The sequence below is a fragment of the Streptomyces sp. NPDC046308 genome (assembly GCF_055588065.1).
Genome location: NZ_JBVJFB010000002.1, coordinates 1032103 through 1089773, shown reverse-complemented (window position 1 = coordinate 1089773; position 57671 = coordinate 1032103). Strand labels below are relative to the sequence as shown.

Here is a 57671-nt window from a genome sequence, read left to right as displayed (position 1 = left end):
AAGCCGAAGCTGGGCAAGGCCGCCCCCGCGGTGGAGCCTGACGAGGCGAAGGCCGCGGCCGAGGCGGCGAAGCCCAAGCTGAGCAAGGCCGCGCCCGTGGCGGAGGCTGACGAGGCGAAGGCCGTCGGCGTGCCTGCGGTGAAGGCCGAGGCCGAGGAGGCGAAGGCGAAGCCGGGCAAGGCCGAGGCTGAGGACGCGAAGCCCAAGCCGGGCAAGGCCGCGCCTGCCAAGGCGGGCGACGGGGTCAACCCCGTGGTCGAGAAGGCGGATGCCATGGCGGCCGCAGTCAAGGCCGCGGCGGCGAAGGCGGCCGCCGACGGGCAGCACGAAGGGCGCCTGCTGGCCGGGCGGTACCGGCTGGGAGCCGTGCTCGGCAAGGGCGGCATGGGTACCGTCTGGCGGGCCCAGGACGAGACCCTGGGCCGCACGGTCGCCGTCAAGGAGCTCCGCTTCAGCACCGGCGTCGACGAGGACGAGAAGCGCCGCCTCATCACCCGTACCCTCCGCGAGGCCAAGGCCATCGCCCGGATCCGCAGCGGCGGCGCCGTCACCGTCTACGACGTCGTCGACGAGGACGGCCGGCCGTGGATCGTCATGGAGCTCATCGAGGGCCCCTCGCTCGCCGAGTTCGTGCGGGAGAACGGTCCCCTGACCCCCCGTCGCGCCGCCGAGGTCGGCCTCGCCGTGCTCGACGTGCTGCGCGCCGCGCACGGCCAGGGCATCCTCCACCGCGACGTCAAGCCCTCCAACGTGCTCATCGCCGGCAACGGCCGTGTCGTCCTCACCGACTTCGGCATCGCGCAGGTGGAAGGCGACCCCTCCGTCACCTCCACCGGCATGCTCGTCGGCGCCCCCTCCTACATCTCCCCCGAGCGCGCCCGCGGCCAGAAGCCCGGCCCGCCCGCCGACATGTGGTCGCTCGGCGGCCTGCTGTACGCCGCGGTCGAGGGAGTGCCCCCGTACGACAAGGGCTCCGCGCTCGCCACCCTCACCGCGGTGATGACCGAGCCCGTGGACCCGCCGAAGAACGCCGGACCGCTGGCCGAGGTCATCTACGGCCTGCTGGTCAAGGACCCCGCGCTGCGGCTCGACGACGCCCGGGCGCGGGCCCTGCTGACCGCCGTGGTCAACGCGCCCGAGCCGGTGCCGGCCCCCGTGGCCGCCCCGGACGCCGCCGAGGAGACCCGGCAGATATCGCTCGCGGACGCCAAGGCGGCCGCGGAGAAGGTCACCGCGGAGAAGGCGGCCGAGAAGGCGGCGAAGAAGGAACGCGAACGCCGCGAGCGCGAGCAGCGCGAACGCGCCCGCGCCGCACTGAAGTCGGCCCGCAAGGCGGCCACCGCCGCGGCGGCCACGACGGCCGTCTCGGCCGCGGAGCCGCCGAAGGCGAAGCCGTCCCCCGTCGCGGCGCCGCTCACCGACGTCATGCCCCGGCGCACCATCGTGCTCGCGATCGCGGCCGTGGTCGTGGTGCTGGCGGTGGTCGGCTCGCTGATCGGCTACGCCATGAGCGGTGACGACAAGGGCGCCAAGGACGAGGGCAAGGGCGGCCAGCCGAGTGCCTCCGCCCCCGACAAGCAGGCCTCCCCGAAGCCCTCGGGGAACACGGGCGATGCGGCAGGCAACGGCAACGGCAGTGCGGGAACCGGTGCCACCGCCGGTGCCGGTACCGGCACCACCACCGGTACGGGCGGCGAGCCCGGCCAGGGCCAGCAGACCCCGGCCGCCGGCGCGGGACAGGGTGCCACCTCCGGGGGAGCCGGCGCCTCCGTCCCGGCCGGATACGCCCTCGTACAGGACTTCGGGTTCCACTTCTCGATGGTGATGCCGGAGGGCTTCAAGCACCTCGAGACGGCGGGCAAGAACTCGGGCGCCATCTACAGCCGGGCCAAGGACTTCCCGAAGATCCAGGTCGACTACAACAAGAGCCCGGGCGACGACGCCCGCACCGCCTGGCTCCAGCTCGCGCCCGCCGTGGGCGGCAGCAGCAGGGCGTACAAGCAGATCCGCATAGACACGGTGGAGTACAAGGGCTACCCGACCGTCGCGGACTGGGAGTTCGAGCGCGAGCAGAACGGCATCACGGTCCGGGTGCTCAACCGCGGGTTCAAGGTCGACGCCACGCACGGCTACGCCATCATGATCAGCTGCGCCGCCGACCAGTGGGACGGCGCCGAGTGCACCCAGATGCGCAACACCGCTTTCGAGACCTTCCAGCCGCTCGGCTGACCCTGGGACGCGGGCGCCCCCGGCGACGTATCGTGTCAGCGGGGCCCTGGGGGCCCGCCGCACTCGGGGGAGGCGATGTGGAGGAGTACGCGGGCCGGATCCTGGCCGGCCGCTACCGTCTGCCGCTGCCGCCGTCCGACGAGTACGAGCTGGTCGAGACCCGGGCCTTCGACACGCGCTCCGGGCAGGAAGTCCTGGTACGGCAGGTGCCGTTGCCGGAGGTCGTGGACGCCGAGCTGCTGGACGGCCCACGGCCCGTCCCGGCGGCGGCGCGCCGCGCTCCCGCCGACCTGCCGGCCGTGCGACGTGCCATCGAGGCGGCGCAGGCGGCGGCCTCGATCCCGGACCATCCCCGGCTGGACCAGGTCTTCGACGTCTTCGCCGAGGGCGAGTCGCTGTGGATAGTGAGCGAACTCGTCCCCGCCAGGCCGCTGGCCGCGCTGATAGCCGATGAACCCCTCAGCCCCTACAGGGCCGCTGAGGTGGCGTCGGACGTCCTGACCGCGCTCCGGGTGCTGCACGCGCACGGCTGGACGCACCGGAACATCACCGTCCGGACGGTGCTGGTGTGCGACGACGGCCGGGTCGTGCTGACGGGCCTGGCGGCCGGTGCGGCGGAGGAGGCCCTGTGCGGCTACGACCCCGTCCCGAGCGCCGCCGACTCCGACGGCGGAGGGGGCTGGGGTGCGGCACCCGCCACGGCCCCTGCCCCGGCCCCAGCTCCGGGGTGGGCTCCCGCGCCCGGACCTGCCCCTGCCTCGACTCCGGCCCCGACGGCCGCCCCCGCTCCGACGCCCGAGCCCGCGCCCGAGCCCGCGCCCGCCCCCGAGGCCTCCGCCGGGTACGCCCCGCTCGTGGCTCCCGGGTACGACACCGGGCCCCGGTACAGCGATCACATCACCCCGGGCCGGCCGCAGGACCGCCCCGACCTCCAGGCCGCCGCGCGGGCCGGGGCCATCGCCGCCTACCGGGCCGGGGCGCGGGCCGCCGCCGCCAAGGTCGGCGAGCAGCACCAGAGCGATCCCGTCGTCGTGCCGGAGCAGCGGCCGCACGGGTCGACCCTCCCGCAGGGGTACTCGTACCCCTACGGCGGCCCGGAGACGGCCTCGGCCGCCCCGTGGCACGGGGCCACTCCCCGCAACCACGCGGCGCTGCCCGCCCCGCAGGAGCCCGACCCGCAGGAGTCGCCGGAGCAGGAGCCGGCCCGGGAGGCCGCGACCCCGCAGGAGCCCCCGGCAGGGCCGCACCCCGGGTCCGCCCCGGAACCGCACCGCCGGGCCGAAGCGCCGGCGCAGCCGCCCGCGCTGCCCGCCCAACTCGCCCTGCCCCAGGGCTACCACCAGGCCGAAGCCCTGCAGCTGCCGTCCCCGTCCCCGTCCCGCGCGCCTGCCCCGGCCCCGTCCCCGGCGCCCGCGCCGGCGCCCGCGGACCCCGATCGTCCGCGGCCGGCCGGTCCCGGGCCCGCCCCCGCCGCGGGCGGTTGGGCCGGACCCCGGACCGGGCTGGACGCCGAGCGGGCGCGCCAGACGCGCATGGCCGTCGTCGGCGCCGTCACCGAGCGCTGGGCTCCCGAACAGGCCGGCCCGGTCCTCGGGCACTGGCAGCTGGCGCCCCCGGTCGGGCCCGCCACCGACCTCTGGGCGCTCGGCGCCCTGCTGTACCGCGCCGTGCAGGGGCACGCCCCGTACCCCGAGGACAGCGTGGCCGAGCTCGTCGACATGGTCTGCGCCGAACCGCCCGCCTTCGCCGAGGAGTGCGGGGCGCTGCGCCCGGTCGTCGAGTCACTGCTGCGTCAGGACCCGACCGAGCGGCCCGACTTCGAGGAGCTCCGCGGCTGGCTGCGCTCGCTCGTACGGTCCGCCCCCGAGCCGGACGCCGGGTTCGGGATGCTCCCGATGCCGGAGCCGGATCCCGCGCGGCTGCCCGTCGTACGCCGTCGCGGCGAGGTCCACGGGAGGCACCGCAATCCCGCGGCCCCCCGCAAGCCGCGCGCACTCGGCCGGACCCTGCTCGTCGGGATCCTGGTCCTGCTGGCCGGGGCCGTGGCGTACGCGATGCTGTTCATGCCCCGCTCCGGTGCCCCGGAGCAGCCGGGCGAGGGCCGGGGGAGCACCGGGCGGCCGTCGGCGAAGCCGAGCCCCTCGCAGGTGCCCACGGGTACGCCCGAGTCCAAGCCCGCGCCGCAGACGACCGCGCCCGCCTCTCCACCGGCGGCCCCCGCTTCCGCCCCGCCCGGCTACACCACGCAGCAGGACCCGGAGCACTTCGAGATCGCCGTCCCCGAGGGCTGGGAGCGGCGCGGGATCAACGAGTCGGGCCAGGTGCGCTACACGAACGGGCCGTTCGTGCTGACGGTGGTCCCCGGCCGGGACAAGGTCCAGGGCAATCCCGACCCGGCGGCGTACCAGAAGGACAAGGAGCCGGAGCTGACCCCGTACCGCACGTCCACCTGGTCGACCGTCGGGGACGTCAAGACCACCAAGGTGGGCCAGCAGCTGCAGGCGACGGGCCGGTACACGTGGATCGACGGGACCGGCCGCAACGTCTTCGCCCGCAACTTCGTCGTCGCGCTCGGCGGCAGCTACCACGTCGTCCTGGTCACGGGCCCCGAGGACGAGCAGTCCAAGGTCACCGAGGTCTTCGAAAAGGCCACGACGAGTTACAAGTCGGGCGGATGAGCGGATACTGACGACGGATCAGTACGGCGATTGCGTCACAGTGCGGCCTTTCGGCGGCCGGGCGGTTCCGGCAGCCCCCGTGGGCTCCGTAATCTGGCCTGAAGTGCAGAGAGCGGCGGGATTTCGTGGAACAGCAGACAGGTGGGGGCGCCGTGCTGGCGGGCCGGTACCGGCTCATCGAGCCGATCGGCCGCGGCGGCATGGGCAAGGTGTGGCGCGCGCATGACGAGCTGCTCCACAGGACCGTCGCGGTCAAGGAACTGACGGCGGGTCTGTACGTCGCCCAAGCGGACCGGGACGTCATGCACGCCCGGACGCAGAAGGAGGCCCGGGCGGCGGCCAGGATCCAGCATCCGGCGGTGGTCGTCGTGCACGACGTGCTGGAGCACGACGACCGGCCGTGGATCGTCATGGAGTACATCGACGGCCCCTCGCTCGCGGAGGCGGCCAAGGCGGCCGGGCGGATCGAGCCCCGCGAGGCGGCCCGGATCGGGCTGCACGTGCTGGGTGCGCTGCGCGCCGCGCACGCGGTCGGCGTACTGCACCGCGACGTGAAGCCGGGCAACGTGCTGCTGGCCAAGGACGGCCGGGTGCTGCTCACGGACTTCGGGATCGCCGCGATCGAGGGCGACTCCTCGATCACGCGGACCGGCGAGATCGTCGGCTCCATCGACTACCTGGCCCCCGAGCGGGTCACCGGCGGGATCCCGGATCCGTCCTCCGACCTGTGGTCGCTGGGCGCCACCCTCTACACGGCGGTGGAGGCCCGCTCGCCGTTCCGCCGTACGTCGCCCATCTCCAGCCTGCAGGCCGTGGTGAACGACGAGCCGCCGGCGCTGCGCCAGGCCGGAGCCCTGGGGCCGGTCATCACGGCCCTGCTGCGCAAGGACCCGGTGGAGCGCCCCTCGGCCGACGAGGCCGAGCGGATGTTGCTGGAGGCGATGGAGGGCCGGGAGCCGAAGGCGGCGCAGGCGTACGTGCCGACGCGCGCGGTGACCCAGGACGAACTGGCCCCGGCGCAGGAGCCGTCCGCCGAGCCGGCCGCGCCGGCGGAGCAGCGCGGGCCGGTGGCCGCGCAGCCGGCCGTGCCGACGACCTCGCAGACGGCGCCGCTGCCGGAACCCGCCGCGACCGCGCCGGTACCCGTGCCCGCGGACCCGGGGAGCGGCTGGCTCAAGCGGGCCGCGGGCATCGCCCTGGTGGCGGCGCTGCTCGGTGGCGGCGGTGTCTTCGGGGTGCTCAAGTACATCGGTGACGCGGGGAGCGGTGCGGACAAGAACGTCAGCGCCCCCGACGGGAAGGACGGCAGCGGCAAGCCGCAGGCGGCGGCTCCGCCGGCCGGCTGGAACAAGGTCACCGACCCGATGGGCGGCTTCACCCTGTTCGTCCCGGAGGGCTGGACGCGCCAGACGAACGGCGACCAGATCGACTACAGCCCCGACAGCGGGAACCACTTGATCCGGATCGCCGTCGACTCCACCCCGGACTACGAGAACCCGTACATGCACCTGCTCGACCTGGAGAAGCAGGTCAAAAAGCGGACGGACTACAAGAAGCAGCTGCTGAACCAGAACACCTTCAGGGACACCGTCCGCGCCGCGCTCTGGGACTTCTCGTGGACCGAGAAGCAGAACCACCCCGGTCCGCGCCGGGCCAGAGAGCAGATGTACATCGCTCCGGACGGCACCGAGTACGCGATCTACATGTCGAGCCCCGTCGGCGACTGGGCAACGACGCAGCAGCAGTTCGACATCGTGCTCAGCGGCTGGGAGCCGCCCCAGAAGCCCTGATTCCGGCATCCTGCCAGCGATCACTGGCGGAAATGGCAAAATCCGGTTACCGGCGGGTACCCAAAGGCTGTCCGGCGCAATACGCTCACCGGCATGACGGACTCGCAGGCCCCGGCCCCCCTCCGCACCGCACCGGAACCCACCAACCCGGTCGCCCCGGCCCCGGCCGGTGCCCGCACCGCCGCCGACGTGGTGACCCCCGACCTGGTCGCCCGGCTGACCCGCGGAGTGCTCGGCTCAGGGCGCACCGCCAACCACACCCCCTTCACCAGGGACCGGCTGGCGGAGCTCCCCGAGGCCACCCCCGAGGACGTGGCCGAGGCCTTCGAACGGGCCCGCGCCGCGCAGCCCGCCTGGGCGGCCGTCCCCGTCGCCAAGCGGGCGGCCGTGCTCCTGCGCTTCCACGACCTGGTCCTGGACCGGCAGGCCGAGGTGCTCGACCTGATCCAGCTGGAGACCGGCAAGGCCCGCCTGCACGCCCACGAGGAGGTCCAGGCAGTCGCCGTCTCGGCCCGCCACTACGGGCGCAAGGCCCCCCGATACCTGCGCCCCAAGGGCCACACGGGCGCCATGCCCACCCTCACCAAGGTCACCGAGCTGCGCCAGCCGCGCGGGGTCGTCGGTCAGATAGCCCCCTGGAACTACCCCCTGGAGCTGTCGGTCGGCGACGCGCTGCCCGCCTTCGTCTCCGGCAACGCCCTCGTCATGAAGCCCGACACCGAGACCGCGCTGACCGCCCTGTGGGCCCGCGACCTGCTCATCGAGGCCGGGCTGCCCGCCGACGTCTTCCAGATCGTCCTCGGCGAGGGCCCGGTCGTCGGCCCCGAGGTGGTCCGGCACGCCGACTACGTCTCCTTCACCGGCTCCACCCGTACCGGCCGCGAGGTCGCCCGCGGCGCGGCCGACCGCCTCGTCGGGGTCTCCCTCGAGCTCGGCGGCAAGAACGCCATGCTCGTCCTGCACGACGCCGACGTGGAGAAGGCCGCCGCGGGCGCCGTCCGGGCCTGCTTCTCCTCCGCCGGCCAGCTGTGCATCTCCATCGAGCGGCTCTACGTCCACGCCTCGATCGCCGACGCGTTCGTCGAGCGGTTCGCCGCCCGCACCAAGGCCATGCGGCTCGGCGGCTCGCTGGCCTACGGCGCCGACATGGGCTCCCTGGTCGGCGAGCGCCAGCTGGAGACCGTACAGCGGCACGTGGACGAGGCCGTCGCCAAGGGCGCCACCCTCGTCGCCGGCGGCACCGCCCGCCCCGACATCGGCCCCCTCTTCTACGAGCCCACCATCCTCGACGGGGTCGAGGCGCCGATGGCGGTGTGCGGCGAGGAGACCTTCGGCCCGGTCGTCTCGATCTACCGCTTCACCGACGAGGACCAGGCCATCGCCGAGGCCAACGCCACCGCCTACGGACTGAACTCCAGCGTCTGGACCAAAGACGCCCGCCGCGGCCACTCCGTCGCCGCCCGGCTGCGCACCGGCACCGTCAACATCAACGAGGGCTACGCCCCCGCCTACGGCAGCGCCCAGGCCCCCATGGGCGGCATGAAGGACTCCGGCCTCGGCCGCCGCCACGGCTCCGAGGGCATCCTCAAGTACACCGAGGCCCAGACCGTCGCCCACCAGCGGCTGCTCCCCATGGCGCCCTCGCTGGGCATGGACGACGAGAAGTACGCGGCGTTCATGACCCGCAGCCTCAAGATCATGAAGGCCCTCCGACTGCGCTAAGGGGTATCCGTGTCGCACGACGACGCATCCGACGCACCCGACTCCGCCGCCGCACCCGACTCCGCCGCCGATGCCGACGCCGCGTACGACTACGACGTCATCGTCATCGGATCGGGCTTCGGCGGCTCGGTCTCGGCCCTGCGCCTGACCGAGAAGGGCTACCGGGTCGGCGTCCTGGAGGCAGGGCGCCGCTTCACCCGCGAAAGCCTGCCGAAGAACAGCTGGGACCTGCGGAACTACCTGTGGGCCCCGGCCCTCGGGCTGTACGGGATCCAGCGGATCCACCTGCTCGGCAACGTCATGGTGCTCGCCGGCGCCGGCGTGGGCGGCGGCTCGCTCAACTACGCCAACACCCTGTACGTGCCGCCCGCCGCCTTCTTCGAGGACCGGCAGTGGGCGTCCATCACCGACTGGCGCGACGAACTGGCCCCGTACTACGACCAGGCCCAGCGGATGCTCGGGGTGCGCCTCAACCCGACCATGACCCCCTCCGACGTCCACCTCAAGGCCGCCGCCGAGCAGATGGGCGTGGCCGACACCTTCCACATGGCCCCGGTCGGCGTCTTCTTCGGAGACGGCAACGACGCCGAGGGGCACGCGAAGGCCCGCCCCGGCCAGGAGGTCCCCGACCCGTACTTCGGCGGCGCCGGCCCCTCCCGCAAGGCCTGCACCGAATGCGGCGAGTGCATGACCGGCTGCCGGCACGGCGCGAAGAACACCCTCAACGAGAACTACCTGCACCTCGCCGAGCGCGCCGGCGCCGTCATCCACCCCATGACGACCGTCACCGCCCTGGCCGACCACCCCGAGGGCGGCTACCGCGTCCGCACGGTCCCCACCGACCAGCGACGCAGGAGCGCCAAGCGCGCCGCCAAGGTGCTGCGCGCCCGGTACGTGGTCGTCGCGGCGGGCACCTACGGCACGCAGACCCTGCTGCACACGATGAAGGACCGCGGCGAGCTCCCGCGCCTGTCCGAGCGGCTCGGGGAGCTGACCCGGACCAACTCCGAGGGTCTGGTCGGCGCGCAGACCGACGACCGCCGCTACCGCAGACGGCACGGCGACGGCCCCGGCAAGGGGCAGCGGGCCGACTTCACCCGGGGCGTGGCGATCACCTCGTCCGTGCACCCCAACGCGGACACCCACATCGAGCCGGTCCGCTACGGCAAGGGCTCCAACGCCATGGGGTTCATGACCATCCTCCAGGTCCCCCACAGCAGGCACCGGGTCCGCGCCTGGCTGGCCAGGACCGCGAAGCACCCCGTGCAGCTGGCCCGTTCGCTGTCCAACCGGCGCTGGTCGGAGCGGACCATCATCGGCCTCGTCATGCAGTCGCTGGACAACTCCCTGACCACCTACCGCAAGCCCGGCGGCATCGGGAAGGGCCTGCTCACCGCCCGCCAGGGCCACGGCGCCCCCAACCCGGTGCAGATCGCGGAGGCCACCCGGGCGGCGACCCTGCTGGCCGAGGAGATCAACGGCTTCCCGGGCAGCAACATCGGCGAGCTGATGGGGACCCCGCTGACGGCGCACTTCCTCGGCGGCTGCCCGATCGGGGCCTCGGCGCAGGAGGGCGTGGTGGACCCGTACCACCGGCTCTACGGGCACCCGGGCATCTCGGTGGTGGACGGCTCGGCCGTCTCCGCGAACCTCGGGGTCAATCCTTCGCTGACGATCACGGCACAAGCGGAACGCGCGATGTCGTACTGGCCGAACAAGGGCGAGCAGGATCCGCGGCCCGAGCAAGGGGCGGCGTACGTCCGGCTGGAGGCGGTGGAGCCGGCCCGTCCGGCGGTCCCGAAAGAGGCCTTCGGCGCGCTGCGCCTGCCGTTCCTGGCGGTTCCCGAGGTCCCGCCGCGCCGGTCGTGACAGCGGCGGGTACCGCGCTCCCCCTCCGAGCGCGGTACCCGCCGCGGTACATAGGTGACAGATGTTCAGCCTTGATGGTTGTACCGGAATCTGTCGGGCCGGTCTGTGGCGTCGATCACACAGGGAAGTGTGCAACTGCGACTGATCTTCGTCAGTCAACGGCTGCATGAGAAAGCGCATCTCCTTGCTGGCTGTCTGCGGCCTCGCGGCCGTGGCGCTGGCCACCACTCCCGCACACGCCGCGGACCCCGAATTCCGGCTGGCCGGCCCGGCCGAGACCGGCCTGCGCCCCCACCCCGGCGCCGGCGGTCAGCCGCAGAAGACCTCGGTCGAGTTCCGGGTCCTCAACGGCACCGACAAGACCTTCGACCGCCAGAGCACCTTCACCATCGACCTGACCCCGCTCAAGGGCGTCGCCGACGTCACGCTCGCCGAGCACCAGAGCTCGGACTGCACGCTCACCGCCACGGCCGTCACCTGCAAGCGCTGGGCGCTGTGGACGGGCGACTCCACCGTCGTGGACCTGAAGCTCAGCGCGGCCAAGGACAGCACGGTCGGCGCGACCGCGGACCTCACGCTGACCGGCAAGGCCGAGGGCGCCACCTTCAAGGCCGCCACCACCAAGGTCCGGGTCGGCGGCCCCGACCTGGTGCTGGAGCCCGCCGCGCTCAAGGCGGAGCAGAAGCCGGGCGACAAGCAGGACCTGCCGATCATCTTCGCCAACAAGGGCACGGAGCCCGTCCGGGGCGTGGTGCTCGAAGTGCGCACCACGCACGGCATCGGCCTGGTCGAGCGGTACGACAACTGCTCCTACTCCGAGGACACGGGCGCGGACCGGCCGTGGAACACGGGCTGGACCACGGCGCAGTGCCTGCTCGAAGGCGAGTACCTGCCGGGCAAGGTCTACGGGGTCGAGGGCGCGCTGACCCTCAAGGCCGCCCCGCACGCCTTCGTCGACGCGGTGACGTACGCGGTGTACGCGAACGGCGACCAGCCGAAGGCCGACAAGCTCCGCAAGCCCGCCGCCGGCAAGCAGCTGACCCTGAAGGAGCGGGCGCCCAAGGCCTCCGCGCAGGTGGTGGACCTCGACCCCTGGAACAACGTCCAGGAGTTCGACTTCGCGACGCGCAACACCGCCGACCTCGTGGCCACGCCCGTGTCCCTCAAGGGCAAGGCCGGCGAGACGGTGCGGGCCGAGTTCGGCTTCCGCAACAACGGCCCGGCGTGGGTGGCGTACCTGCGTTCCGGCGAGGACGTCGCCCGTACGGACATCGTGATCCCGGCGGGCGCGAAGGTCACCAAGGTGCCGGAGCGCTGCCAGGGGGTCAACGCCGACGGGACCCACCGCGAGCAGACCCTGGGCGCGCCGCGCTACTTCTGCTCCACCGGTCACGTCGTGGGGGAGAAGGAGAACGTCGCCTACCCGTTCGAGCTGAAGATCGAGTCGGTCGTCGAGGACGCCAAGGGCTCCGTCTCGGTCGGCCAGTGGACGCCCGGCGGCACCCAGCCGCAGCAGTGGGACCCCCACCACGCCAACAACAAGGCGGCCCTCGTGATCAATGCGAAGGGCGGCGGCACCACGCCCAGCCCGACGCCCACGGCCTCGGCGACCCCGAGCGCCTCGGCCACCCCGACCGCGACAGCGACCGTTTCGGCGACCCCGGGCAGCGGCACCGGCGCCAAGGCGAACGGCAACCTGGCCTCCACCGGCACCTCGGCCGAGACGATCGCCTTCGGCGGCGCCGCGCTGGTGGCCGCGGGCGGCGCACTGGTCCTGGCGTTCCGCCGCAAGGCCGCCGGGCGCGCCTGACCGCGTACGCGCGACGAACGGAACGGCCGGCCCGGGGCGTCCCCAGGGCCGGCCGTCCAAGGGGTGACCGGGCTGCTGTCCCCTGCCGTCCGGTCACGCGAAGGAGCGAGGTCCCACGACGCGCGCTCCACGGGGCGCACGTCTCATCGCTCCCGGCGGAGCCACGCGTGGTGTTGCGGTTCCACGGCTGGCTGCCGCGGTCACCCTCACCAACGAAGGGTCCCGGGGGCGGTCACGGCTCCGGACGGGTGACGACCAGCCGTCACACGCGGCCGCGGCACAGCTCCAGGAGGGTCATGGCGAGGGCCGTGCCGGGCTTTCCGAGGGCGTCGCTCCAATGCGAGAGCACCTCCATCTCGCGGGTCAGGTGGACCCGGCGCCCGCCCGACGCGATCCGGGCGTCCTGGATGACCGTCGAGACGGCCATCCGCTCCTGGATCAGCCCGATGATCCGGTCGTCGATGGCGTCGATGCGCATCCGGGAGTCGGCGATCAGCTGCTCGGGGGTGGTGGTGATCGTGGTCATGGTCTTCTCTCCTGTCGGGTGGGGCCCGCAGGTCCGGAGAACGCCAGAGCGCCCCGGTCCTGTCGGACCGGGGCGCTCTGGGAAGTCGGCGGCTCAGGCGAGCATCACGATGACCCATGGCGACCGGACCGGCCGGTGCCATAGGTAAAGAGGAAGCTCAGCTGCTTGCGCATGAAGGGGATTATTACCCTCCGTCCCGCTCCGGGCCAAGCCGATTCGGATGGTGAGACGAAGAGGGGCTGACGGCCCCCGTTAGAATCGACAAAACAGCCACCTCTTCCGCCGGAAGGCCGCCCCGTGCCAGAAGCACCCTCCGCCGCCCACGACAGCGCCCCGGACACGGTTCTCGTCGTCGACTTCGGCGCCCAGTACGCCCAGCTCATCGCCCGCCGCGTCCGCGAGGCACGGGTCTACAGCGAGATCGTGCCGAGCTCGATGCCCGTCGACGAGATGCTGGCCAAGAACCCCAAGGCGATCATCCTCTCCGGCGGTCCGTCCTCCGTGTACGAGGAGGGCGCCCCGCAGCTCGACCGCGCGATCTTCGAGGCCGGTGTCCCCGTCTTCGGCATGTGCTACGGCTTCCAGCTGATGGCGGTCTCCCTCGGCGGCCAGGTCGACAACACCGGTGCCCGTGAGTACGGCCGCACCCCGCTGGCCGTCTCCAAGGCCGGCTCCACCCTCTTCGAGGGCACCCCCGAGAACCAGTCGGTGTGGATGTCCCACGGCGACGCCTGCTCCGCCGCCCCCGAGGGCTTCACCGTCACCGCGTCGACGAACGTCGTCCCGGTCGCGGCCTTCGAGAACGACGAGAAGAAGCTGTACGGCGTGCAGTACCACCCCGAGGTGATGCACTCCACGCACGGCCAGCAGATCCTGGAGCACTTCCTCTACCGCGGCGCCGGCCTCGCCCCCACCTGGACCACCGGCAACATCGTCGAGGAGCAGGTCGCGGCCATCCGCGAGCAGGTCGGCGACAAGCGCGCCATCTGCGGCCTCTCCGGCGGCGTGGACTCGGCGGTCGCCGCGGCCCTCGTCCAGAAGGCCATCGGCAACCAGCTCACCTGCGTGTACGTCGACCACGGCCTGATGCGCAAGGGCGAGACCGAGCAGGTCGAGAAGGACTTCGTCGCCGCCACCGGTGTGCAGCTGAAGGTCGTCGACGCGCAGGAACGCTTCCTGAACGCGCTCGCCGGCGTCTCCGACCCGGAGACCAAGCGCAAGATCATCGGCCGCGAGTTCATCCGCGTCTTCGAGCAGGCCCAGCTGGAGATCCTCCAGGAGGAGGGCCCCGCGGTCGCCTTCCTCGTCCAGGGCACCCTGTACCCGGACGTCGTCGAGTCCGGCGGCGGCACCGGCACCGCGAACATCAAGTCCCACCACAACGTCGGCGGGCTCCCCGACGACATCGAGTTCGAGCTCGTCGAGCCGCTGCGCCAGCTGTTCAAGGACGAGGTCCGGATGGTCGGCCAGGAGCTCGGCCTGCCGGACGAGATCGTCCACCGCCAGCCCTTCCCGGGCCCCGGCCTCGGCATCCGCATCGTCGGCGAGGTCACCAAGGAGCGCCTGGACCTGCTGCGCGAGGCCGACGCCATCGCCCGCCACGAGCTCACCGCGGCCGGCCTGGACCGCGAGATCTGGCAGTGCCCGGTCGTGCTGCTCGCGGACGTCCGCAGCGTCGGCGTCCAGGGCGACGGCCGCACCTACGGCCACCCGATCGTGCTGCGCCCCGTCTCCTCCGAGGACGCGATGACCGCGGACTGGACGCGCATGCCGTACGAGGTGCTGGCGCGGATCTCCACCCGCATCACCAACGAGGTGCCGGAGGTGAACCGGGTGGTCCTCGACTGCACGAGCAAGCCCCCGGGCACCATCGAGTGGGAGTAGGACCCCAGTCGGTCCCACCACCGCTCGAACCCGTTGCCGCCGCTCCCTCCGGAGCGGCGGCTTCGTCGTGTGTATGGCCACTTCGCGGGGGCGCCGGTACCTTGCGCCGCGACCCGAGGACGACCGTGGGCGAAAGCGACCGTGAGGAGTGCCCCATGCCGGACCGGCCCGTACCCGTGCCCGTGGAGCGGCTCGGTTTCGAGATGCCGCCCGTGCACGACACCGTCGAGGCGGCGCGCGCCCACCGCAAGGAGCGGCTCGCCGGGGCGCTGCGGCTGCTGGGCCGGCTGGGGTACGAGGACGGGGTGGCCGGGCAGGTCACCGCGCGGGACCCGGAGTTCGAGGACTGCTACTGGGTCAACCCCTTCGGGCTGCCCTTCGCCGCGCTCACCGCCCGCGACCTGCTGCTCGTGGACGGGGACGGACGGGTGCTGCGCGGGGAGCGCCGGGTCAACGAGCTCGCCTTCGCCGTGCACGCGGCGGTCCACCGGGAGCGCCCCGAGGTGGTGTCCGTGGTCCGCGCCCAGGCCCCGTACGGCCGGGCCCTGGCGGCGCTGGGCGAGCTGCTGGCCCCGATCACCGAGGAGGCGTGTGCCTTCTACGAGGACCACGCGCTGCTGGACGCGTACGCGGGGGCCGAGTCGGCCGGCCGGATCGCGCTCGCGCTGGGCCCGTACAAGGCGCTGATCCTGCGCAACCGCGGGCTGCTGACGGTCGGGGACTCGGTGGACGCCGCCACGTGGTGGTTCATCGCGGCGGAGCGGGCGGCGCAGGTGCAGCTGATCGCGCGGGCGGCCGGGAAGCCGGTGCTGATCGACCACCGGGCGGCGGTCGCCACCCGTGCGCGGTTCGGGTCGGATCTGGCCGCGTGGGTGAGCTGTCAGCCGCTGCTCCGCGAGGGGGACACGCCGGTGGCGTCAACATCATGAACCGTTAATCACCTGCTCTGACATCGTGCGCAATCCGGAGCACTGCCGCAGTGGTGCACAATTCGCTGGCATTGCACCGTAGTTCAGAGAGGCGGCACGTTCGTGGCTGTCCAAGAGATGTCCAGAGGTACCCATACCACGGCCTGCACCTGCGAGGAGTGCGCACGCGAGGGCCACCGCCGTGCCGTCACCGCCTTCCTGGAGAAGCGCGACGAGTTCGCCTCCGGGCTGGGCGTGCCCGCCGCCGTGGCCCACTCGCTCGGAGCCTCCCGCCAGTGGGTCTCCGACGAGCTGACCCTGTCGGCCCGTACCGTCGCCGACCGGGGCCGGGAGGCAGGGAACTCCTGGCTGTACCTGTTCTCGCGGCGGGCCGTCCTCGCCGTGTGGATCGCCGCCGGGGTGCTGCTGCTGGTCCAGGTCGCCGCCGCGCTCGGCACCGGCTGGTCCACGGCGCGCACCGCCGGGCTGCTGGCGGCCTTGGTGCTGGCCGGGCTGCTCACGGTCGCCGCCCGCGCCCAGTCGGTGCGCGGCGGGCTGCTGGCCCCGCTGGTCGGTGAGGACAACCGGCTCTCCACCTCCAAGGCGGTGCCCGGTGCCTGGGTGGTGCTGACGGCGTTCGCCACGCTGCTGCCCGCGCTGCGGCTGGCCGCCTCGGCGCCCGGGCCCGAGCGGCAGGCGCTGTACGCGGGCCTCGCGCTGGACCGGGCGCTGCCGCTGCTGGCGGTGGTCGCGCTGACCTCGGGGGTGGCGGTGCTCGTACGCCGGGTGGTGTCGGTGCGGATCATGGGGCAGCGGCTGCAGAAGCTGCCGGCGGACCGGCCGCGCGGAGTGGACCTGCTGACGGACGACGCGGGCCGCGGGAGCTTCCCCGACGCGCAGTACGTGCTCGTCTCGACGGTGGTGCTGGTGTACGCGGCGGCCTCGCTGGCCCGCTTCCCGGACCGGCTGCCGCAGCTGCCCTGGGCGCTGGCCCTGCTGGTGGCGCTGTCGGCGGCGGTGTACCTGGCGGCGAAGTACGCGGAGGGCACCCGCCCGCTCGTGCTGTCGGTGGTGCGCAGACGGGAGCCCGGGGATCTGGACGCGGCCGTCCGCCCCGGGGACGACATCGAGATCCGGGGCGTGGGCTTCGTGCCGCCCGGGGCGCAGACGCCGGAGATGCTGGCCCGGCTGGTGGTGCGGATCGGGGCGGTGCACGTGCACGTGCCGCTGGTCCCGGTGCCGGGCGGGTTCACGAACCCCTCCGACACCGTGCTGACGGTGCCGGTCCCGGCGGAAACGGAACCGGGCCGCATCGAGATCCAGGTGGTCACGGCCGCCGGAGTGGAATCCAACCGCTGCACCATCGACGTTGCCGAGTGATCGGGGTACACATGTTCCGTGACCCGAACCGATGTTCTTGAAGCCGAAGCCCCTCGTGACGCGGTGGGCCTGCGCGAGCTGGCGTCCCGGCACGCGCTGCTGCCCCTGCGGATCTTCCTGGGCGTGACCTTCGTATACGCGGGACTGGACAAACTGACCGACTCCGCGTTCCTCTCCGCCAGCGGTGACGGATCCATCGGCGACCTGATGCGTGGCGTCCGCGACACCTCCGCGGTCCCCGCCCTGGTGGACCTGTCGCTGAACTCCCCCGTCGGCTTCGCCGTGGCCCTGGCCATCGGGGAGATCCTGGTGGGCCTCGCCACCCTGGCCGGACTGCTGACCCGGGTCGCGGCCCTCGGCGGAGCGCTGATCGCGCTCAGCCTGTGGCTCACGGTGTCGTGGGCGGTGACCCCGTACTACTACGGCAACGACCTCATCTACCTGATGGCCTGGATCCCGCTGACGCTCGCCGGAGCCCCCTACCTGTCGCTGGACTCCGTGATCCGCTCGCGCCGGTCCCGGCGTACGGCGTAGGTCACCATCCCGACCAGGGCGGCGAACGAGAGACCGCCCAAGGTCATCGGGAGGACCAGGAACCACGGCAGATCGGCCTCGCCGGTCGCGTCGAGCAGGTACAGCACGCCCGCCGCGATGAGGACCAGGCCCGCGAGGAGCCGTCCGGGCTGGAACTCATGACGCCGCACGGGCCACCTCCACCTGTCCCACACCCGTGTTCAGGTGCAGCTCGATCGTTCCGCCGGCCTCGGTGCCGGCCGCCGGTGCCAGCGTCGCCCGCTGGTGTTCGCCGCCGCTGCGGATCCGTACGTCCCGGCTCGTCTCCCCGGGCATGTGGATGTCGCCCAGGCGGACCGAGACGTCGGCCTCGGCCGTCACCTCGCGCGGCAGGACCACCTTGAGCTGACCCGCGTCGAGGGAGGCGCGGACCGGGACCGTCGCGCCCTTCGGCACGTCCAGGCGGCTCAGGTCCAGGACGGCGAGCCCGGTGCCCGCCTCGTACGAGGGCCGTACGTCGGCCACCGCGGCGGGCCGCCATTCGGTCCGCCGCCAGTCGGTGCCGATCTCGCTCGGCAGCGCCGAGGCCACGGCGAGGAGCCCGGCCGTGACGACCGCGAGCAGGACGGTGCCGAAGCCGGTGCGGCCCTTGACCGAGCTGACGGCGAGGCCCAGGCCGAAGACGGCCAGCGCGCCGGCCAGGCCGATCTGCAGGGCGTGGCCGAGGGTGCTGCCCTCCCACACCGAGGCGGTGGAGACGATCCCGGCCAGCAGGGCCAGTACGAACACCCGGCCGCCGATCCCGCCGCGCCCAGGGGGCGCCGCCGCGGCGGTCTTGGGGGCTGCCGCGGCGATCGGGCCCGGGACGCCGGCGACCGCGTCGTCGTCCGGGCCCCACAGGTAGCCGCTCGACCCGACGGGGCCGGTGGTGCCGTCCTTGACGAGCGGGTCCCGCCACCACGACGGTCCGCCGGGCGCCGGCGGGGCCTGGGTCTCGGGGGTCGGCGGGCGGTGGCCCGCCGCGTCCTCCGCCTTCGGCGGGAAGGTGTGCCGGTGGCGCTGCGACCAGTACGCCGCCCCGCCGAGGGCGAGGGCGGCCAGCACCGAGAAGACCGCCAGCCCGCCGTTGTCGAGCATCGACAGGAACAGCGCGCAGCCCACCAGGGCCGCGAACACCGCGGCCAGCGTGGCGCCCTCGACCCGGCCGGTCAGCAGCTTCTTCGCCTCGCTGTCCTCCTCTCCCTCCTGCGGGAGCAGCAGCCACGCGAAGCCGTAGAAGATGAGGCCGAAGCCGCCGGTGACCGCGAGGACACCGAGGACGATGCGGAAGACCACCGGGTCCAGGTCGAAGTACCGGCCCAGGCCGCCGCACACGCCCGCGAGGACCTTGTCGCGCCTGCTGCGGCGCAGGGGCGGCCGGGCGTCGGCTGCCGGGGGACCCCCGGCGTCCGCCGCCGGGGCTTCGTGTACTTCGGTCATGGGTCCATGGTGACGGCCCGCGGTGGCGCGCGGCACCGGGCCCTACCCTGGCGCAACCCTGATATCCCCCGCGGAGAACTGGGGGGATGCCCTGATGCCGGGCCGCGGCCGCGCGTGTGACCCTTGGTGACATGCCCGTAGCCGCCGCTCCCCGTACCCCGCACGCACCGGACGTCGACGAACCACCGCAGCGCAAGCTCTACCGCAGCGCGGACGGCCGGATGCTCGGTGGCGTCGCGCGGGGGCTCGCGGGGCACCTCGGGCTGCCCGTGATCTGGGTCCGGCTCGCGTTCCTCGGCCTGTTCCTGTGGGGCGACGGGCTGGGCGTGCTGCTGTACGCCGCGTTCTGGGTCTTCGTACCGCTCGGCGTCGGCGGCCGCAGCGGGCACCGCTCCTTCTTCGAGACGCTCCCCGACGGCAGCCGCCGGCTGCGCAAGCCCGACCGCGGGCAGATCACCGCGCTGGTCGCCCTGTCCGTCGGCGCGGGCATCTTCATCTCGAAGGTCCAGGTCGGCGGCGCCTCCGGCCGGTACGTGTGGCCGACGCTGCTGGTCGGGGCCGGCGTGGTCCTCGTATGGCGGCAGGCCGACAACGCCCGCCGCGCCCACTGGACCACGGCCGCCGGGCGGCACGGGCGCCTGTTCCAGGTGGCCCGCGCCCTCGCCGGAGTCGCCCTCGTCGGTGTCGGGCTGACCGTCTTCATCGTCGTACGGGGCTCCGCCGCGCAGCTCGGCAACGTCCTCACCGCCACCCTCGCCGTCCTCGTCGGCGTCGCCCTGCTCGCCGGACCCTGGCTGATCCGGATGACCCAGGACCTCTCCGAGGAACGCCTGATGCGCATCCGCGCCCAGGAACGCGCCGAGGTCGCCGCGCACGTGCACGACTCGGTGCTGCACACCCTCACCCTGATCCAGCGCAACGCGGAGGACGCCGGGGAGGTGCGCCGGCTCGCGCGGGCGCAGGAACGGGAGCTGCGGAACTGGCTGTACAAGCCCGAGGGCACCGGCAAGGAGGAGGCGGAGGAGCCCGCCACCCTGGCGGACGCCGTGAAGAAGACCGCCGCCGAGGTGGAGGACCACCACGGCGTCCCCATCGAGGTCGTCGTCGTCGGCGACTGCCCGCTCGACGAGAGGCTGGCGGCACAGGTCCAGGCCGCGCGCGAGGCGATGGTCAACGCCGCCAAGTACGGTGGCGAGGGCGGGCCCGTGCAGGTCTACGCGGAGGTGGAGGGGCGGACCGTCTTCGTGTCCGTACGGGACCGGGGACCGGGCTTCGACATCGACGCGGTACCGGACGACCGCATGGGCGTACGAGAATCGATCATCGGCCGGATGCAGCGCAACGGGGGGACCGCACGGCTGCGGTCCGCGCCCGACGGCGGCACGGAAGTCGAGCTGGAGATGGAGAGGGCGGCGAACGCAGGATGACCGAGGACAGCGCTGTGACGGAGACCAGGAGGGTCCGGGTGGTCCTCGTCGACGACCACCGGATGTTCCGCACCGGAGTGCAGGCCGAGATCGGCGAGACCGCGCGGACCGGGGTCGAGGTCGTGGGCGAGGCCGCCGACGTCGACCAGGCCGTCACCGTCATCACCGCCACCCGGCCCGAGGTGGTCCTGCTCGACGTGCACCTGCCCGGCGGCGGCGGGGTCGAGGTGCTGCGGCGCTGCGCCCCCCTGATGGCGGCGGCCGACCACCCGGTGCGGTTCCTCGCGCTGTCGGTGTCCGACGCGGCCGAGGACGTCATCGGGGTGATCCGGGGCGGCGCGCGCGGCTACGTCACCAAGACCATCACCGGCACCGACCTGGTGGACTCGATCTTCCGCGTGCAGGACGGCGACGCGGTGTTCTCGCCGCGGCTGGCGGGCTTCGTGCTCGACGCGTTCGCGTCGACGGACGCGCCGCCGGTGGACGAGGACCTGGACCGGCTCACCCAGCGCGAGCGCGAGGTGCTGCGGCTGATCGCGCGCGGGTACGCGTACAAGGAGATCGCCAAGCAGCTCTTCATCTCGGTGAAGACGGTGGAGTCGCACGTCTCGGCCGTGCTCCGCAAGCTCCAGCTGTCCAACCGACACGAGCTGACCCGCTGGGCGACGGCCCGCCGGCTGGTGTGACGTACGACCCGCCTGACCTGCGGGTGTGACCCACACCGCAGGTCGGACGGGCAACCGGGGCAGGTCGCGCCGCCCTCTACGGGGGCGTGATGAGCCTGACGGGGACCCCCTTCTTCGTGACCGCGATCGCGCTGACCGCGATCGCCGTCGTCCTGCCGCTTGCCGTGTGGAGCAAGGTGCGCGGGCCCGCCGTCGTGCGCACCGCCGTACGCGCGCTGATGGTGGTCTTCGCGCAGGTCACCGCCGTCGCGGTGGTGTTCGTCGCGGTCAACAGGGCCGAGCACTTCTACGCGTCCTGGAGCGACCTCTTCGGCACCGGGAAGTACGTCACCGCCGCCCCCGACCTCGGCCCGGACGGGCTCGGCGGGAAGAAGGTCGAAGAGGCCCCGAAGGTCAAGCAGCAGTTCCAGCCCGTCGAGGGCCTCGGCGGCCGGGTCCAGAAGACCGAGCTCGACGGCAGGATCTCCGGGGTCAGGGGCGACGTCATGGTGTGGCTGCCGCCGCAGTACGACGACCCGGCCTACAAGGACAAGAAGTTCCCGGTGGTCGAGCTGATCCCGGGCATACCGGGGACGGGCAAGTCCTGGTTCCAGGGGCTCAAGGCGCACGAGGTGCTGGAGCCGCTGATGAAGAGCGGCAAGGTGCAGCCGTTCATCCTGGTCTCGCCGCGCGCCATGCTCGTCGGCAACGGCGACACCGGCTGCGCGAACATCCCCGGCAAGGTCAACGCGGACAGCTGGTTCAGCGTCGACGTCCGCAAGATGGTCGTCGACAACTTCCGGGCCTCGGAGGAGGCCCGCACCTGGGGCGTGGCCGGGTACTCGGCCGGTGCCTACTGCGCCGCCAAGCTGGCGATCCTGCACCCCGACCGCTACAGCGCGGCCGTCTCCCTGTCCGGCTACAACGACCCCGGCCAGGAACCCTCCTCGCTGGTCGCCCAGGACCCGCAGCTGCGCACCACGCACAACCTGAAGAACCTGCTCAAGGCCGCGCCCGCGCCGCCGGCGGTCTCGCTGTGGATGTCGGGGGCCGAGCAGGACGGCTACCTCTCCGGGATGGACCTGAAGGGCCTCGCGCAGAAGCCGACCGCGGTGCACGCGGAGAAGGTGGTCGGCGGCCACAACCTCGAATCGTGGTCCAAGCAGTTGCCGCAGACCTTCGGCTGGCTGAGCGGCATCGTCAAGGCGCCGTAGACCGCGCCGGGCCCCCTGCGCTCACGCCGGGCGGGAGGCGCCGGCCCAGGGCATCGAGTCGACCGGTGCCAGGCGGACCGTCGACCCGGGGCGCGGGGCGTGGATCATCTGGCCGTTGCCGACGTAGAGGCCGACGTGGGTCACCCCGGAGTAGAAGAACACCAGGTCGCCGGGGGCCAGCTGGTCGCGGGACACGCGCCGGCCGGAGTTGATCTGGGTGTAGGTGGTGCGGGGCAGGGAGACCCCGGCCGAGCGCCAGGCCGCCTGGGTCAGGCCCGAGCAGTCGAAGGACCCCGGGCCCGTCGCGCCCCAGACGTACGGCTTCCCGATCGCCCCGTACGCGAAGGCCACGGCGCGGGCCGCGCGGGAACCGTCGGAGGCAGGTGGCGGGGTGCTGCTCTGCGGGGCGGCGGGCGCGGCGGCGGGCGCGGCGGCGGGCGTCTGGGCCTCGTAGGCGGCGCGCTCCTCGGCGGTGAGCTTGGCCAGCAGGCGCTTGGCGGCGCTGAGCTTGTCCTCGATCACGGCCTTGTGCGCGGAGAGTTCGTCCTGCTTGGCGCGGAGGTCGGCGAGCTGTCCCGCGGCCTGCTCCCGGAGCTTCCCGACCTCGTCGAGGCGGCGGCGCACGGTGCTGATCCCGGCGGCGTTGCGGTCCCCGGCGCGGGTGATGAAGGAGGCCTGGGAGAGGTATTCCTGAGGGTCGGCCGCCAGCGCGAGCTGTACGGCGGTGCCCAGGGTCCCGCTGCGGTACTGGGAGGCCGCGAGCGTACCGAGCGCGCTGCGGGCGCTGTTGAGCTGGTCGGTCTTGCGGGCGGTCTCCTCGCGCAGGCCGGTCAGCGCGCGCTCGGCCTCGTCGGCCTTCTCCTTCGCCCCGTTGTACTGCTCGGTCGCCGCCTCGGCCTCCTCGTAGAGCCGGTCCACCTCCGCCTTGACCTGGGAGGGGGTGGGCCGGGGATCGGCCTGCGAGGTGCCTTCGAAGGCGGTGGCGGTGGCAGCGCCCGCGAGGGCGAGGGTGGCGGCGGTGGTCCGTGCCGTACCGCCGGAGAGCGGGCGCTGCCTGGGCTTTCGATGACTGGCCACGGGGGCCTCACGTCCTTCCCCTGTCGCTGACGCTGGGTCTTGGGGGAGGACGCTAAACCTGAAAGTAACGGGCCGATGTCGAGATGATCCGAACTGATCGGATGTGGCGGATCGCTATCCGTCAGTGCCAGAGGACGGCGATAAAGATATTGATCACGGTCAGTCCGCCGACCGCGCCGAACATCGCCTTCTCGACCTTCTCCTCGTCGCGCTTGACGTAGACGAGGGCGAGGATCACGAAGAGGATCGCGAGCTTCACGCCGACCTTGACGTTGTTGACCGGCGTGCCGTCCATCTCGTTGAAGCCGACCAGCAGTACGCCCGTCACGAGCATGGTGAGCGCGCCGTGCAGCATGGCCGGGGTGAAGCGGGCGGTGCCCGCGCTCATCGCCTTCATCTGGGTCAGGAAACCGCCGAGCAGCGAGGCGATCCCGATGATGTGGAGGCCGACGAAGACATTGATGAGTACGTCCATGCGGACGAGCGTACGGGGCGGTCCGATCAGCCCGGGAAGCGGTCCTTGGGGCGGGAGACCGGATGACCGTACGGAGATCCCGTACGGTCATTGGAGACTGTACGAGATCTGCGAACGGTCCGTCCATGTCCGTACGAGATCTGCGTACAGTGGGGGCATGGCTGCCGCTGCTGACCTGACCCACCCCGCCGCCGACCGCATCGACCTGGTCGAGGTGCTGGCCGCGCTCGGGCATCCCGTGCGCCTGGAGATCGTCCGCAAGCTGGCCTCCGGCGAGGAGGCGTTCTGCGGCGAGGTCGTGCCCGACCTGCCCAGATCGAGCGTCACGCACCACCTCAAGACGCTGCGCGAGAGCGGAGTGATCTGCCAGCGGCCCCGGGGCCGCAAGCTCTACCTCGCGCTGCGCCGCGACGATCTGGACGAGTGCTTCCCCGGTCTGCTGGAACTCGTCCTGGCCTGTCGGTCCCGCCCCCTAGACTCGGAATGCGATGAGCAGCCTCTTTGACCACAGTTTCCTGGCGGACCTCACCCCCTCCGACGAGGTCCCGCCGCCGCCCGAGGACCACAGCGCCCCGGAACCGGGCGCGGACGATCTCTTCGGCGGGCGGTTCGACGTGCCCATGAGCGGGGACGCGTACTACCGGGACGGCGCCCCCAAGCCCGTCATCGACCCGGCGACGCTCCTGCACGGGCTGAACGAGCAGCAGGCCGCGGCCGTGGTGCACGCGGGCTCCCCGCTGCTCATCGTGGCCGGCGCGGGCTCCGGCAAGACCCGGGTGCTGACCCACCGCATCGGACACCTGCTGTCCGCGCGGAACGTCCACCCCGGCCAGATCCTGGCGATCACCTTCACCAACAAGGCCGCCGGCGAGATGAAGGAGCGCGTCGAGAGCCTGGTCGGCCCGCGTGCCAACGCCATGTGGGTCTCCACCTTCCACAGCGCGTGCGTCCGCATCCTGCGCCGCGAGTCCAAGCGGCTCGGCTTCACCTCCTCGTTCTCCATCTACGACGCGGCGGACTCGAAGCGCCTGATGGCGCTCGTCTGCCGCGACCTGGACCTGGACCCGAAGAAGTTCCCGCCGAAGTCCTTCAACGCCAAGATCTCCAACCTGAAGAACGAGCTGATCGACGAGGAGGCCTTCGCCGACCAGGCCGTCGACGGGTTCGAGAAGACCCTCGCCCAGGCGTACGCGATGTACCAGGGGCGGCTGCGCGAGGCGAACGCGCTCGACTTCGACGACATCATCATGACCACGGTGCACCTGCTCCAGGCGTTCCCCGACGTCGCCGAGCACTACCGGCGCCGCTTCCGGCACGTCCTGGTCGATGAGTACCAGGACACCAACCACGCCCAGTACACGCTCGTGCGCGAGCTGGTCGGCACCGGCTACCCGGACCTGCCGCCGGCCGAACTGTGCGTCGTCGGTGACGCCGACCAGTCGATCTACGCCTTCCGTGGCGCCACCATCCGCAACATCCTCCAGTTCGAAGAGGACTACAAGGACGCGACGACGATCCTGCTGGAGCAGAACTACCGCTCCACGCAGACGATCCTCTCCGCCGCCAACGCGGTCATCGAGCGCAACGAGAACCGCCGCGCCAAGAACCTGTGGACCGAGGCCGGCAGCGGCGCCGTGATCACCGGCTATGTCGCGGACACCGAGCACGACGAGGCGCAGTTCGTCGCCGACGAGATCGACCGGCTGACGGACGCGGGCGACGCCAAGGCGGGCGACGTCGCGATCTTCTACCGGACCAACGCGCAGTCCCGCGTGTTCGAGGAGATCTTCATCCGGGTCGGACTGCCCTACAAGGTCGTCGGCGGCGTCCGCTTCTACGAGCGCAAGGAGGTCCGCGACGTCCTCGCGTACCTGCGCGTCCTCGCCAACCCCGAGGACAACGTCCCGCTCCGCCGGATCCTGAACACGCCCAAGCGCGGCATCGGCGAGCGCGCCGAGGCGATGATCGACGCCCTCGCCCTGCGCGAGAAGATCACCTTCCCGCAGGCGCTGCGGCGCGTGGACGAGGCCTTCGGCATGGCCGCCCGCTCGACGAACGCGGTGAAGCGGTTCAACGTGCTGATGGAGGAGCTGCGCACGATCGTCGACTCGGGCGCGGGCCCGGCGGTGGTCCTGGAGGCGGTCCTGGAGCGGACCGGCTACCTCGCGGAACTGCAGGCGTCGACCGACCCGCAGGACGAGACGCGGATCGAGAACCTCCAGGAGCTGGCGGCGGTGGCGCTGGAGTTCGAGCAGGCGCGGGAGGCCGCGGCGGCCGAGGCGGCCGAGAGCGGAGCCCCGGCCCCCGGACCCGGCACCCTGGCCGAGTTCCTGGAGCAGGTCGCGCTCGTCGCCGACTCCGACCAGATCCCCGACGAGGACACCGAGGGCACGGGCGTCATCACGCTGATGACCCTGCACACCGCCAAGGGCCTGGAGTTCCCGGTGGTCTTCCTGACCGGCATGGAGGACGGGGTCTTCCCGCACATGCGCGCGCTGGGCCAGACCAAGGAGCTGGAGGAGGAGCGCCGCCTCGCCTACGTCGGCATCACGCGCGCCCGCGAGCGGCTGTACCTCACGCGCTCCAGCATGCGCAGCGCCTGGGGCACGCCCTCGTACAACCCGCCGTCGCGGTTCCTCGAGGAGATCCCGCCCGAGTACCTCCAGTGGAAGCGGACGGGCGCCACGCAGAAGCCGGCGGGACCGATGCGGAGCTCCGGCTACGGGTCTTCCGCTTCGGGGCGGGCGACCTTCGGCACCTCGCCCGAGGCGTTCCTGTCCTCGTCGCGTACGAAGTCGGGCCCGTCCGGGTTCGCGACGCGGCGGGCCGCGGACAAGCCGGTCATCGCCCTGGTGGTCGGGGACCGGGTCACGCACGACCAGTTCGGGCTCGGCACCGTCATGGAGGTCAAGGGAGCGGGCGCGGACGCGCAGGCCACCATCGACTTCGGGGACGACAAGCCCAAGCGGCTGCTGCTGCGTTACGCGCCGGTGCAGAAGCTCTAGCGGCGCGGGCCGGGCCCGGGGAGGATGCCGGGCTCGGCGAGGAGGTGGGGCCCGGCCGTCATCAGGCCAGGCCTTGCCGGCTGGTCACCGTCGGGCTCTGACGGCTGGTTACGTCGGGTCCAGGCCGTGCGAGCGGAGCCACGCCAGCGGGTCGATCGCGGAGCCGCCGCCGGGACGGACCTCGAAGTGGAGGTGCGGGCCCGTGGAGTTGCCCGAGTTGCCGGAGTAGGCGATGACGTCGCCCGCCTTGACCTTGCCGCCACGGATCTTGGTGGAGCTGAGGTGGCAGTACCAGGTCTCGGTGCCGTCGGGCGCGGTCACTATGGCCATGTTCCCGTAGGCGCTGTTGTACTGGGTGCGCACGGTGCCGTCGGTGGCGGCCATGACCGGCGTTCCGTAGGAGACCGGGAAGTCGATGCCGGTGTGCACGGACATCCACATGCCGCCGGCCTGGCCGAAGTTGGCGCTCAGGCCCTGCTGCGTGACGGGGATGGCGAACTTGGGGCGGGCGGCCTCCTTGGCCGCGGCCTCCTCCGCCTTCTTCTTCTTTTCCTCTTCCTGGCGTTCGCGCAGGTCGATGCGTTCCTGCGTGCGGCTCGCGCGGTCCGCGAAATCGCCCGCGTCGGCGCTGAGCGCGACCAGTTGGGTGTCGAGCTTGGTGTTCGCCGCGACGGGCTTCACCGAGGCCGGGTCGGGCGCGGCCATCGTGGTGGTGTCCTGCGCGGGCTTGTCCGTGTCGGTGAGCCCGCCGACGGACGCGGCCGCCACGCCCGCGACGCCCATCACGCACGCGGAGGGCACGGCCACGGTCAGCAGGGCGGAACGCTTCGCCGGGGTGCGGCGACGGCTGTTGCCGGCGGCCTTGGCGTTGCCCTTGGCGGCGGTCCGGCGTGCGGCGCGCGGAGCGGCGGTCACGGGCATGGCCTGCGTGGGGAGGTCGTGGACCTCGTGCGCGGAGTGGAGTTCGTGGACCTCGGGCAGCTCGTGGACCTCGGACGCCAGGGACGCCTCGGGTGCCTCGGTGCTCGCGTCGGAGAGCACATCGAAGACCGCGGTCTGGCTGTAGCCGTCGGCGTACGCGTCGGTTCCGGCCTGGGTCCCGGCGTCGTAGCCGAAGGAGGCCGTCCCGTACGCGTACTCCTGTGCCTGCGGCTGCTGCTGCTGCGCGGGCTGGTACTCGTACTCGTACGGGTACGCCGCCTCGGGCTGGGGCTGGGGCTGGGCCGGGGTCTCCGTGGCGGTGTTCCAGGCGGTGGCGTCGTAGGCGCCGGTCTCGGTGCCGGTGGTGCCGTAGCCCGGCATCGCCCAGTGCCCGGTCTGCTCGCCGGAGGCGTCGTGGCCGAAGGAGGCCGGCTGGTACGCGGTGTAGCCGGAGTAGTCAGCCCCCTGCGTGTTCCAGGCGCTCGCGTCCCAGGTCCCGGTGGTGTCCTCGGGTGCGGCCTGGGACGGGATCGTGGACAGGTAAGGGTCCTGCGAGGTCCACGCGGTGGTGTCGTACGCGCCGGTCTCATAGGAGCCGTAGGCGGCGTAGTTGACCCCCTGGCCCTGCGTTTCATAGGAAACGTAGGTCGAGTCACCAGCGAAAGTGGTGGTGGTAAGGCCGTCATACCCGGCATCCGGGTACTGGCCCGACGAGGGGCGGTCGTTCACCAACTTCTCTTTCGCCTCGGCAGTGGGGCCTGGGTGGCCGGGAACGCGTGGTTCACCGGAGGAGAGCAGTGGCGTGACTGTACCCGTCGGTTACTCGCAACGACAATCTTCGCCGGGTCTCGAGATTGCCGGAACCGGGCATTCGGCCGCCTTTCGGTCGCCGAAAGACGCACCCTTGGCCTTGAGTTCGAAATTCGTTCGACTGGAGGCCGCCTGGCGGCTAGGCGACGGAAGCGGCCTCCGAGCCCGCGACGGCGGCCGGACCGGGCCCGTCGAGGACGCGCCGGACCGCCGCGATGACGGCGGGGTGCGCGGGCAGCGCGAGGTGCCCGATCCCGGTGACCTGCACGTTCTCCACGAGCAGATCCGGATGCTCGATCCGCGCGGTTCCAACGGGAGACATCAACGCGTCGAACTCGCTCCAGAACGCCACGCACCGCGTGGCGCATCCGGGCGCGGGCGCGGCCAGTTCGGCCAGCACCTCGGAGTCCGGGCGCATCTGCCGCACCAGTGGGTGCGCGTCCATGAAGGGTGCGACCCGCGTGCCGGAGTGCGGGGTGCCGAGGGTGACGAGGGTCCGTACCCGGGCGTCGCCGCCGAGGCGCTGCACGTAGTACCGGCCGACCAGCCCGCCGAGGCTGTGCCCGACCAGGTCCACCCTTTCCTGCCCGGTGCGCTCGCACAGTTCCTCGACACGCCGGGCGAGATGGCGGGCGGTGACGCGCAGGTCGAGGGTGAAAAGGGAGTAGTTGTACGCCTCCACGTGCCGCAGTCCGCCCGCCCCGAGGGCGCGGCGCAGGAGCACGAAGACGGACCGGTTGTCGGTGAAGCCGTGGAGGAGGAGGACGGGCGGGCGTGTCGCGGGCGCGGCGGCGGTCACCTTTTCCTGGCGCACTCCGGTCGGATACAGGAGGAGGTGCCCGCCGAGCACCACCACCTCCAGCGCGCCGGCCCGCAGGGCAGCACCGGACAAGGCCATGGACACGGGCATGGACGCGGGCATGGACACGGGTATGTACAGCCCCATCGACGGCCTCCCCTGAGCCTCTTGGGACCCGGGGCTCTTGCGCCACCGTGCCGTGCGGCTGTCGGCGCGGTGGCGCAATGCCGTCCCACGTGTGATTTCCCCCTCGTGATTGACCGCGAAACGGTGGCGTGCGCGATGCTGTACTTAACGTTCGTTCACTCGGGAGGCAGTGCGATGGGTGTGACCGGTCCGATCCGTGTGGTGGTGGCCAAGCCGGGTCTCGACGGCCACGACCGCGGGGCCAAGGTGATCGCGCGGGCGCTGCGGGACGCGGGCATGGAGGTCATCTACACCGGCCTCCACCAGACCCCCGAGCAGATCGTGGACACCGCCATTCAGGAGGACGCCGACGCGATCGGCCTCTCGATCCTCTCCGGCGCCCACAACACGCTGTTCGCGCGCGTGCTGGAACTCCTCAAGGAGCGCGACGCGGAGGACATCCAGGTCTTCGGCGGCGGCATCATCCCGGAGGACGACATCGCCCCCCTCAAGGAGAAGGGCGTGGCCGAGATCTTCACCCCGGGCGCGACGACGACGTCCATCGTGGACTGGGTCCGGGCGAACGTCCGGCAGTAGTCGCCGGGCTGTGCCCGGACCCGCCGCACCCCTCCGGCCCCCGCCGGCGTTCGAGGCGTGGGAATCCCCCCGGACGGAGTCAGGGGGAGGGTCCGGGGCGCAGCCCAGATCGTCGAGCCGCGCCGGACCGCCCAGCCCCCCCCCGGGAGGGATCAGGCGGCCGGTGCCAGCTCGGAAAGCATGGCGGCGCGCAGCCGAAGCGTGGCCACCAGCCGCTGAAAGGCCTCGGCCCAGTACGCCGCCGCGCCGGGAGACGCGTCCGGCGGCTCCTCCGTGGCCGCGGTCAGGGCCTCCAGCCGGCCGGCCTCCGCAGGATCGAGGCAGCGTTCGGCCAGGCCCATCACCCCGCTGAAGCTCCAGGGATAGCTGCCGGCCTCGCGGGCCATGTCCAGCGCGTCCACCACCGCCCGGCCCAGCGCCCCCGCCCACGGCACGACGCACACCCCGAGCAGCTGGAACGCCTCCGACAGCCCGTGGGCCCGTATGAACCCGGCGACCCACTCCGCCCGCTCGGCGTCCGGCAGGGTCTCCAGCAGCTTGGCCCGCTCCGCGAGCGAAGCCGTGCCCGGACCCGCCGCGGGCGATGCGGACGGCGGGCCGAGCAGGGCCCGCGACCACGCCGCGTCGCGCTGACGCACCGCCGCCCGGCACCACGCCGCGTGCAGTTCCTCCGTCCATCCCTCGCCCTCGGCGGCCGGCAGCGCCACGATCTCCGCCGGGCCGAGCCCCCCGAACCGCTCCCGCCAGCACGACAGCGGCGCCGCCTCCACGATCTGGCCGAGCCACCAGGCCCGCTCCCCGCGTCCTGCGGGCGGCCGCTTGACCACCCCGTCGCGGAGCATGCCCGCATCGCACTCGGCCGGCGGGGTCACCCCCTCCGGGCCCACGCAGGCCAGGGCGCGCTGCGCCATCCGGCCGGCCAGGGCCGATCGCGGCAGAGCCGACAGCAGTTCGGCGGCCGTCACGCGGACGTTGCGGCTGCGGTCGCCCAGTGCCGCCTCCAGGAAAGGCTCGTCCTCCTCCGACAGCCCCACCCGAAGCGAATCGAGGAACATCAGCCGGTCCTCGGCCCGCTCGGTGGCCCAGGTCGTCGCGAGCAGCCGCGTCGCGGCCGCCGCCTCCTGGGCCCGTACGGCGCCGAGCAGCGCCACCCGCTCGGCGAACAGCCCCTCCTGCCAGAGCCGTTCGACCCCGGCCTGGTCGGTCGCCGCGGGCAGGTCCCCCGCGCCGCCCGCCCCGCCGCGCAGGGCGAACCGCCAGTCGGGATTCAGCCGGGCCAGCCACAGCCCGCGCGGGCCGGCCAGGGCCAGTGCCTGCGGACGCAGGTCCGTCCGGGCCCGGGCCGCGTCCAGCAGCGCCGGGACCAGGGCGGCCGGCGCACGGTAGCCGTACCGGCCGGCCGCGGCCAGCCACTGGGGCAGCAGCTCCGTCAGGTCCGGGGCGGCCCCGCGCCGACCGCCGCCGCTGCCCGCGGCCGTCCGGTCGGCGAGCAGCTGGGCGAGCCGGCGGCCGGCCGCCTCCGGTGGAGCCGGGCGCGGATCGCGGGGCGCGGGCCGCGGACGCGGGCCCGCCGCGGCCGGCCGCAGCCCGGCTCTGCGCCGTACGGCGTGCACGGCCGCCGCGTCCAGCAGCGTCTCCGGCGAGCCGGCCGGGCCTGCGGCCCGGCGCCGGTCGGTGCCCAGCAGTGCGGCGCCGACCAGCTCCTCCCACTCCCCGTATCCCTCGTCACCCTTGCTCATCGGGCCCCTCCCTCGCCGCTCGTCCTTCTTCGCGTCCTGCGCCCCGGTCCCGCCCCCTCCGCGGGACCGGGGCTGTCATGCCTTCGTGTACTGCGCTCAACTGGCGTGGTTGTCGTTCATCGCAAGCCCCCCGGCTTCTCGTCGTCACAGCGCCGGCGCCCCCGCGCCGCCACCTCGTCGTGCCGCGTGCGACGGCCCCCGGCGTCGCGCGTTCCCTCCCCGCCGTCCCTGTGTGACGGCATACGTCCCCCCAGGCCCCCTGCTGTGTGTGGTGTTGTCAGCCCGCGCTCAGGACAGGGCGACCGGCTCGGGAGAGTCCGGCTGCCAGGCCGTCAGCGGGGTGAAGCCGCGGTGGCCGCACTCACCGAAGACCGTCACCGGGCCCCCGCCCGACAACGCGGCCAGCTGCCACAGGCCCGAGCGGGAACGGCTGCCGGCCCCGGTGAGGGGCACCGGCAGGGCACTGGTGCCCTCCGCGTCCGCCAGTTGCCAGCCGAGCTCGCCCGGTATCGGGACCACCGGGCCGAGCACCACCGGCCAGGACTCCAACCACGGGTCCTCCCGCAGCGCCGTCCCGTATGCCTCCAGTGCCGCCCCCGTGCTCACCCCGGCCGGAACCCCGGCGCACGGAACGGCCGCCGAAAATCTCTCCCCGAGGTCCGCCCGCAGCCCCGCCGATCCGGGCCGGAAGCGGACCTCCGCCTCCAGCACCAGCCCGACCGGCAGCGACAGACCCGGCGGCCGCCCGGGCGGCCCGAAGTCCAGTACCAGGGCGGGCCGTCCGCCCTGCAGTCCGCGCAGCCATGTCCGGCGGGTGGTGAGCCGGCCGTCCGGTGACACCGAGTCGTACTGGGCCAGCACCAGCCAGCGGTCCCGTACGGCCTCCCCCTCCCCGGAGGCCGGCAGTCCCACCCGGCTGCGCACCGTCGCCGCCAGCTGTTCCGGCAGCCCGGCCACCCCCAGCCAGGCCCGGTCCAGCAGGTGCAGCAGCGCCGCCTCCTCCAGCATCCGGGCGGGCCAGCCCGGGCCGCAACTGGGTATCGTCCCCAACTCGCGGACCCGCGCGGCCAGTCCGGGTGCCTGCGCGTCGACCATCCGGGCCGCGGTCTCCTCCCATCCCGCGTAACCGGTCTGTTCCTGGCCCGCGAGACCGCCGCGCACCAGATCGGCCAGCCGCTGTTCCAGCTCGGTGACGCCCCCGCCGACGCGGGCCGCCCGCCGCTCGGCCCGCTTGCGCGCCCCCTCCTCGTCCACCGGGCCGCCCGCCCCCGTGGCGGGGCGCGCGGCCTTGGCCGCCCGGTCCGCCAGCCACTGCGCGGCCCAGTCCGGCGCCTCTCCCGGCTCGCCGACCCCCTCGGCGGACCAGAGCAGCAGCAGTCCCAGCGCGTGCTTGCACGGGAACTTCCGGCTGGGGCAGGAGCACTTGTAGGCCGGTCCGGCCAGGTCCACGACCGTCCGGTACGGCTTGCTGCCGCTGCCCTTGCACAACCCCCACACAGAACCGGAAGCGGAACCTCCGATCTGCGACCACGGACCCGCCCCGCCGAGTCTGCTCCCCGCTGTGCGTGAGGCACCGTCAGGAGCCAGAGCCAGTACCTGTTCCGCTGTCCAGCGGACCCCCTGCTCAGTCATGTGTTCCACCGTAGAGACCCCCACTGACAATCGTCCTGACCTGCAACGACGCGGTGAGCAAGGCCCGTTGTCAGTGGCGTGGTGCACCGTGGATGCAGCAGTCGGAAGCGGCTGCCGAGCCTTGGAGGGGGACCATGACCACGCCCGAGAACGAACGCCCGGCCGAAGTGCTGCGACCGCACGCCGAAGACGCCTTCGGACACGAACTGAAAGCCCTCGCGGCCGCCGACGACCGGCCCCGTCCGGCCCGCTGGAAGCTCTCCCCGTGGGCCGTCGCCACGTACCTGCAGGGCGGCACGCTCGACGACGGCACGGTCATCACACCCAAGTACGTGGGCCCGCGCCGCATCGTCGAGGTCGCCGTCACCACCCTGGCCACCGACCGCGCGCTGCTCCTGCTCGGCGTCCCCGGCACCGCCAAGACCTGGGTGTCCGAACACCTCGCCGCCGCCGTCAGCGGGGACTCCACCCTCCTCGTCCAGGGCACCGCCGGCACCCCGGAGGAGGCCATCCGGTACGGCTGGAACTACGCCCGCCTCCTCGCCCACGGCCCCAGCCGCGAGGCCCTCGTCCCCAGCCCCGTCATGCGGGCCATGGCCGAGGGCATGACCGCCCGCGTCGAGGAGCTCACCCGCATCCCCGCCGACGTCCAGGACACCCTCATCACCGTCCTGTCCGAGAAGACGCTGCCGATACCGGAGCTCGGCGAAGAGGTGCAGGCCGTGCGCGGCTTCAACCTCATCGCCACCGCCAACGACCGCGACCGCGGGGTCAACGAGCTCTCCAGCGCGCTGCGCCGCCGCTTCAACACGGTGGTGCTGCCGCTGCCCGCCACCGCCGACGCGGAGGTCGACATCGTGGCCCGCCGCGTCGACCAGATGGGCCGCGCCCTCGACCTGCCGGCCGCCCCCGAGGGCCTGGAGGAGATCCGCCGGGTCGTCACCGTCTTCCGCGAGCTGCGCGACGGAGTCACCGGCGACGGCCGTACGAAGGTGAAGTCGCCCAGCGGCACCCTGTCCACCGCCGAGGCCATCTCCGTCGTCACCGGCGGCCTGGCCCTGGCCGCCCACTTCGGGGACGGCGTGCTGCGCCCCTCCGACGTGGCCGCCGGCATCCTCGGCGCCGTGGTCCGCGACCCGGCCGCCGACAAGGTGGTCTGGCAGGAGTACCTGGAGGCCGTGGTCCGCGAGCGCGACGGCTGGAAGGACTTCTACCGGGCCTGCCGGGAGGTGACGGTATGAGCCGGAGCCCACGGGGCCCGCTGCTGCTGGGCGTACGGCACCACGGGCCCGGCTCGGCCCGCGCGGTGCGGGCGGCGCTCGACGCGGCCCGCCCGGCGGCCGTGCTCGTCGAGGGTCCGCCGGAGGGGGACGCGCTGCTCGCGCTGGCCGCCGACCCCGGGATGCGGCCGCCCGTGGCGCTGCTCGCGCACGCCGCGGACGACCCCGGCCGGGCCGCGTTCTGGCCGCTCGCCGACTTCTCCCCGGAATGGGTGGCGATCCGCTGGGCGCAACAGGCCGGCGTACCGGTGCGGTTCATGGACCTGCCGGCCGCGCACTCGCTGGCGGCGGCGGAGCCCGGCGCGGACCGGGCCGAGCCCGAGGCGGTCCGGGTGGACCCCCTCGCGGTGCTGGCCGAGACCGCCGGGTACGACGATCCCGAACGCTGGTGGGAGGACGTGGTGGAACACCGGGGCGCCGGCGGCACCGGGGGCGCGGGGGAGGAGGTGCTCGGCGCGTTCGAGGCGCTCGGGGAGGCCATGGGAGCCCTGCGCGAGGCGTACGGCGACGGCGGCCACCACCGCGACCTGGTGCGCGAGGCGTACATGCGGCAGCGGATGCGGGCCGCCCGCCGGGAGTTCGGCGACGCGTACGCCGTCGTCTGCGGGGCCTGGCACGTCCCCGCGCTGCGGGCGAAGACCACCGTGGCCGCCGACAAGGCACTGCTCGGCGGCCTGCCGAAGGTCAAGGTGGAGACCACCTGGGTGCCGTGGACCCACCGGCGGCTCGCCCGGGCCGGCGGGTACGGCGCCGGGATCACCTCGCCCGGCTGGTACGCCCACCTCTTCGAGGCCCGGGACCGGCCCGTCGAGCGGTGGCTGACCAAGGTCGCCGGCCTGCTGCGCGCGGAGGACCGTCAGGTCTCCTCGGCGCACGTCATCGAGGCGGTCCGGCTGGCCGAGACCCTCGCCGTGATGCGGGGACGGCCCCTGCCCGGCCTGACGGAGACCCTCGAAGCGGTCCGGGCGGTGATGTGCGACGGCTCCGACATACCGCTCGCGCTGATCGAGGACCGCTTGGTGGTCGGCGACGTACTCGGCGCGGTCCCGGACGCCGCGCCCGTCGTACCGCTCCAGCGGGACCTCACACGGCAGCAGCGCTCGCTGCGGCTCAAGGCCGAGGCGCAGGACCGAGAACTGGAACTGGACCTGCGCAAGGACACCGACACGGCGAAGTCCCTGCTGCTCCACCGGCTGCGGCTGCTCGGCATCGGATGGGGCACCCCGACCGCCTCCCGCGGCAGCACCGGGACCTTCCGCGAGACCTGGCGGCTGCGGTGGGAGCCCGAACTGTCGGTGCGGGTCGCCGAGGCCGGGATCTGGGGCACCACCGTCCTCGCGGCGGCCACCGCCAAGGCCGAGGCCGACGCGACCGGAGCCGAGGAGCTGGGCGAGGTGACGGCGCTCGCCGAGCGGTGCCTGCTCGCCGGACTGTCCGAGGCGCTGCCCGCGGTACTGCGGGCCCTCGCGGACCGGGCCGCCCTGGACACCGACGTGGCGCGGCTCGCCAAGGCCCTGCCCGCGCTGGCCCGTTCGCTGCGGTACGGGGACGTGCGCGGCACCGACGCGACGGCGCTGGGCACGGTCGCGGCCGGGCTCGCGGAGCGGATATGCGTGGCGCTGCCGCCCGCCTGCGCGGCCGGCCTGGACGCCGACGCGGCGACGGAGCTGCGGGGCCACGTGGACGGGGTGCACGGGGCGGTGGCGCTGCTGGCCGACACCGACGAGGGGCTGCGGGAGCGCTGGTCCGCGGTGCTGCGGACGCTGGCCGGCCGGGACACCGTGCCGGGCGTCATACGCGGCCGGGCGGCCAGGCTGCTCCTCGACGACGGGCGGCTGCCGGCCGAGGAGACGGCGCGGTTGATGGGGCTCGCGCTGTCCCCCGCCACCCCTCCGGCCGACGCGGCGGGCTGGATCGAGGGCTTCGCGGGCGGGAGCTCGGGCGGGGGCACGCTGCTGGTCCACGACGACCGGCTGCTGGGGCTCATCGACACCTGGCTGGTGGGGGTGCCGGAGCGAGCCTTCACGGACGTACTCCCGCTGCTGCGCAGGACCTTCGGGGCGTACGAGTCGGGGGTGAGGCGGAGCCTGGGCGAGCTGGTGCGGCGCGGGCCGGGCGGCGCCGCCGCCGCGGCCGTGCCGGGCCTGGCGCCCGCCGGTTTCGGTCCCGAGCTGGACCCGGAGCGGGCGGACGCGGTGGTGGGGCTGGTGCGGATGCTGCTCGCCGGGTGAGGTGCGGCGCCGTTGCGGGGGCTCTGCCCCCGGGCCCCCGCGCCTCAAACGCCGGCGGGGCTGAAAGATCGGGGCTCCGCCCCGGACCCCGCGCCTCAAACGCCGGCGGGGCTGGAGGGTGCTGCGGGGCTGGAGGGTGCAGCAGGGCTGGATTGTGTGGATGCGACTAGTGGTGGGGGACAGGCGGATGAGCGGTATGGACAGGGCGCAGGCCACGGCGGACCTCGCCGGAGGCGAGCGGTTGCGGCGGTGGCGGATGGTGCTCGGTGGGGGCGAGGCCGAGGGGACCGGGTGTGCGCTCGCCGGGCGGGACGCGGCGATGGATGCCGCGCTCGGTGCGCTGTACGGGGGCGACGGGGGGTCCCGCAAGGGATCGGGGGCACGGTCGGCGGGGCTCGGCGGGTCCGCGCCGAACGTGGCGCGCTGGCTCGGGGACATCCGCACGTACTTCCCCAGCTCCGTGGTCCAGGTGATGCAGCGCGACGCGATCGAGCGGCTCGGCCTGTCCGCGCTGCTGCTGGAACCGGAGATGCTGGAGGCGGTGGAACCGGACGTGCACCTCGTGGGCACGCTCCTCTCGTTGAACAAGGCGATGCCCGAGACGACCAAGGAGACGGCGCGGGCCGTGGTCCGCACGGTGGTCGAGCAGCTGGAGAAGAAGCTCGCGGCGCGGACCCGGGCGACGCTGACGGGCGCCCTCGACCGCTCCGCGCGGATCAGCCGGCCCCGCCACCACGACATCGACTGGGACCGCACGATCCGGGCCAACCTCAAGAACTACCTGCCCGAGTACCGCACCGTCGTCCCCGAGCGGCTGATCGGGTACGGCCGTGCGGCGCAATCGGTGAAGAAGGAGGTGATCCTCTGCATCGACCAGTCGGGTTCGATGGCGGCCTCCGTCGTCTACGCCTCCGTCTTCGGCGCGGTGCTGGCCTCGATGCGCTCGATCGCGACCCGCCTCGTCGTCTTCGACACCGCCGTCGTGGACCTCACCGACCAGCTCGACGACCCGGTCGACGTCCTCTTCGGCACCCAGCTGGGCGGCGGCACGGACATCAACCGCGCCCTCGCCTACTGCCAGTCGAAGATCACCCGGCCCGCCGACACCGTCGTCGTCCTGATCAGCGACCTCTACGAGGGAGGCATCCGCAACGAGATGCTCAAGCGGGTCGCCGCGATGAAGGGGGCGGGGGTCGAGTTCGTGACCCTGCTCGCCCTGTCCGACGAGGGAGCCCCGGCCTACGACCGCGAGCACGCCGCCGCCCTCGCGGCGCTCGGCGCGCCGGCCTTCGCCTGCACCCCCGACCTGTTCCCGGAGGTGATGGCCGCGGCGCTGGAGAAGAGGCCCCTGCCGACACCCTGAGGGCCCCGTCCCGGTCCCTTGTGTGAATGGGTGAATCGCACGAACTTCCAGTTCAACCGTGAGGCGATCTGTGACAGGTATCACCGCTCAGGTGTGATCTGCGATTTAGGGACCTATGGCCCGCGGGGATAACCTGCGGGACGGACATGCCGCGTCCACGGTCACCGTGTGCGCCTTCCTTGTGACAGCGCCGTCACGTTGCCCTCCGCGGCACGCCCACGCAGATAGCAGACAACCGCGAATCACTGCGAATCTTTAAAAAAGACAAGGGACGGACGCGCGTGGACCTGTTCGAGTACCAGGCGAGGGACCTCTTCGCCAAGCACGGTGTACCGGTGCTGGCCGGTGAAGTCATCGACACGCCTGAGGCGGCTCGCGAGGCCACCGAGCGGCTGGGCGGCAAGTCGGTCGTCAAGGCGCAGGTGAAGGTCGGCGGCCGCGGCAAGGCCGGTGGCGTGAAGCTGGCCGCCACCCCGGACGAGGCCGTCGCCCGTGCGACGGACATCCTGGGCATGGACATCAAGGGCCACACGGTCCACAAGGTGATGATCGCCGAGACGGCTCCCGAGATCCTCGAGGAGTACTACGTCTCGTACCTCCTCGACCGCACCAACCGCACCTTCCTCGCCATGGCGTCGGTCGCGGGCGGCATGGACATCGAGCAGGTCGCCGAGGAGACCCCGGAGAAGCTCGCCAAGGTCCCGGTGAACGCCAACGAGGGCGTGACCATCGAGAAGGCCCGCGAGATCGTCGCGCTGGCGCAGTTCCCGGCCGAGGTCGCCGAGAAGGTCGCCGAGGTCCTCGTGACCCTGTGGGCGACCTTCATCGCCGAGGACGCGCTCCTCGTCGAGGTCAACCCGCTCGCGAAGGTCGCCTCCGGCGACGTCATCGCGCTCGACGGCAAGGTCTCGCTCGACGAGAACGCCGAGTTCCGTCAGCCGGGCCACGAGGAGTTCGTGGACCACGCGGCCGCGAACCCGCTCGAGGCCGCCGCCAAGGCGAAGAACCTCAACTACGTCAAGCTCGACGGTGAGGTCGGCATCATCGGCAACGGCGCGGGTCTCGTCATGAGCACCCTCGACGTCGTCGCCTACGCCGGCGAGAACCACGGTGGCGTCAAGCCCGCCAACTTCCTGGACATCGGCGGTGGCGCCTCCGCCGCCGTCATGGCCAACGGTCTCGAGATCATCCTCGGCGACCCGGACGTCAAGTCCGTCTTCGTCAACGTCTTCGGTGGCATCACCGCCTGCGACGAGGTCGCCAACGGCATCGTCCAGGCGCTGCAGCTGCTGAAGGACAAGGGCGAAGAGGTCACCAAGCCCCTCGTCGTCCGTCTCGACGGCAACAACGCCGAGCTGGGTCGCAAGATCCTCTCGGACGCCAACCACCCGCTGGTCCAGCGCGTGGACACCATGGACGGCGCGGCCGACAAGGCCGCCGAGCTCGCGGCTGCGAAGTAAGGGCAGAGGTCACAGACTCACATGGCTATCTTCCTCAACAAGGACAGCAAGGTCATCGTCCAGGGCATGACCGGTGCCACGGGCATGAAGCACACCAAGCTGATGCTGGCTGACGGCACCAACATCGTCGGCGGCGTGAACCCGCGCAAGGCCGGCACCACCGTCGACTTCGACGGCACCGAGGTCCCGGTCTTCGGCTCCGTCGCCGAGGCGATGGAGAAGACGGGCGCCAACGTCTCCGTCCTCTTCGTCCCGCCGGCCTTCGCCAAGGCCGCCGTGGTCGAGGCGATCGACGCCGAGATCCCGCTGGCCGTCGTCATCACCGAGGGCATCGCGGTGCACGACTCCGCCGCCTTCTGGGCGTACGCGACCGCCAAGGGCAACAAGACCCGGATCATCGGCCCGAACTGCCCGGGTCTGATCACCCCCGGCCAGTCCAACGCCGGCATCATCCCGGGCGACATCACCAAGCCCGGCAAGATCGGTCTCGTGTCCAAGTCGGGCACGCTGACCTACCAGATGATGTACGAGCTGCGTGACATCGGCTTCACCTCCGCCGTCGGCATCGGTGGCGACCCGGTCATCGGCACCACGCACATCGACGCCCTGGAGGCCTTCGAGGCCGACCCGGAGACCGAGCTGATCGTCATGATCGGCGAGATCGGCGGCGACGCCGAGGAGCGTGCGGCGGACTTCATCGCGAAGAACGTCACCAAGCCGGTCGTCGGTTACGTCGCGGGCTTCACCGCCCCCGAGGGCAAGACCATGGGCCACGCCGGCGCCATCGTCTCCGGCTCCTCCGGCACCGCGCAGGCCAAGAAGGAGGCCCTCGAGGCCGCCGGCGTGAAGGTCGGCAAGACGCCGACCGAGACCGCGAAGCTGGCGCGCGAGATCCTGAACGCCGCTCAGTAGGCAGTCCCCGTACGGACGCACGTACGGACGCACGGGCGTGGCCCGCACTCCTCGGGGGGTGCGGGCCACGCCCGTTCTCATTCGACCTTCGGGGCGATCCTGGCCGGCCCGGCCTCCGGATCGGCGCGCAGCTTCTCGTGGAGCTGCCGGCGCTGCTCGGTGAGCTGCTGGGGGCCGCTCAGCGGGGGCACGCCGGAGACGCTCTGGCCGGGTGCCAGCGGAGGCTCGTAGTGGTCGGGCGCGGTCACGGCGGTGTAGCCGGTGGCGGTGGCGATCACCGCGGTCAGCCCGAGGGCCCCGCGGCTCCACAGCCGTACGCGCCGCTCCCCGCCGCCCCGTACGGCCGCCGCCGGGCGGGGATTCAGGGGGGCGGCCGGCCGCAGCGCGGTGAACAGGTCGCGCAGCAGCGCCGACTGTTTCTCGGGCGGTACCTCGGCCAGTTGGGGGATCCGGTCGGCGAGGTCGGCGTGCGCGCGCACGAGGCGGATGCCGGTGGTGGGGGTGCTGGCCTCGGTCTCGGCGGCGGTGTCGGGAAGGTCGAGGCCGACGCCGTCGTAGAGCATGACGGTCCGGCGGTGGCGCGTGGGCAGCGCGAGCACCGCGGCGAGCAGGATGCGGTCCGCGTGGTCGGCGGGGGGCGCGTCGTGCCGGCGGTGGGCTCGCCGGAACCGGTGCCAGGGGGAGAGGGCGTAGTCGTACGCGACCGCGCGCACCCAGCCCACCGGGTCCGGGTCGGTGGCCACCTCGGGCCACCGGGCCCAGGCGCGGGTGAACGCGCGCTCCACGGCCTTCAGGGCGAGGGTGCGGCGGCCGGTGAGCAGGTAGGTCTGCCGGGCGAGGGCCGGGGCGGCGTGGTCGTAGAGGGCGTCGAAGGCCGCGGCCGGGCCCGTCGTCCAACCTCCGGCCGGGTGTGCCGGGTGTGCCGGGTCGGGCGCGGGCGCGGTGGGTTCGGCGGGTGACTCCGCCGATGCGGACTCGGCGGGCTGCGCCGTCCGGGGCGTGTCGGCGCCGACTGCCGTCCCCGCGGGCCCGTCTGATGCGGTGTCGGCCTGCGCGGGGGCGGCCGCCGGGGCCGCCGGGGCAGCCAGGGCGGCCAGGAAGGCCGCGTACGCCTCGCGGTTGCGGCCGCGGGGGTCCGTGCGGCCCGTTTCCCAGGAGCGGACCGTCGCCGCGGTGACGCCCACCGCCGCCGCGACCTGCTCGTGCGTCAGATCCGCCGCTTCACGCAGCCTGCGCCGCTCCTTGCGGGCGGGCAGGCTCAGCTCCGGGGCCGATGAGGAGGTCGTATCGACGCTGCGTGTCATGCCACACTCCCCGCGACCCGACCGCTCTGGGCGAAAAAGTACATAAACGTATATTGAGCGACACCACGGACATTCGCCTGTTACCCGTCCATAGCGCGTGTCGTTGGCACCATGGCGGGGTGACCCAAGTGACCGAACGCGGGACCTCGTTGCCGGCGGCCCCGCCTGCCGGCGCGCGGCGCCGTTCGCCCGCCGCCGCGGCGTGCGTGGCGGGCGGCGCCGTGGCGGCCGGACTCGGGCTCGGCTTCCTCGCCGTGCTCGTCATCGTGCTGTGGATCAGTTCCCCCTACCCCGACAGCGGCCCCGGCGGCGCGCTGCACCTCGCCGCCGGGCTGTGGCTGCTCGCCCACGGGACGGAGCTGGTGCGGTACGAGACCCTGTCCGGCGTGCCCGCGCCCGTCGGCCTGACCCCCCTGCTCCTCGTCGCCCTGCCGGTGCTCCTCATGCGGCGGGCCGCCCGGCTGGGGAGCGCCGAGGAGGAGGACGAGGAGGTGCTGCCCGCCGGCGCCGTGTTCTCGGCCGTGCTCTGCGGGTACCTCGCCGTAGGGGCGCTCGCCACGGTGTACGCGGCCGGCGGCCCCATGCCGGCCGACCCGATCAGCGCGGCCTGGCACGTCCCGCTGGTCGCCGTGCTCGCCGCCCTGGGCGGGGTGTGGGGGGCCAGGGGACGCCCGCTCGGGCCGCTGCCGTCCTGGCTGCCAGCGGGCGTGCGGAGAGCCGTCGTACGCCCCCGGTACGCGCTGGCGCTGCGGGCGGGGGCGGGCGGGGCGCTGGTTCTGCTGGGCGGCGGCGCGCTGCTCGTCGGCGCCTCGCTCGCGTGGCACGGCGCCGAGGTCCAGACCTCGTTCCTGTCGCTGACCGGGGTGTGGTCGGGCCGGTTCGCGGTCCTGCTGCTCGCGCTCGCGCTGCTGCCGAACGCCACCGTCTGGGGTGCGGCCTACGCCCTCGGGCCCGGCTTCGCCCTGGGCGCCGACGCCACCGCCACCCCGCTCGGCTTCGCGGGGCAGCCCGGGCTGCCCCGGTTCCCGCTGCTGGCCGCGCTCCCGGCCGAGGGGCCCGGGACCCCGCTGACCTGGGCGGTCGCCGTGGTGCCGGTGGTCGCCGGACTGGCGGTGGGCTGGTTCGCGGTCCGCCGGGCGCGGGAGGTCTCGTACGGGGAGACCGCGCTCACGGCGGCGTTGGGCGCCGTGGTCTGCGGGCTGGTCATGACCGGGCTCGCGGCGGCCTCGGCGGGGCCGCTGGGCTCACGGCGGCTGTCCCACTTCGGGCCGGTGTGGTGGGCCACCGGGGCGGCGGCCTGCGCGTGGACGCTGCTGCTGGCGGTGCCGGTCGCGGTGGCGGTGCACGCGTGGCGCAACCGGCCGGCCAGGGGGCTGGCCGCGCTCGACGCGCTGTCCGCGCTGGACGTGGACGAGGTGGTGGACGACCGGTGGCACGACAGCGGTGTGCGGGAGGTCCGGTGGGCGGCGATGCGGAGGGCTGCGGGGACGCTGATTCCGGAGATCGGGGCGGAGGGGGTGGCGGTGTCGGTGCCGGTGCCGGGGCCTCCGGCGGTTGCGGCAGCTGTTGCGGCTCCTGTTGCGCGGGCGCCGCGGGCGGTGACCGTGGTGTCGGGGCGGGGGCTGGATCTGACGCCGATCCTGATCGCGGCGAAGCCGGTGGGGTTGCCGGCGGAGCCGGTGCCTCCGGCTGTGGCGTTGGCTCCGCCGTTGGCTCCGCCGGTGGTGGGGGCGCGGGTGCTGGCCCGGCGGAAGCCGCCCGTCTGAGGCCGGGTGCGGCGCCGTTGCCGGGGCGCCGCCCCGGACCCCGCGCCTCAAACGCCGGCGGGGCTGGAAGATCGGGGCTCTGCCCCGGGCCCCGCGCCTCAAGCGCCGGCGAGGCTGGATTTCGCGGCGGGGCCGTGGGTGGGTGCGGCGCCGTTGCGGGGGCGCTGCCCCCGAGCCCCCGCGCCTCAAACGCCGGCGGGGCTGGGAGTGGCCGGCGGGGCTGGAAATGGGCTACTGGCGGACCTTTAGGACGTCGCCCAGGACGTTGTTCGGGAGGAGGGTGTTGCACTGGAGTTCCGCGGACTTCGTGAGGGCGTCGTCGCGGCAGACGTAGAAGTCCTTGTAGGCGAGCTGCAGGCCGTACGAGCTCATCGCCAGCAGGATCGCCAGGGAGGCCGTGACCAGGCCGCTGACCGCCGCCGTGCGCTGGGGGCGGGCCGCCGGGCCCAGGGCGTCCAGGCCCGTCGGGGCGCCCGGCTCGCCGGTTGCCGCCGCGGGCTTGCCGCGCAGGGCGCTGATGCCCCAGTACAGGGCGAGCGCGCCCAGCAGCAGGCCCACCGACGGGATGCCGAAGATCCCGAAGAAGAACCCCCACATGCCGGCCAGCAGCGCGTAGCGCGCACGGCGCTGGATCGGGTCCGTCGGGTCCCAGCGTGCCGGGCCCCGTCGGCCGTCGGAATCCCCCGGGTCCTCCCCGTTCCCGCCGCCACCGCCGTTGCGCGGCTGCCACGGCTGGTCGGGCCGGCCTTCCGGCGGGGCCGCGAAGGGGTTGTCGTCGGTGGGGGAGTCGGGCTGACGGCGGTCCGGCATCGGGTGTGTTTCTTCCCCTGTGTCATGGACGTCGTGGTGACGTCGTGTCGAGGTGAGGCCAGTTTGCGACTTGTACGCCAGACGCTACCGCCCGGCCGTCCCCCCGTCCCTCGGGGGCCGTCCGGTGTGCCGGTATCGTTGCAGGCGGTCGGTGGCTTCGTATGGTTCCCCGTATATCGGTACCCCGAAGTTTTGTATGACCACACAAAGACGAACACCGCAATTCCCGCGAGAAAGGGCCTCCCATGGCCGCCTCCCGCCTGGTCGTGCTGGTCTCCGGCTCCGGCACCAACCTCCAGGCCCTGCTCGACGCCATCGACGCCCACCCCGGCGGAGCCGAGGGCTTCGGCGCCGAAGTCGTCGCCGTGGGGGCCGACCGCAAGGGCATCGCCGGCCTGGAGCGGGCGGAGAAGGCCGGGATCCCCACCTTCGTCTGCCCGGTCAAGGACTACGCGAGCCGTGCGGAGTGGGACGCCGCCCTCACGGAGGCGACCGGCGCCCACGCGCCGGACCTCGTCGTGTCCGCCGGGTTCATGAAGATCGTGGGCAAGGAGTTCATCGACCGCTTCGGCGGCCGGTTCATCAACACCCACCCCGCCCTCCTCCCCGCCTTCCCCGGTGCGCACGGCGTACGGGACGCGCTCGCCTACGGCGCGAAGGTCACCGGCTGCACGGTCCACTTCGTGGACAGCGGCGTGGACACCGGTCCGATCATCGCCCAGGGTGTGGTCGAGGTCAGGGACGAGGACGACGAAGCCGCTCTCCATGAGCGCATCAAGGAAGTCGAGCGCCAGCTGCTCGTCGATGTCGTGGGGCGCCTGGCCCGGCACGGCTACCGCATTGAGGGACGAAAGGTAACAATCCAGTGACCGCCGCAGACATCGCAGCGAGCAACGACCCGACCACGACCCAGCGGCCGATCCGGCGTGCGCTCATCAGCGTCTACGACAAGACGGGACTGGAAGAGCTGGCCCGCGGGCTGCACGAGGCGGGCGTCGCGCTCGTCTCCACCGGCTCCACCGCCTCGAAGATCGCCGCTGCCGGGGTGCCCGTCACCAAGGTCGAGGAGCTGACCGGCTTCCCCGAGTGCCTGGACGGCCGGGTGAAGACCCTGCACCCGCGCGTGCACGCCGGCATCCTCGCCGACCTGCGCCTGGAGGACCACCGCGACCAGCTCGCCGAGCTGGGCGTCGAGCCCTTCGACCTCGTGGTCGTCAACCTGTACCCGTTCCTGGCCACCGTCCAGTCGGGTGCCACCCCCGACGAGTGCGTCGAGCAGATCGACATCGGCGGTCCGTCGATGGTCCGCGCCGCCGCCAAGAACCACCCGTCGGTCTCCGTCGTCACCAGCCCCGAGCGGTACGCCGACGTGATCGCCGCGGCTCAGGGCGGCGGCTTCGACCTCACCGCCCGCAAGCGGCTCGCGGCCGAGGCCTTCCAGCACACCGCCGCCTACGACGTGGCCGTGGCCTCCTGGTTCACGAACGCGTACGCGCCGGAGCCGGAGGCGGTCCTGCCGGAGTTCCTCGCGGGCGCCTGGGAGCGCAAGTCGACCCTGCGCTACGGCGAGAACCCGCACCAGGCCGCCGCGCTCTACACCGACGGGCAGCCGGGCGGGCTCGCCAACGCCGAGCAGCTGCACGGCAAGGAGATGTCCTTCAACAACTACGTGGACACCGAGGCCGCACGCCGCGCCGCCTACGACCACGACGAGCCCTGTGTCGCGATCATCAAGCACGCCAACCCGTGCGGCATCGCGGTCGGCGCGGACGTCGCCGCCGCCCACCGCAAGGCGCACGCCTGCGACCCGCTGTCGGCCTTCGGCGGCGTGATCGCCGTCAACCGTCCGGTGACCGTGGAGCTCGCCGAGCAGGTCGCCGAGATCTTCACCGAGGTCATCGCGGCCCCCGCCTACGAGGACGGCGCGGTCGAGGTCCTGGCCAAGAAGAAGAACATCCGCGTCCTGAAGGTGGACGGCACCCCGCACCAGCCGGGCGACCTGAAGCCGATCTCGGGCGGCACGCTGCTCCAGCAGTCGGACGTCTTCCAGGCCGAGGGCGACGACCCGGCCAACTGGACCCTCGCCACCGGCGACGCCCTCTCCGAGGCCGAGCTCGCCGAGCTGGCCTTCGCGTGGAAGGCCTGCCGGGCCGTCAAGTCGAACGCGATCCTGCTCGCCAAGGACGGCGCCTCGGTCGGCGTCGGCATGGGCCAGGTCAACCGCGTCGACTCGGCGAAGCTGGCCGTCGAGCGGGCGGGCGCCGAGCGCGCGCAGGGCTCGTACGCCGCGTCCGACGCCTTCTTCCCCTTCCCGGACGGGCTGGAGATCCTGACGGCCGCGGGCATCAAGGCCGTGGTCCAGCCGGGCGGTTCGGTCCGTGACGAGCAGGTCGTCGAGGCCGCCCGGAAGGCCGGCGTGACCATGTACTTCACCGGGACCCGGCACTTCTTCCACTGATCACCGGTACCCGACCGACGGCGAAGGCCGCGTCCCGCAGTGCGGGACGCGGCCTTCGCCGTGTGCGTGCGGAGGGGGCTCAGTACTGGGGGCGCCGGAAGTAGTCGCCCGCCTTCGCGAGGCCCACGATGACCGTGATGCCGAGGGCGAGGGAGACCAGGGACGGCAGGGCTGCGATGACGCCGAAGCCGGCCGGGGTGTGCTCGTCGGCGCTGAGCGCGATCATGTTCCCCACCAGGCCGACAGCGGCGAAGAGGACCTGCAGCGATCCGTAGATGATGCCGGAGACGCGGACGCCGCCGCGGCCCTTGGCCAGCTTGGCCGCGGTCAGGATGGGCCACAGCGCCATGGCGATGAAGAAGAGGCCGATGACGACGCCCACGGTGCCGGCGACGGCCCCCGCGTCCTCGGCGGAGGAGCTGGAGTAGCTGGAGTCCGAGAGCGCCGCGGCGAACACGGCGCCGCCGATGATGAAGAACAGGCCGGCCAGTACCTGGAGGCCGCCGACGATGAAGAGGATGACGCGGGCCGCCTTCGCTCCGCCGGGCATCTGCATCTGGTGGAACGGGGCGCCCGGGTATCCGACGGGACCGCCCGGGTACGCCTGCGGGGCCTGCTGCGGGTAGGCGTAGCCGCCCTGGGGAGCCTGCTGGGGGTAGCCGTAGCCGGGCTGGCCCTGCGGGGCCTGGGGCGGCTGCTGTCCGTACGGATTGTGCGGGTCGCCGAAGCTCATCTTGGGGTGTTCCTCCGTGGAAGTGCGGGGACGCACGGCATGAGCGCGGAGGAATCCTGCACGGTGCGGTCCGCCCCCCGGCACTGCCCGCGGCACTCAGTCGATTCATCGTCGTCCGGCGCCCGAGGCTTGTCCAGTTCGTTACGGTGCGGCCGGTGACTTGTTGTGCAAGTGCAATGAACCCTGCACACCGGCGAGCGCCTTGACTGGAACCGGGGCCACCTCATCCGGGAGGATGGGGTCATGACCGCCCAGATTCTCGATGGCAAGGCCACCGCCGCCGCGATCAAGTCCGAACTGACCGCCCGCGTGGCGGCCCTGAAGGCCCGGGGCATCACCCCCGGCCTCGGCACCCTCCTGGTCGGTGACGACCCGGGGAGCCGCTGGTACGTCAACGGCAAGCACAAGGACTGCGCCGAGGTCGGCATCGCCTCCATCCAGCGCGAACTGCCCGGCACGGCCTCCCAGGAGGACATCGAGGCGGTCGTACGGGAGCTCAACGCCAACCCGGACTGCACCGGCTACATCGTGCAACTCCCGCTCCCCAAGGGCATCGACACCAACCGGGTCCTGGAGCTGATGGATCCGCTGAAGGACGCCGACGGCCTGCACCCCATGTCGCTCGGCCGGCTGGTGCTGAACGAGCCGGGCCCGCTGCCCTGCACCCCGTACGGGATCGTCGAACTGCTGCGCCACCACGACGTCGGGATCAACGGCGCCCACGTCGTCGTCCTCGGCCGCGGGATCACCGTGGGGCGCTCCATCGGCCTGCTGCTCACCCGCAAGTCCGAGAACGCCACCGTGACGCTCTGCCACACCGGTACGCGCGACCTCTCCGGGCTGCTGCGCCAGGCGGACATCATCGTCGCGGCGGCCGGTGTGCCGCACCTGGTCAAGCCGGAGGACGTGAAGCCGGGCGCGGCCGTGCTCGACGTGGGCGTCAGCCGCGACCAGGACGGGAAGATCGTCGGCGACGTGCATCCCGGCGTGGCCGAGGTGGCCGGGTGGATCTCCCCGAACCCCGGCGGCGTCGGCCCGATGACCCGGGCCCAGCTGCTCGTCAATGTCGTCGAGGCGGCGGAACGGACCACCAGTGCAGGCTGAACGGGACGCGGAGCACTCCGGGCGCGCGGGCGGCGGCGGCGCGGCCGCGGCGAACGGCACGCCCGTCGCGTCCGGCGCGCCGGTCACGCCCGTCACACCGGGCACGGTCGCCGCGCCGGCCGCGCCCGTGGACGAGGCGCGCCGGTCCCGGCGCTTCCCGTCCATCACCCGGGACACCGCCCGCCCCGAGGGCAGCGGGCGCGCCGTCCCGGGGGCGGTGTCCACGCCCGCCCGTCAGTGGCCGATGCTCAGCGTGCTCGCCGCGACCGCGGCCGGGCTGCTGACGACCGCGGTGGGGCACCCGAAGGCCGGCTGCCTGGCGATCGGCGTGGCCCTGATCGCCGCCTCCGTGATGCGGCGCGTGCTGCCCTCGGTGGGGATGCTCGCGGTGCGCTCCCGCTTCACGGACATGATCACGTACGGGCTGCTGGGTGTGGCGATCACGCTGCTCGCGCTGGTGATCGAGCCCAAGCCGCTGCTGGAGATCCCGTTCCTGGAGAGCGCGGTCCGCTTCACCGTGCGGTGAGCGCGGCGGGTCCGGTGAGCGCCGTGAGCGCGGCCAGGGTGGCCGCGACGGCCGGCTGGGTCTGCGTGCCCGCCCGCACCAGTGCGTCCAGCGTCCGCCCGGGGCCCGGCAGCTCCCGTACGGCGGCGCCGGGCGGCGGGGCGTCGCACAGCAGCTTCGGCAGGATCGACACGGCCCGCCCGGTGGCCACGAGCCACAGGCCGGCCCGCAGATCCGCGCACTCGTGCGCGATGCGCGGGGTGAATCCGGCATTCCGGCAGGCGTGCAGCAGCATCTCGCGGCAGCTGCTCGGGGCCGGTGCCGAGACCCAGTCGGTCCCGCGCAGCGCGGCGAGCCCGTCCCGCTCGTAGGCGGGGACCAGGGCCCGCGGCAGCGCCAGGCACAGCGGGTCCTCGAACAGCGGCACCGCCGTGGTCCCGGGCGCCGGCGGGGCGCCGAGCAGCGGGTACGCGTACGTCACCGCCAGGTCCAGGCGGCGCGCGCGGAGCAGCGGCACGGCCTCCTCAGGGTCGGCCTGCACGATGCGCGGGCGCAGCCGGGGGTGGCGTACGGCCAGCTCGGCCAGGAGCGGCGCGGCCACCGTGGCCAGCGCGCTCGGGGCGCAGCCGACGGCCAGCTCACCGCCGGGCTCGGTGTCGAGGGCCCGTACCGCTGCCTCGGCCCGTTCCAGGGCGGCCAGCACCGGCTCGCAGGCGGCGGCCAGCGCCGCGCCGGCCGGGGTGAGCCGCAGCCCGCGCCCTTCCCGCTCCACGAGGACGGCCCCGGCCTCTGCCTCCAGGGCGCGCAGTTGCTGGGACACGGCGGAGGGGGTCACCGCGTGCAGGTCGGCGACGGCGGTCACTTTCCCGTGCGCTGCCAGATCCCTGAGGATGATCATCCGCTTCACATCGAGCATGAGTTCAGCTTAACGATTGCTGTAGCAGAAGTAGCTGGACTTCACAGTTCGGGGGCGTGATGCTCGTGCCATGAACGCGAAGAAGAAGGTCGTCCTGGTCGGAGCCAACGGCACCCTCGGACGGGCGGTCCACACGGCCCTGCGCGAGCGCGGCCACCAGGTCGTCACCGCCTCCCGCAAGGACGCTGACATCCCGGTGGACATCACCGACCCCGCGTCCGTCCGGGCCATGTACGCCCGGCTGGCCGAACGGGTGGGCGAGATCGACGCGGTGGCGTGCGCGGCCGGCGGCGTGCCGTGGCGGCCCCTGGGCGAGCTGGGCACCGACGACGTCCGCAGCGGCCTCGAAGGCAAGGTCGTCAGCCAGGTCGAGCTGGTCCGCCAAGGCGTCGGCCACCTGCCCGCGCACGCCTCGTACACCCTGATCACCGGCATCCTCGCCCGCGAGCCCCTGCTCACCGGCGCCGTGGCCGCCCTCGCCAACGGCGCCGTCGAGGCCTTCGTGCGCGCCGCGGCCATCGAACTGCCCGGCCGCCAGCGCATCAACGCCGTCAGCCCCACCGTCTTCGAGGAGTCCCTCGACGCGTACGGGGACACCTTCGCGGGATTCGACCCGGTGCCCGTGGCCCGCGCGGCGAACGCGTACGTCAAGTCGATCGAGGGCCACCAGACGGGCCGGATCTTCCTGGTCGAGTAGCCGGTCCGGCCGCCGGAGAGCAGGCCGAACAGAGGTCCCCGAACCGGCTCCGCCTTCGAAACGCCGGGGCCCGTGTGCCACGCACCACAGGGACCCGGGGGTTGGCCCGCTTCCGGGTCGGATAGCCTGACCGCGGATGTCTCTTCACGTCAAGATTTACAGGGGAGCGGCGTCCTCCAGCACATGGGGCAGGGACGCCCCACCGCCAGCTGTCTAAACGGAGAAGGCCATGACCCGCACTCCTGTGAATGTCACCGTCACCGGCGCCGCCGGCCAGATCGGCTACGCGCTGCTCTTCCGCATCGCCTCCGGGCACCTGCTCGGCGCGGACGTGCCGGTCAAGCTCCGTCTTCTGGAGATCCCCCAGGGCATGAAGGCCGCCGAGGGCACCGCCATGGAGCTCGACGACTGCGCCTTCCCGCTGCTCAAGGGCATCGACATCTTCGACGACCCGAACCAGGGCTTCGCCGGCGCCAACGTCGCGCTGCTCGTGGGTGCCCGCCCGCGCACCAAGGGCATGGAGCGCGGTGACCTGCTCTCCGCCAACGGCGGCATCTTCAAGCCGCAGGGCGCCGCGATCAACGCGCACGCCGCGGACGACATCAAGGTCCTGGTCGTGGGCAACCCGGCCAACACCAACGCGCTCATCGCCCAGGCCGCCGCCCCGGACGTACCGGCCGAGCGCTTCACCGCGATGACCCGCCTGGACCACAACCGCGCGATCTCGCAGCTCGCCAAGAAGACCGGCGCCGACGTCACCGACATCAAGCGCCTGACCATCTGGGGCAACCACTCGGCCACCCAGTACCCGGACATCTTCCACGCGGAGATCGCCGGCAAGAACGCCGCCGAGGTCGTCAGCGACGAGCTGTGGCTCGCCGACACCTTCATCCCGACCGTCGCCAAGCGCGGCGCCGCGATCATCGAGGCCCGTGGCGCGTCCTCGGCCGCCTCGGCCGCCAACGCCGCCATCGACCACGTCCACACCTGGGTCAACGGCACCGCCGCGGGCGACTGGACCTCCATGGGCATCCCGTCGGACGGCTCCTACGGCGTCCCGGAGGGCCTGATCTCCTCCTTCCCCGTCACCTGCAAGGACGGCAAGTACGAGATCGTCCAGGGCCTGGACATCAACGAGTTCTCCCGCACCCGCATCGACGCCTCCGTCCAGGAGCTGTCGGAGGAGCGCGACGCGGTCCGCGAGCTCGGCCTGATCTGATCCGTCCTCCCCGCCGAGGAGCGCGCGCACCTCGGCGGGAAGCGCGGACCCCTGGCGCCCCGGCCCACCCGGCCGGGGCGCTTTGGCGTGTTTACGCCTGTCGCTTGAAATAAGTGAAATCTAAAGTCGGTCGGTGACCGAGAGCCCCATTCCCCCTCAGCCCACCGGCGGGTGGCAGGACGACCTCCTCCGCGGCCGTCCCCCCGTCGACCCGGCGTTCAGCGAGGCCGGCCGCTTCCTGTGCGCGGGCACCTACGTCGACGCCGGATACCGCGATCGGGTGATCGAGGAGCTGTACGTCCACGAGGAGCGGATCGTCGCGCCCTCCTACGGGTTCGACGCCTCACGCGTCCTCGCCCACGCCCTCCGCGCCCGCCGCGCCGAACTCGGCTGGGCGCTCGGCGTACTCGGCGCCTGGTTCGTGGGTTCCGTGCTGACCGGCGGCGCGCTCGCGCTGCTGCTCGTCCCGTTCCTGCTGCTGAGCCTCGGCGGCTGGCTCAGGGCCCGGTCCGGCCTGCTGGCGCGCCTCCTGTCCCTCGTGGTGCGGATCTACGCCTGGTGGAACCTGCTCGCCCTGCTGTTCCTGATCCTCCTGGTCTGGCTGGCGCTGCTCGGCGCCTTCGACGACACGGGCGGATCCATCGGCCTCGGCGCCCTGATCTTCTCGCAGGGCATCGGTGGCGTGGCGACCGGATTCGTCATCGGGTGGGTCCCCGCGGTCTTCGCCGCGGTCGTCACCGTCGTCGGCCTCCAGCGCGGGTACGTCGCCCGGACCATCGCCAACGACCTCAACCGGGACCGGTACGCCCACCGGCCGGCCGATCCCGCCGAGACCGAGGTGGGCGTACGGTTCGCGCGGGTGCGGCGGCGCATCGTCGACGAGCAGCACGCGCCGCTGATCATGTATGACATCAACCACCCCTTCGCCGGGGCCGGACAGGCCTACCGCCCCTGGCAGGAGTCCTTCGAGCTGCGCCCCCGCGAGGACCTGCCCGAAGGCACCACACCGGATCAGCTCACCAACGCCCACATCCTCGGGGCGATCGTGCCCCTGGTGGAGCGGCTGCGGGTGCCCTCGCCGCACGGGTCCCCGCAGGCCCAGGCCGCCGTACTGGACCGGATGCAGGAGCTGGTCGTCGACCAGTGCGTGTTCCTGCCGGGCGACGGACTGGGGCACCGCGACGAAGGCTCGTACCTGCGTGCGGACTTCGAGACGCACCGGGCCGCGGCCATCGAGGAGGGCGGCGAACGCCGCCGGCACTTCCTGCGCATCCGCGTCGGCGGCTGGGACGAGAACATGGTCGTCACCCTGTTCGTACGGGTCCACACCCAGGGCGGGATGATGATGGTCGAGATGGCCCCGCACGTGCTGCTGCCCGTCCACGTCGCCTTCCACAACGCGGACGCCGACGCCCACCGCTACCTGAACAACAACCGGTTCGGGAAGGTGCTCTGGGCCCTGCGGCACACCCCGGGCTCCTTCACGGCCTCCCTCGTCACCCTGGGCCGCGGTGTCGCGAGTTGGGTGCGGATCGCGGCCGGCGGTCACCGCGGCGCCCGGCCGGAGGGGCCGCGCGTGTCCGTGCGCGAACTCGCGGCGCAGGACAACGGTTCGCTGTTCCATCTCATGGACCTGGACAGGTACTTGAAGACCATTCAGGACCGGGTCATCGCCGGTATTACCTTGGTCCTGCACGAAGGCGGCTGGCACACCGAGGCGTTCGCGCGACGCGCCGGCATCCACATCGAGAACTACGTGGGTGCGGCGTACGACAGCGCGATCAGCATGGGCGGCAGCGGCAACCACAACAGCACGCACAGGGGGAGCCATGGCGGCAGATAGCGGAAGCGGGAGCGGCACCGGGCCGGAGCCCGGAGTGCGGATCGGCAGCGTCCACGGCAGCGCGGTCAGTTTCGGCGGCTCCCACAACACCAACACCGTGCACCACGGCGGTACGGGAGCGGGCGCACCCGACGCGGCGCAGCTGCTGGAGGCGGTGCTCACCCTGCGCGAGGCGCTCGTACGGGAGGCACCCCGGGGGGAGGACAGAACCGCCCTCGACGCAGAACTGGACGGCATCGCCGAGCAGCTGGAGGGCGCCGAGACGATCCGCCCCGGCCTGCCCGCCCGGCTGCGCGCGGCGCTGGAGCGGTGGGCCCCGCTGGTGGAGTCGGTGAGCGCGGCCGCTGCCCTCGGCAGCCTGCTCGGCCAGCTGGGGGGCTGAGCCGTGGCTCCGGCACAGCCGCCGTCCGGCCCGCGCCGCTGGGACGCGCAGGCGCAGCGCTGGGTGGTGGACCAGGCCCCGGCCGGGCCGCCGCCGGGCCTGCCGCCGCTCCCGCCGCAGCCGCCGGGCGCGCCGCCCGTGTACGACCCGCTCGGGCCGGGGGCTCCGGCCCCGCCCCCGTACGCGGAGCCGACCGCGCCGCAGCCGCCCTACGGGCCCGACCAGGGATATCCGCCGCCCGTACCGCCGCAGCCCGGTCCCGTGCCGCCCTCCGGCGGCCGGCCCGGCCGGTGGCGGACTCCGGTGACGGCGGCCATCGCGGTCGCCGCCGTCGCGCTCGGCGCCGGGACGGTGTGGTTCCTGGCCCGGGACACGGACGACGCGGACCGCGCGGGGGAGAAGAACGGGACGGTGGCCTCGGGTACGCCGTCGTGGTCCGGCGGGGGACCGTCCGGTACGGGGTCGCCCTCCGCCTCCGGCTCCCCGACGTCGGGGGTCGGCAGGAGTGCGGGCCCGAGCCCGAGTCCGACCGGCACCGGGCCGGGCACGGGGGCGGGTGCGGGGGCCCACGAGACCAAGCAGGACCCGGCGGGCTTCACCATCGCCGTCCCGGCGGGCTGGGTGCGGGAGGAGCTCAAGGAGGGGGTCTTCTACCGCTCGCCCGACCGGACCGCGCTGATCCAGGTCTTCCGGGTGTCGGAGCCGGAGCTCAGCCCGCTCGACGCGGTCACCCAGGCCTCCGGGTACCTGCGGAGCGCCACCAAGGGGTACGAGGAGGTGCGCGTCGGCCCGGTCCCCGGCGGCTCGGGGGCGGCCGAGCTCGTCTACCAGTACGACAGCGAGGAGTCGCACGGGCTGCGGCGCGGCGTCGAACGCGTCCTGTTCGGGTCGGACGGCGGCAAGTGGGCGGTGCTGACCGCGGGCCCGGCCGCCGAGTGGCAGGTCACGCAGGACCACCACGCGGCGGCGCTGGCCGCGTTCCGGCCGGCCGGCTGACCGGGTCCGCCGGCGGGCCCGGCCTGCCCGGCAGGCCGCTCGCCCGGCAGGCCGCTCGCCCGGCGACGCCGGTCAGGACTGGTACGTGCCCGGCTTGTAGTGGCCGGGCACCATGCGGGTGGTGACCCCGATGCGGTTCCAGACGTTGATCGTCGCGATCACGGCGATCAGCTGGGCCAGTTCGCGCTCCTCGAAGTGCTTCTCGGCCTTCGCGTACACCTCGTCGGGCACGAACCCGTCCGTCAGGACCGTGACGGCCTCGGTGAACTCGATCGCCGCGAGCTCCTTCTCGGTGTAGAAGTGCCGCGACTCCTCCCAGGCGGCCAGCTGCACGATCCGCTCGACGCTCTCACCGTGCGCGAGGGCGTCCTTGGTGTGCATGTCGAGGCAGAAGGCGCAGTGGTTGACCTGCGAGGCCCGGATCTTGACTAGCTCGACCAGCGCCGGGTCCAGGCCCTTGCGGGAGGCGATCTCCAGGGCCAGGACGGCCTTGTAGACCTCGGGGGCGACCTTCGCCATCTGCATGCGGGGGGTGTGCTCGGGTGCGTGTGCGTGTGGGGTCGTCATGTGATCCACCCTAGGAGCCGGGCGGCCCGCGGATATGGTCCATATTCATGACGGAATCGTGGGCCACTTTCGGCGCCGACCTGCACCTGCACCTGGACCTCACCGCCGGACGGCGGCTGCGGGCCGGCCTCACCGAGGCCCTGCGCGAGGCCGCGCGCAGCGGGCGGCTGGCCGCCGGGACCCGGCTGCCGTCCTCCCGCACCCTCGCCGCCGACCTCGGCATCGCGCGGAACACGGTCGCGGAGGCGTACGCCGAGCTGGTGGCCGAGGGCTGGCTGACCGCCCGCCAGGGCTCCGGCACCCGGGTCGCGGAACGGGCCCGTCCGCGCCGGGCCGCGGCGGCCGCCCCCGTACGGCGTCCCGCGCGCCAGGGGCCCGCGTACAGCCTGCGGCCCGGCTCCCCGGACCTGGGCGGCTTCCCGCGCGCGGCCTGGCTGTCGGCGGCCCGGCGGGCCCTGACCGACGCGCCGAACGAGGCCTTCGGGTACGCGCTCGACGCGCGCGGCCGCGTCGAGCTGCGGCAGGCGCTCGCGGGCTACCTGGCGCGGGCCCGCGGGGTGTACGCCGACCCGGACCGGATCGTGCTGTGCGCGGGTTTCCTGCACGGGCTGACCCTGCTGGCCGGCGTGCTGCGGGCGCGGCGGGTGCGGGAGGTCGCGGTGGAGGGGTACGGACTGGACTTCCACCGCGACCTGCTGGAGCGGGCCGGGCTGCGGACGCGGCCACTGGCGGTGGACGGGGAAGGGGCCCGCACCGGGGAGCTGACCGCGTCGGCGGGCGCGGTGCTGCTGACCCCGGCGCACCAGTTCCCGACGGGCGCGGCCCTCACCCCGGCCCGCCGGGCGGCGGCGGTCGACTGGGCCCGGACCACGGGCGGGCTGATCCTGGAGGACGACTACGACGGGGAGTTCCGCTACGACCGCCAGCCGGTCGGCGCCCTCCAGGGACTCGACCCGGACCGCGTCGTCTACCTCGGCACGGCCAGCAAGTCCCTCGCGCCGGGGCTGCGGATGGGCTGGATGGTGGTCCCACCGGGGCTGCTGGACGAGGTCCTGGCGGCCAAGGGCCCCACGGACTGGGCCTCCAGCGCGCTGGAACAGCTCACGCTGGCGGCGTTCGTCACCTCGGGGGCGTACGACCGCCACGTGCGCGGGATGCGACTGCGCTACCGGCGGCGCCGGGACGAGCTGGTGGCGGCGGTGGCGGGCCGGGTCGGGGTGTCGGGCATCGCGGCGGGGCTGCACGCGGTGCTGGACCTTCCGGCGGGGACGGAGCGGTCGGTCGTGCAGTCGGCCGCCTGGCAGGACCTGACCGTGCACGGCCTGTCGAGCTTCCGGCACCCGCAGGCGGAGGTCGTGCCGCGGGACGCGCTGGTCGTCGGCTACGGCACTCCGTCGGACAGCGCGTGGTCCCCGACACTGGCCGCCCTCGCCGCCGCCCTTCCCTGACGGGCCCGCCTACGGCCCGGCCGCCGGGGCCCGCCCCCGCACCCCGCTCCTCAAACGCCGGCCAAATCCCGGCGTTTGAGGCGCGGGGTTCGGGGCGGAGCCCCGACACGACGGGCTGCAGACGGCCGCTCGGCCGGCACACCGCCCGCGGGATCCGGGGCGGAGCCCCAGCAGCGGCGGCGCGGCCACGGTCACCCGTCCGGGGACGGAGCCGCCGGTTCGCCGAAGCGGGCCAGGGCCAGGGAACCGGCGACCGCGACGGCGAAACCGGCGACGGCGAGCCAGGTCAGGCCCTCGCGGGTGCGGTCGCCGAGCCAGACCACGCCCACCGCGGCCGGGCCGATCGTCTCGCCGAGCACCAGCCCCGCCGTCGCCGCCGTCACCGAGCCGCGCGCCAGCGCG

The 57671-nt window shown here is 73.3% G+C and carries 47 protein-coding genes (2 of these 47 only partly in view); 32 read left to right on the top strand and 15 right to left on the bottom strand.

Annotation, left to right across the window (positions count from 1 at the left end; all coding sequences use genetic code 11):
* The 6 genes from ACZ6JT_RS12345 to ACZ6JT_RS12320 all read left to right on the top strand — a co-directional run.
* A protein-coding gene (locus ACZ6JT_RS12345; protein ID WP_469209348.1) for a serine/threonine-protein kinase crosses the window boundary here: on the top strand, positions 1–2229 show its 3' portion. The gene continues 342 nt to the left of window position 1, outside the view; only the last 2229 of its 2571 coding nucleotides appear in the window; its start codon lies off the left edge, out of view; it ends in the stop codon at positions 2227–2229.
* Between the two features lie 77 nt (positions 2230–2306).
* Entirely contained in the window at positions 2307–4907 is a 2601-nt protein-coding gene (locus tag ACZ6JT_RS12340) for a protein kinase (RefSeq protein ID WP_469209347.1), read from the top strand.
* A gap of 125 nt (positions 4908–5032) precedes the next feature.
* Positions 5033–6697: a serine/threonine-protein kinase gene (locus ACZ6JT_RS12335; RefSeq protein ID WP_469209346.1), complete on the top strand. Its 1665-nt coding sequence runs from the start codon at positions 5033–5035 to the stop codon at positions 6695–6697.
* 93 nt (positions 6698–6790) lie between these two features.
* On the top strand, positions 6791–8419 hold the full coding sequence (locus ACZ6JT_RS12330; RefSeq protein ID WP_469209345.1) for a succinic semialdehyde dehydrogenase: 1629 nt from the start codon (positions 6791–6793) through the stop codon (positions 8417–8419).
* A 9-nt stretch (positions 8420–8428) separates the two neighbouring features.
* Complete coding sequence (locus ACZ6JT_RS12325; protein WP_469209344.1) at positions 8429–10288, top strand: GMC oxidoreductase; 1860 nt, start codon at positions 8429–8431, stop codon at positions 10286–10288.
* A 166-nt stretch (positions 10289–10454) separates the two neighbouring features.
* On the top strand, positions 10455–12098 hold the full coding sequence (locus tag ACZ6JT_RS12320) for an LPXTG cell wall anchor domain-containing protein (RefSeq protein ID WP_469209343.1): 1644 nt from the start codon (positions 10455–10457) through the stop codon (positions 12096–12098).
* A gap of 262 nt (positions 12099–12360) precedes the next feature.
* On the opposite strand, the gene ACZ6JT_RS12315 is transcribed toward ACZ6JT_RS12320, so the two are convergent.
* Positions 12361–12624, bottom strand: a complete 264-nt coding sequence (locus tag ACZ6JT_RS12315) for a chorismate mutase (protein WP_365478441.1) — start codon at positions 12622–12624, stop codon at positions 12361–12363.
* 297 nt (positions 12625–12921) lie between these two features.
* Between ACZ6JT_RS12315 and guaA the strand changes: the two genes are divergently transcribed.
* The 4 genes from guaA to ACZ6JT_RS12295 all read left to right on the top strand — a co-directional run bounded on the left by guaA (position 12922) and on the right by ACZ6JT_RS12295 (position 17330).
* Positions 12922–14508 (top strand): glutamine-hydrolyzing GMP synthase, encoded by a 1587-nt coding sequence (gene guaA / locus ACZ6JT_RS12310; RefSeq protein ID WP_469209342.1) that lies wholly within the window; start codon positions 12922–12924, stop codon positions 14506–14508.
* 155 nt (positions 14509–14663) lie between these two features.
* On the top strand, positions 14664–15437 hold the full coding sequence (locus ACZ6JT_RS12305; protein ID WP_469209341.1) for a class II aldolase/adducin family protein: 774 nt from the start codon (positions 14664–14666) through the stop codon (positions 15435–15437).
* 117 nt (positions 15438–15554) lie between these two features.
* Positions 15555–16796: a hypothetical protein gene (locus tag ACZ6JT_RS12300; RefSeq protein WP_469209340.1), complete on the top strand. Its 1242-nt coding sequence runs from the start codon at positions 15555–15557 to the stop codon at positions 16794–16796.
* An 18-nt stretch (positions 16797–16814) separates the two neighbouring features.
* Positions 16815–17330, top strand: coding sequence for a DoxX family membrane protein (locus tag ACZ6JT_RS12295; protein ID WP_469209339.1), 516 nt, complete (start codon positions 16815–16817; stop codon positions 17328–17330).
* Here ACZ6JT_RS12295 and ACZ6JT_RS12290 read toward each other — a convergent pair.
* Both ACZ6JT_RS12290 and ACZ6JT_RS12285 read right to left on the bottom strand, forming a co-directional pair.
* Entirely contained in the window at positions 17276–17500 is a 225-nt protein-coding gene (locus ACZ6JT_RS12290; protein WP_469209338.1) for a hypothetical protein, read from the bottom strand. The two genes, ACZ6JT_RS12295 and ACZ6JT_RS12290, sit on opposite strands and share 55 nt — an antisense overlap.
* Positions 17487–18788: a PspC domain-containing protein gene (locus ACZ6JT_RS12285; protein ID WP_469209337.1), complete on the bottom strand. Its 1302-nt coding sequence runs from the start codon at positions 18786–18788 to the stop codon at positions 17487–17489. The genes ACZ6JT_RS12290 and ACZ6JT_RS12285 overlap by 14 nt, the downstream gene beginning before the upstream one ends.
* 131 nt (positions 18789–18919) lie before the next feature.
* On the opposite strand from ACZ6JT_RS12285, the gene ACZ6JT_RS12280 reads away from it, so the two are divergent.
* From ACZ6JT_RS12280 to ACZ6JT_RS12270, 3 genes are all read left to right on the top strand, one after another.
* Positions 18920–20215, top strand: a complete 1296-nt coding sequence (locus ACZ6JT_RS12280) for an ATP-binding protein (RefSeq protein ID WP_469209336.1) — start codon at positions 18920–18922, stop codon at positions 20213–20215.
* A complete protein-coding gene (locus ACZ6JT_RS12275) occupies positions 20212–20901 on the top strand; it encodes a LuxR C-terminal-related transcriptional regulator (protein WP_385815187.1) in 690 nt (229 codons plus the stop codon). The genes ACZ6JT_RS12280 and ACZ6JT_RS12275 overlap by 4 nt, the downstream gene beginning before the upstream one ends.
* 89 nt (positions 20902–20990) lie before the next feature.
* Positions 20991–22094 (top strand): alpha/beta hydrolase, encoded by a 1104-nt coding sequence (locus tag ACZ6JT_RS12270; RefSeq protein WP_469209335.1) that lies wholly within the window; start codon positions 20991–20993, stop codon positions 22092–22094.
* Between the two features lie 21 nt (positions 22095–22115).
* Here ACZ6JT_RS12270 and ACZ6JT_RS12265 read toward each other — a convergent pair whose 3' ends face one another.
* Together ACZ6JT_RS12265 and ACZ6JT_RS12260 are read right to left on the bottom strand one after the other, a co-directional pair.
* The gene (locus ACZ6JT_RS12265; protein WP_469209334.1) at positions 22116–23171 is read right to left on the bottom strand and encodes a C40 family peptidase; all 1056 of its coding nucleotides are present in this window, start codon (positions 23169–23171) and stop codon (positions 22116–22118) included.
* Positions 23172–23292: 121 nt separating this feature from the next.
* The gene (locus ACZ6JT_RS12260) at positions 23293–23646 is read right to left on the bottom strand and encodes a hypothetical protein (RefSeq protein WP_351293423.1); all 354 of its coding nucleotides are present in this window, start codon (positions 23644–23646) and stop codon (positions 23293–23295) included.
* Positions 23647–23803: 157 nt separating this feature from the next.
* Between ACZ6JT_RS12260 and ACZ6JT_RS12255 the strand changes: the two genes are divergently transcribed.
* Positions 23804–24151 (top strand): ArsR/SmtB family transcription factor, encoded by a 348-nt coding sequence (locus ACZ6JT_RS12255; RefSeq protein ID WP_469209333.1) that lies wholly within the window; start codon positions 23804–23806, stop codon positions 24149–24151.
* Positions 24135–26651, top strand: a complete 2517-nt coding sequence (gene pcrA, locus ACZ6JT_RS12250; protein WP_469209332.1) for a DNA helicase PcrA — start codon at positions 24135–24137, stop codon at positions 26649–26651. Before ACZ6JT_RS12255 ends, pcrA begins: the two co-directional genes overlap by 17 nt.
* Before the next feature lie 108 nt (positions 26652–26759).
* Here pcrA and ACZ6JT_RS12245 read toward each other — a convergent pair whose 3' ends face one another.
* Together ACZ6JT_RS12245 and ACZ6JT_RS12240 are read right to left on the bottom strand one after the other, a co-directional pair.
* On the bottom strand, positions 26760–28301 hold the full coding sequence (locus tag ACZ6JT_RS12245) for a M23 family metallopeptidase (protein WP_469209331.1): 1542 nt from the start codon (positions 28299–28301) through the stop codon (positions 26760–26762).
* Positions 28302–28521: 220 nt separating this feature from the next.
* A complete protein-coding gene (locus ACZ6JT_RS12240) occupies positions 28522–29328 on the bottom strand; it encodes an esterase/lipase family protein (RefSeq protein WP_469209330.1) in 807 nt (268 codons plus the stop codon).
* Positions 29329–29502: 174 nt separating this feature from the next.
* Between ACZ6JT_RS12240 and ACZ6JT_RS12235 the strand changes: the two genes are divergently transcribed.
* Complete coding sequence (locus ACZ6JT_RS12235; protein ID WP_469209329.1) at positions 29503–29904, top strand: cobalamin B12-binding domain-containing protein; 402 nt, start codon at positions 29503–29505, stop codon at positions 29902–29904.
* Positions 29905–30056: 152 nt separating this feature from the next.
* Here ACZ6JT_RS12235 and ACZ6JT_RS12230 read toward each other — a convergent pair whose 3' ends face one another.
* The gene (locus ACZ6JT_RS12230; protein WP_469209328.1) at positions 30057–31643 is read right to left on the bottom strand and encodes a DUF5691 domain-containing protein; all 1587 of its coding nucleotides are present in this window, start codon (positions 31641–31643) and stop codon (positions 30057–30059) included.
* Positions 31644–31931: 288 nt separating this feature from the next.
* Entirely contained in the window at positions 31932–33275 is a 1344-nt protein-coding gene (locus ACZ6JT_RS12225) for an SWIM zinc finger family protein (protein ID WP_469209327.1), read from the bottom strand.
* Positions 33276–33409: 134 nt separating this feature from the next.
* Between ACZ6JT_RS12225 and ACZ6JT_RS12220 the strand changes: the two genes are divergently transcribed.
* The 5 genes from ACZ6JT_RS12220 (at position 33410) to sucD (ending at position 40521) form a co-directional block, all read left to right on the top strand.
* A complete protein-coding gene (locus tag ACZ6JT_RS12220) occupies positions 33410–34516 on the top strand; it encodes an ATP-binding protein (RefSeq protein ID WP_469209326.1) in 1107 nt (368 codons plus the stop codon).
* Positions 34513–36786, top strand: a complete 2274-nt coding sequence (locus ACZ6JT_RS12215) for a DUF5682 family protein (protein ID WP_469209325.1) — start codon at positions 34513–34515, stop codon at positions 36784–36786. Before ACZ6JT_RS12220 ends, ACZ6JT_RS12215 begins: the two co-directional genes overlap by 4 nt.
* Before the next feature lie 187 nt (positions 36787–36973).
* Positions 36974–38149: a VWA domain-containing protein gene (locus ACZ6JT_RS12210; protein ID WP_469209324.1), complete on the top strand. Its 1176-nt coding sequence runs from the start codon at positions 36974–36976 to the stop codon at positions 38147–38149.
* Between the two features lie 281 nt (positions 38150–38430).
* The gene (gene sucC / locus ACZ6JT_RS12205; RefSeq protein ID WP_030864234.1) at positions 38431–39609 is read left to right on the top strand and encodes an ADP-forming succinate--CoA ligase subunit beta; all 1179 of its coding nucleotides are present in this window, start codon (positions 38431–38433) and stop codon (positions 39607–39609) included.
* Between the two features lie 21 nt (positions 39610–39630).
* Entirely contained in the window at positions 39631–40521 is an 891-nt protein-coding gene (gene sucD, locus ACZ6JT_RS12200; RefSeq protein ID WP_030710487.1) for a succinate--CoA ligase subunit alpha, read from the top strand.
* Between the two features lie 77 nt (positions 40522–40598).
* Here the strand turns inward: sucD and ACZ6JT_RS12195 are convergent, their stop codons facing one another.
* Positions 40599–41825, bottom strand: a complete 1227-nt coding sequence (locus ACZ6JT_RS12195) for a helix-turn-helix domain-containing protein (RefSeq protein ID WP_469209323.1) — start codon at positions 41823–41825, stop codon at positions 40599–40601.
* Between the two features lie 119 nt (positions 41826–41944).
* Between ACZ6JT_RS12195 and ACZ6JT_RS12190 the strand changes: the two genes are divergently transcribed.
* Positions 41945–43591 (top strand): cell division protein PerM, encoded by a 1647-nt coding sequence (locus tag ACZ6JT_RS12190; RefSeq protein WP_469209322.1) that lies wholly within the window; start codon positions 41945–41947, stop codon positions 43589–43591.
* A 231-nt stretch (positions 43592–43822) separates the two neighbouring features.
* Here the strand turns inward: ACZ6JT_RS12190 and ACZ6JT_RS12185 are convergent, their stop codons facing one another.
* Complete coding sequence (locus ACZ6JT_RS12185; RefSeq protein WP_469209321.1) at positions 43823–44401, bottom strand: hypothetical protein; 579 nt, start codon at positions 44399–44401, stop codon at positions 43823–43825.
* A gap of 245 nt (positions 44402–44646) precedes the next feature.
* On the opposite strand from ACZ6JT_RS12185, the gene purN reads away from it, so the two are divergent.
* On the top strand, positions 44647–45270 hold the full coding sequence (gene purN / locus ACZ6JT_RS12180; protein ID WP_469209320.1) for a phosphoribosylglycinamide formyltransferase: 624 nt from the start codon (positions 44647–44649) through the stop codon (positions 45268–45270).
* Positions 45267–46859, top strand: a complete 1593-nt coding sequence (purH, locus tag ACZ6JT_RS12175; protein WP_469209319.1) for a bifunctional phosphoribosylaminoimidazolecarboxamide formyltransferase/IMP cyclohydrolase — start codon at positions 45267–45269, stop codon at positions 46857–46859. Before purN ends, purH begins: the two co-directional genes overlap by 4 nt.
* Before the next feature lie 79 nt (positions 46860–46938).
* Here the strand turns inward: purH and ACZ6JT_RS12170 are convergent, their stop codons facing one another.
* Positions 46939–47592 carry a hypothetical protein gene (locus ACZ6JT_RS12170; protein ID WP_469209318.1) on the bottom strand — a complete coding sequence of 218 codons (654 nt, stop codon included), beginning with the start codon at positions 47590–47592 and terminating at the stop codon, positions 46939–46941.
* Between the two features lie 243 nt (positions 47593–47835).
* Between ACZ6JT_RS12170 and ACZ6JT_RS12165 the strand changes: the two genes are divergently transcribed.
* Entirely contained in the window at positions 47836–48696 is an 861-nt protein-coding gene (locus ACZ6JT_RS12165) for a bifunctional methylenetetrahydrofolate dehydrogenase/methenyltetrahydrofolate cyclohydrolase (protein WP_469209317.1), read from the top strand.
* The gene (locus tag ACZ6JT_RS12160; protein ID WP_469209316.1) at positions 48686–49222 is read left to right on the top strand and encodes a DUF3017 domain-containing protein; all 537 of its coding nucleotides are present in this window, start codon (positions 48686–48688) and stop codon (positions 49220–49222) included. The genes ACZ6JT_RS12165 and ACZ6JT_RS12160 overlap by 11 nt, the downstream gene beginning before the upstream one ends.
* On the opposite strand, the gene ACZ6JT_RS12155 is transcribed toward ACZ6JT_RS12160, so the two are convergent.
* Positions 49209–50117, bottom strand: coding sequence for a LysR family transcriptional regulator (locus ACZ6JT_RS12155; RefSeq protein WP_469209315.1), 909 nt, complete (start codon positions 50115–50117; stop codon positions 49209–49211). The genes ACZ6JT_RS12160 and ACZ6JT_RS12155 overlap by 14 nt on opposite strands.
* Positions 50118–50187: 70 nt before the next feature.
* Between ACZ6JT_RS12155 and ACZ6JT_RS12150 the strand changes: the two genes are divergently transcribed.
* From ACZ6JT_RS12150 to ACZ6JT_RS12130, 5 genes are all read left to right on the top strand, one after another.
* Complete coding sequence (locus ACZ6JT_RS12150; protein WP_469209314.1) at positions 50188–50814, top strand: short chain dehydrogenase; 627 nt, start codon at positions 50188–50190, stop codon at positions 50812–50814.
* A gap of 229 nt (positions 50815–51043) precedes the next feature.
* Positions 51044–52033, top strand: a complete 990-nt coding sequence (locus ACZ6JT_RS12145) for a malate dehydrogenase (RefSeq protein WP_469209313.1) — start codon at positions 51044–51046, stop codon at positions 52031–52033.
* A gap of 133 nt (positions 52034–52166) precedes the next feature.
* On the top strand, positions 52167–53876 hold the full coding sequence (locus ACZ6JT_RS12140) for a hypothetical protein (protein ID WP_469209312.1): 1710 nt from the start codon (positions 52167–52169) through the stop codon (positions 53874–53876).
* The gene (locus ACZ6JT_RS12135) at positions 53863–54258 is read left to right on the top strand and encodes a hypothetical protein (protein ID WP_469209311.1); all 396 of its coding nucleotides are present in this window, start codon (positions 53863–53865) and stop codon (positions 54256–54258) included. Before ACZ6JT_RS12140 ends, ACZ6JT_RS12135 begins: the two co-directional genes overlap by 14 nt.
* Positions 54259–54261: 3 nt before the next feature.
* Complete coding sequence (locus tag ACZ6JT_RS12130; RefSeq protein WP_469209310.1) at positions 54262–55254, top strand: hypothetical protein; 993 nt, start codon at positions 54262–54264, stop codon at positions 55252–55254.
* 72 nt (positions 55255–55326) lie between these two features.
* On the opposite strand, the gene ACZ6JT_RS12125 is transcribed toward ACZ6JT_RS12130, so the two are convergent.
* The gene (locus ACZ6JT_RS12125) at positions 55327–55821 is read right to left on the bottom strand and encodes a carboxymuconolactone decarboxylase family protein (RefSeq protein WP_469209309.1); all 495 of its coding nucleotides are present in this window, start codon (positions 55819–55821) and stop codon (positions 55327–55329) included.
* A gap of 47 nt (positions 55822–55868) precedes the next feature.
* On the opposite strand from ACZ6JT_RS12125, the gene pdxR reads away from it, so the two are divergent.
* Positions 55869–57269, top strand: a complete 1401-nt coding sequence (gene pdxR, locus ACZ6JT_RS12120) for a MocR-like pyridoxine biosynthesis transcription factor PdxR (protein WP_469209308.1) — start codon at positions 55869–55871, stop codon at positions 57267–57269.
* Positions 57270–57460: 191 nt separating this feature from the next.
* Here the strand turns inward: pdxR and ACZ6JT_RS12115 are convergent, their stop codons facing one another.
* A protein-coding gene (locus tag ACZ6JT_RS12115; protein WP_469209307.1) for a DMT family protein crosses the window boundary here: on the bottom strand, positions 57461–57671 show its end. The gene runs 626 nt beyond the window's last position; the window shows 211 of its 837 coding nt (coding positions 627–837); its start codon lies beyond the right edge, outside the window — the gene reads right to left on this strand; the stop codon is at positions 57461–57463.

Bases quoted from the DNA above. Each gene is read 5' to 3' on its own strand.
- ACZ6JT_RS12315 (WP_365478441.1), bottom strand. From the start codon at position 12,624: ATGACCACGATCACCACCACCCCCGAGCAGCTGATCGCCGACTCCCGG.
- ACZ6JT_RS12150 (WP_469209314.1), top strand. From the start codon at position 50,188: ATGAACGCGAAGAAGAAGGTCGTCCTGGTCGGAGCCAACGGCACCCTC.
- ACZ6JT_RS12235 (WP_469209329.1), top strand. From the start codon at position 29,503: ATGGGTGTGACCGGTCCGATCCGTGTGGTGGTGGCCAAGCCGGGTCTC.
- ACZ6JT_RS12275 (WP_385815187.1), top strand. From the start codon at position 20,212: ATGACCGAGGACAGCGCTGTGACGGAGACCAGGAGGGTCCGGGTGGTC.
- ACZ6JT_RS12240 (WP_469209330.1), bottom strand. From the start codon at position 29,328: ATGGGGCTGTACATACCCGTGTCCATGCCCGCGTCCATGCCCGTGTCC.
- ACZ6JT_RS12165 (WP_469209317.1), top strand. From the start codon at position 47,836: ATGACCGCCCAGATTCTCGATGGCAAGGCCACCGCCGCCGCGATCAAG.
- ACZ6JT_RS12220 (WP_469209326.1), top strand. From the start codon at position 33,410: ATGACCACGCCCGAGAACGAACGCCCGGCCGAAGTGCTGCGACCGCAC.
- ACZ6JT_RS12320 (WP_469209343.1), top strand. From the start codon at position 10,455: ATGAGAAAGCGCATCTCCTTGCTGGCTGTCTGCGGCCTCGCGGCCGTG.
- ACZ6JT_RS12255 (WP_469209333.1), top strand. From the start codon at position 23,804: ATGGCTGCCGCTGCTGACCTGACCCACCCCGCCGCCGACCGCATCGAC.
- ACZ6JT_RS12145 (WP_469209313.1), top strand. From the start codon at position 51,044: ATGACCCGCACTCCTGTGAATGTCACCGTCACCGGCGCCGCCGGCCAG.
- ACZ6JT_RS12285 (WP_469209337.1), bottom strand. From the start codon at position 18,788: ATGACCGAAGTACACGAAGCCCCGGCGGCGGACGCCGGGGGTCCCCCG.
- ACZ6JT_RS12330 (WP_469209345.1), top strand. From the start codon at position 6,791: ATGACGGACTCGCAGGCCCCGGCCCCCCTCCGCACCGCACCGGAACCC.
- ACZ6JT_RS12135 (WP_469209311.1), top strand. From the start codon at position 53,863: ATGGCGGCAGATAGCGGAAGCGGGAGCGGCACCGGGCCGGAGCCCGGA.
- ACZ6JT_RS12195 (WP_469209323.1), bottom strand. From the start codon at position 41,825: ATGACACGCAGCGTCGATACGACCTCCTCATCGGCCCCGGAGCTGAGC.
- ACZ6JT_RS12185 (WP_469209321.1), bottom strand. From the start codon at position 44,401: ATGCCGGACCGCCGTCAGCCCGACTCCCCCACCGACGACAACCCCTTC.
- ACZ6JT_RS12210 (WP_469209324.1), top strand. From the start codon at position 36,974: ATGAGCGGTATGGACAGGGCGCAGGCCACGGCGGACCTCGCCGGAGGC.
- ACZ6JT_RS12225 (WP_469209327.1), bottom strand. From the start codon at position 33,275: ATGACTGAGCAGGGGGTCCGCTGGACAGCGGAACAGGTACTGGCTCTG.
- ACZ6JT_RS12170 (WP_469209318.1), bottom strand. From the start codon at position 47,592: ATGAGCTTCGGCGACCCGCACAATCCGTACGGACAGCAGCCGCCCCAG.
- ACZ6JT_RS12125 (WP_469209309.1), bottom strand. From the start codon at position 55,821: ATGACGACCCCACACGCACACGCACCCGAGCACACCCCCCGCATGCAG.
- ACZ6JT_RS12260 (WP_351293423.1), bottom strand. From the start codon at position 23,646: ATGGACGTACTCATCAATGTCTTCGTCGGCCTCCACATCATCGGGATC.
- ACZ6JT_RS12280 (WP_469209336.1), top strand. From the start codon at position 18,920: ATGCCCGTAGCCGCCGCTCCCCGTACCCCGCACGCACCGGACGTCGAC.
- ACZ6JT_RS12300 (WP_469209340.1), top strand. From the start codon at position 15,555: ATGTCCAGAGGTACCCATACCACGGCCTGCACCTGCGAGGAGTGCGCA.
- pdxR (WP_469209308.1), top strand. From the start codon at position 55,869: ATGACGGAATCGTGGGCCACTTTCGGCGCCGACCTGCACCTGCACCTG.
- sucD (WP_030710487.1), top strand. From the start codon at position 39,631: ATGGCTATCTTCCTCAACAAGGACAGCAAGGTCATCGTCCAGGGCATG.
- ACZ6JT_RS12230 (WP_469209328.1), bottom strand. From the start codon at position 31,643: ATGAGCAAGGGTGACGAGGGATACGGGGAGTGGGAGGAGCTGGTCGGC.
- purN (WP_469209320.1), top strand. From the start codon at position 44,647: ATGGCCGCCTCCCGCCTGGTCGTGCTGGTCTCCGGCTCCGGCACCAAC.
- ACZ6JT_RS12155 (WP_469209315.1), bottom strand. From the start codon at position 50,117: ATGCTCGATGTGAAGCGGATGATCATCCTCAGGGATCTGGCAGCGCAC.
- pcrA (WP_469209332.1), top strand. From the start codon at position 24,135: ATGAGCAGCCTCTTTGACCACAGTTTCCTGGCGGACCTCACCCCCTCC.
- ACZ6JT_RS12215 (WP_469209325.1), top strand. From the start codon at position 34,513: ATGAGCCGGAGCCCACGGGGCCCGCTGCTGCTGGGCGTACGGCACCAC.
- ACZ6JT_RS12270 (WP_469209335.1), top strand. From the start codon at position 20,991: ATGAGCCTGACGGGGACCCCCTTCTTCGTGACCGCGATCGCGCTGACC.
- ACZ6JT_RS12305 (WP_469209341.1), top strand. From the start codon at position 14,664: ATGCCGGACCGGCCCGTACCCGTGCCCGTGGAGCGGCTCGGTTTCGAG.